Here is a 57,671-nt window from a genome sequence, read left to right as displayed (position 1 = left end):
TGGTTCTTCACAGGAGTCTGTATTCGTGTGTCTGAGCATTTACTCTGAGTGCGGTATAGAGTTAAACAGCTGAGCCTGCATTTTTATTGTCAATAATAGGTATAATTAGATTATAGGAGTTTCAATATTTTACCTATACTATGTATGATCAGTTGTTTTGCGCGCCTCGCTAAATAGGTAAAATAAGCGGCTATTTAGATCCTGGCACTGGTAAATAAATGCTAAAAGAGAAAAATCTTTTCACCTGGCAGACCTTTCGTCGCCTTTGGCCTATGATCTCACCTTTTAAAATAGGTGTAATCGTCGCAGCAATTGCCCTGATACTTAACGCTGCTAGCGATACCTTTATGCTATCGCTGCTCAAACCCCTGTTAGATGATGGATTTGGCAAAACTAACAGCAATATTTTGGTCTGGATGCCGCTGGCAGTTATAGGTTTGATAGTGTTGCGTGGTGTCAGTGGTTTTATCTCAAGCTATTGTGTAGCCTGGGTTTCTGGCAAAGTAGTAATGAATATGCGACGTCGCCTGTTTAACCATATGATGGACATGCCAGTATCTTTTTTTGACCAGCAATCTACTGGAACCTTGCTTTCGAGAATTACTTACGATGCTGAACAAGTAGCTTCATCATCCTCTGGCGCACTTATTACCGTAATTCGTGAAGGAGCTTTAATTATCGGCCTATTCACGATGATGTCTTATTATAGTTGGCAGTTATCACTAATTTTATTGGTGATTGCGCCGGTAGTATCTTTTGCCATCCGTCAAGTGTCAAAACGATTCCGTCAAATTAGCAAAAGAATGCAAAATACTATGGGTCAGGTTACCACCAGCGCAGAACAAATGCTTAAAGGTCATAAGGAAGTGTTGATTTTTGGTGGTCAGAAAGTAGAAAACGAGCGTTTTAACAGCGTTAGCAACTGCATGCGCCAACAGGGCATGAAAATGGTTGCTACTTCCTCAGTTTCCGACCCTTTAATCCAATTTATCGCATCGCTAGCACTAGCTTTTGTTCTGTATGCTGCAAGTTTTCCATCAGTAATGGAAACCTTGACTGCAGGTACCATTACTGTCGTTTTTTCGTCAATGATTGCTTTGATGCGCCCATTAAAATCTTTAACTAATGTGAATGCTCAGTTTCAGCGCGGTATGGCAGCTTGCCAGATTCTTTTTTCTATCCTTGACATGGCAACCGAAAAAGATGATGGCACGGTAGAAGTTAAACGCGTGAAAGGTAATATTACCTTTAAACATGTCACATTTTCTTATCCGGGTAAAGATACTCCTTCGCTGCACGACATCAGTTTGACCATCCCGGCGGGACATACAGTGGCTTTGGTGGGTCGTTCTGGTTCCGGTAAATCGACTATCGCTAATTTGCTAACGCGTTTTTACGATATTCAACAAGGACAAATTCTGCTAGACGGCACAGATTTACGTGCCTATAAGCTTGCTCCACTACGTAACCAGGTAGCACTGGTTTCCCAAAATGTGCATTTATTTAACGATACAATTGCTAATAATATCGCTTATGCTTGCAAAGCCACTTATTCCCGTAAGCAGATCGAAAGTGCGGCTTGCATGGCTTACGCTATGAATTTCATCGAAAAAATGGAAATGGGTCTGGATACAGTGATAGGCGAAAATGGTGTCTTACTTTCTGGCGGGCAGCGTCAGCGCATCGCTATTGCCCGCGCACTGTTGCGTGATTGCCCAATACTTATTCTTGACGAAGCCACCTCAGCGCTTGATACGGAGTCTGAACGGGCAATTCAAAAAGCGTTGGAGACGTTGCAGAAGAATAGGACCTCCTTGGTTATCGCTCATCGCCTATCTACTATTGAAAAAGTTGATGAAATTTTAGTGGTAGAGGAAGGACGGATTGTCGAACGTGGTAATCATAAGGATTTGATATCTATTCAGGGGGTTTATGCCCAACTTCACCAGTTACAGGTTGGTCAATGATTGCTCGCATCTGGTCCGGATCCTCGCTACTGTATTTATTACTCCTGCCAATTTCCTGGTTGTATGGTTTTATAACAGTTCTTATTCGTTACAGCTATCGCCGTGGCTGGCAAGAAGTGCATCGTTTTCCACTGCCAATCGTAGTTATAGGTAATCTGACTGTTGGCGGAAATGGCAAAACCCCAGTCGTATTATGGCTGGTCACGCAACTACAAGAGCGAGGTTGGCGAGTTGGGGTGGTGTCTCGTGGCTACGGTGGTCGTTCTGTGCATTATCCGCTGCTGCTAGACGTTAATACCACAAGCGATCAATGTGGTGATGAACCGTTGTTAATCTGGCAGCGAACCAGGGTGCCAGTAGCGGTAGCACCGCGGCGTGCTACCGCGGTGGCACTACTTCTACGCTCACATTCCTTAGATGTGATTGTAGCCGATGATGGTTTACAGCATTACGCGCTAGGACGTGATATCGAGTGGGTTGTTGTTGACGGCGAACGTCGATTTGGCAATGGCTGGTGGCTTCCTGCCGGTCCTATGCGTGAACGGACAAGCCGATTGAAGCAGGTACATGCAGTTATTGTCAACGGCGGCAAAACTCACCATGGTGAGGTATCTATGTGGTTTAAATCCGGCACCGCTGTTAATTTACTGAGTGGCGAATTTCGTGCGCTTAGCAAATTAATTCCGGTCGTGGCTATGGCCGGCATTGGTCATCCGGCTCGTTTTTTTGCTATGATACGCGCTAGTGGCGTGATTCCAATGCGGGAGATAGTATTTAACGATCATCAGGTTTACCGACAGCAAGTACTCAGCGCACTAGTCACACCCGATCAACATTTGCTCATGACCGAGAAGGACGCGGTTAAATGTCGCTCCTTCGCCTACGCTAATTGGTGGTATCTACCAGTAGATGCCCAGGTGCCTGCCACCGCGGCACAAGATTTGCTAATACCAATCGAGCAGGCCATCCGGCGCTATATGCCAAGTTGCGGATAAGTAATACAAAAAAGTAACTCTTGTCTACATAGGAGTAGAACGAGGTAAATTTATTGCTCAGCGGTATGATAATGAAAGATAATAATATTTGACTTGCTTTTACTAGGTTTGATAAGCAGAAACTGCTAAATAACTTGTGTTATCTGATTTTTCTAAATTATGATATGCTTTGCTTTGCTTTGCTTTGCTTTGCTTTGCTTTGCTTTGCTTTGCTTTGCTTTGCTTTGCTTTGCTTTGCTTGGCTTGGCTGATAGCTTTCACAAAAAAGCAATGAAATAATTATATTTAACATTTTAATTGTAGGTTTGTTTTATTAATTTAATTTTAAATTATGTGTAGTTACACATAATACCAATCCTTCTTTGGTTAATTATATGTAAGTAATTTAAAAAAATGACTATAGTAGCAAACACTTGCGATAGGCTATAACAATTACCGTCTATAAAGACGTGCTTTTATGTACACAGCCTACACTACTGTTCAGTGTAGTAAGCAGATAATGCTTTGTGCATGCATTGCTTCATTGGAGAAATAACATGGATAATCGTCTATTAGAAATAGTTGTTTGTCCGGTCTGTAACGGTAAACTTTCTTACAACGAAGAAAGACAGGAACTAATTTGCAAGTTGAATGGGCTAGCTTATCCTGTCCGGGACGGAATTCCTGTTCTTCTGGAAAGAGAAGCACGTGCTATCTCATTAAATGAGAACAATTAATGAGTTTTATTGCCATTATCCCCGCACGCTTCGTTTCTAAGCGTTTGCCAGGTAAACCACTAGTCGATATTAATGGAAAACCGATGGTTGTGCGCGTTATGGAGCGTGCACAAGCTTCCGGTGCTGATAGGGTAATTACCGCTACTGATCATGTTGGTGTGGTTGAAGCAATTAAGAGTGCCGGAGGCGAAGTATGTTTAACTAGCCCAGATCATCAGTCCGGCACCGAGCGGCTACAAGAAGTCATTGATTATTACGACTTCCCTGACAATCAAATAATTGTTAATGTGCAAGGGGACGAGCCGCTTATTCCGCCACAAATTATCAAGCAAGTGGCGGATAATCTGGCATTCACTGATGCTGGTATAGCTACGTTAGCGGTACCTATTATTACTTCAGAAGAGGCATTTAACCCTAATGTGGTTAAAGTGGTGGTTGACGCTAGCAGTTATGCGCTGTATTTCTCGCGCGCTACTATTCCATGGGATCGTGAAGGGTTTGCCCGTAGCCGCGATCATCTTTACCATAATCTTCTGCGTCATATTGGTATTTATGCTTACCGCGCCAGCTTTATTCGACGCTATGTTAGCTGGTCGATTAGTCCGCTAGAACAGATAGAGGTTCTCGAACAGTTGCGCATATTGTGGCATGGGGAAAAAATACATGTTGCTATAGCAAGTGCTACGCCCAGCATGGGCGTGGATACACCAGAAGAACTGTTGCAAGTTCGTTTGTTGCAACAGAAAATTAATTAATTATTTAGTGCTATTTGGTTACGATGGTCTATCAAAAATATTTTGTTAATTGCTTACCTTGTCTTAATTTAAGATAATTCTTTTATGATGTTTAGTGTTACGCACTAAACGCGCACGTTGGTTTTGTTTTGTAGAGAACAATAAGATACAATTTAGCAAATTCATGAAATAATAACGCACTGAGTTAAGCTCAGTTTTAGAGTAACAGTTAAATGGTTAACATACATCAGCAAGCAATCCTTATATTCATTTGTATAATATCATGACAGGGAAGTTCATGTATTTACGTTATTAACGTAAAGTTATTTATATCTGAATATATCGTCCAGAAGAAATCTTACAAGCTATCGATGTTATCCTGGGAATACTAGATACGATGACTTGCGCCGGTATATAACTTATAGTTATTTCACTACTCTTTAGATAAAGAGTTTTTTCGGGTACAAATGGTTTATGGCCCATGCTGTTTAAGGATCTATGCTTTGCATTAATGAATACTAGCATATAAGTACTAGGAAAATAGTCGTTGGTAAATTATCGACTGGAAACTTAGGTGATGGCTACGAATCTATTAAGGTTTGTTAAAAACAGCACACACTAAAATACTAGCCTTGATAGCATTATAGTAGATAGACATTAAGATTGATAGAGATTTTAACCTAAGGCTCAGTGCTATTACTGGTGCATAATGGGGCAAACTGCTATGCAGTTAATTATCAATATTGTCCTAGCTGTATTTGCAGTGTTAATGATTGCTATATGTGTAGCAAAAAACAGCAGCTTGTTCTACTGTTCACCAGTATGCTGAAGGATTCAAACAGCTTACTTGGCTTATGGTGATGTATAAATAAGGTGCGCTGCTCTTGGTTCAGCTGAAAATATTCAGCCAAATAACTAAGAAAAAGTAAAGTGCAGCTGTTTAGTTATTCAACTACTTACTTGTAGTTGGTATATGCGTTTATTTATTAATGCTAGCTTTAAAATTTTATGATAGGTGATAGTGTGCTATATTCATATGAGTTAGCTTATGCATAATCCATTTATGTGCAAGAGAAATTATAACTCCTCCTGTATTTAATATTAATTCATAAACTAGCAACTTCATGTAATTTAGTATTAAAAGCGTAATATCACTGGTCACTTTAGCTAGTTAAGAAAGGATATATTTAAATAATAAAACCAATATGTTAGTAAAAGATGTTGATGCCACATGTTCTGACATTTATGCGTGTGTGTATCCCCTGTAGGGTGATCGTGAACCAGCATTTAGTCATCGTTTCTAAAAATTGCTGTGCAGCATCGATATGCTTAACTGCTATTGCCATACTCGGGTTGAGGGTTTCTTATTAGATTTGCCAATTGTGTATCACAGCCACGGAAACTAGGTTATATTTTGCGATTCTCAAGGGGCTTACCTAGACGCGAGTTGATTCGCAGATGAGTATGTCGCAGTTTAAGCTTTGTCTTAGTAAAATTCTGTATTTTAAAGCAGAGTATTAACTAATTTGACTTTTGCATTATCATCTTTTATTCTTCAAACCTAGAAACGCTTTGTCTTATTCCTGATGCGTTTTCTCAGGCTAGTCAGCATTATGATAATTTTCTATGCGGTAACATCTAAAACTCATACCTTTCCCCGCATTAAGTAGTTGTTAGATACTTCTGATAAAACAGTAAGATACTGCGGTGCAGATAAATATTATTATTGCTTTCGCTTGTAAGGGACTTATTAGCAAATTCTTTCATTAAAGCATAGTAAATTACTATGAATTAAATTGGTACTGAGTTGCCGTTGGGAATCTCAATCATATTCGCAGCTTAAATTTAACACCACAATCTACTTTACGGTTTTGCCGTGGATATGTATGGTGGCATAATGAATTTCCGTATTACCAAAAGCGGTATATGTAGACTTAGCAATAGTATTAATGACGATTACGATAAACTTTGCATGGATTTTAGAGTTAAATAAATGAAGGTATCACTTTGATTAGGTAGAATATAATCGATTAGTCACAATGAGAAATAAAATAATTTATTTGTACATTATATAAAATGTAATGATTTACATTAATCACTGATTTTGTGATCAAATTTATAGTCGATTTCTTTAATTTTTCCTTGGCCACATGGCTTTCCATTCTGTATATTAAGCGCTGTGTTGTGGTAGTTTACTTATAAAAGATTAAGAAATACTTTGTAGTTAATTTATGTTTAAAAAACTAAGGTTTTTCTAAAAGTTAGAAATAGTGAAATCACTAGGTAGAAGTATCAATTATTTATAATAACGCTAGTTTGCGTATCAAAGTATCAACCGTAGGTAATATTAACTAAATTATTTCTATAATAATAGAAGAGCAAGACACTATATTATTAGTAACTAAGCATGGTATTAGCTTCTAGCTGATAAGCGTAACAAGTATTGCTCATAGTTATTTAAAATAATTACTATCTGGTAGAGAGTAATTAACTAAGCATAACTCACTGAAGTCTATTATAATGAAAGGTATTATTTGTTTACGCATTGTGTATGTGAGTTTTATTGTATCGTAATCACTCTATTGTCTGCAATATTTGTTTAGAGTAAAATACAGTTATTGGAGCTCGAAGAGACCACTTCAAACATGTGATTTAGCACTTAAATTTTGTTGTATACGTATATTTAGCAATAATATTGATCGTTAGTTGGTTGTAATAAATTACAGGTAAATAAAGTACAGTTAATTATTTATTAACGACTAAGAATAGTAGCTTTTAAATAAAGCATAGAAGTAATATTTATTGTATGTATACATGCTTAATAATATTATTATATTTAATCGTAAAGTATTAATAAAATTTATTTAGTTATAGTTAACTTAAAATTAAACCATAAATACAAGGTATTAAAATACAAAAATAATAATAAACAATTAATTTATGAATATATGTATTTATAAAATAGTTGCTCTTGCAATTTAACATCAGTTTTAAAAAGTATAAAATTACTTTATGAGTATATTGTATGTAAATATATTAGTCATAGCAAAAATTTTCTCATGATCTGCATTGTAGTTTAACAACTAAAGTTAATGATAATCCTCAGTGAAACACTATTAATGTTTACTAATATTAGTATTAAGATTAAGAGTAATGTAATAAATTCAGGTGTTTTAATCATGACTACTAACTCTACTTGCTCGAATAAATAGTCAAGTAATCATTATACTTTTATTTGCAATGTTTAATAATTTATTAAATAATGTATTTATTTGTTACTCGATAACCACGTTTATTAATATGGTATTATATAATATATGATATTATATAATAATATTGTTACAAACACTTATACCATAAGATAATTATCTTGAGATCTAACAATAATTGTTATTAAAGAAAATATTAATCAATCTTAAAATAAGTATATGGCATTGTTGTAAACAAAAGAATAATTTAAGAAAGTAAAGTTAATTACTGAATGTTATTTCAGTTTTATAACGATAAATATTTTGCATTATAATACATTATATTTTGATATAAATCATTTATTTAAAGTTTAAATTAAAATAATTATTAAATTATAAGTGCATTACTAAAATTAGTGTTTTCGCAGTCAGATACTTTATCTTCATGAAATATAATGTGCTTGATAAAATATTTATTCATATAAGGTTTTATGTGGGTATTCAGACGAGTAATATAACTTAATAAAAGTAATGTACATATCACCTTATTAAGGTGAGTATTTATGCGTGCGCTCTTTGCTTTTCTTTGAAAATTAAAATAAACATCCACAAAGCAAATGCCTTCTTTGTTAGTCAAGAATATCAATAGAGTGTAAATTATATGCAAGATAAATATCATTTTATCAATAAGTAATAATAACCTTTTGCTGATTGTAATAGTTTTACACCACGATATAGTTGATATTAAATAATACATAATATTAATATATTTAAACAATTTAATTGTAAGCATGATAGCGATGCGTATTAAGGATAATTATTATAACGCAGATTTTTTTTGAGGTTGTATCCCTTACAAATAAGTAATTACGCTATATTAATTTGTCATCTTACATACAGTAGTTTTCATCTTTAATAAAGATATTAGATTTATTAAAGTTTTTTTTAATCTTCCTCTCAAAAAATGCTACGGTAAAATTACCTAATGGAGTTTTAAGTATTCATAATGTCTAGCGGTGTTAGTATGGAGTGTAAGGCATATAAATATCGTTGATATAAAACCTAAAGTATGAGTCTCCTTAACAGGAGTTACAAGACGTTTGTAGTTTTTGCACGATACAAACAAATACAAAATGATGATAATAATATTAATAAATTAAATAATTTACGGATCTTATAATATAAATTAATTTAAATATAAGCAGACATTTAAATTAAATTTAGTGAATACTAATCACCACTATAAATATTTATTAAAGCAGTATCAATTGTTAGATTTTAATTAATTGTTAATTATAAATCCTTTGTACGTAAGACAAAGGGTGTCGTTATGTTTTTTTATTTTTTATGGCAACAATAATAAATTATTTGAGATTTACTCTAAGTAAATAGTTTTCTTAAATAATTATTAGTGCTATCTATTTTAGTTGGGTCTAAGTCCGTCTTAGTTTAGCTGCTAAAAGATCTTGTCTGTTTGTGGTAAGTATGAATAACAAGTACATAATAAATTAGAAAATAATTTTATTCCATAGATATTATCTATAGTTCTATTATCTGTTTATAACATGAAGCGATCAAATATATCATATAGATAGTATCGCAATAAAGTACTATTTTATTTTAAATAACGCTAATGAATCTTTAAACAATTTTATAAAGCACAAGTAGATTGTATTAAATAATATAATAAATTATAATGTTGTTAATAACAATTAAAGTGCAATCACGATTCACGTTATTAGCTTTGGAGAGAATAAAAAGCAAGGAATTAACCGGGCATGTTAATGCCTTGCTGTCTGTTACAGGTTCAGGTATTTTCTTATATTAAATAGTTTATTGCGTAATTAGCAACATGATAGTTACCCCTAATGTAGGGCTGCTTAAATTTGTTAAATTAACATAGATACTATTTTATCTATAGATAAAATCTATATTAATTTTGGTTTTAAACTATTTGCATGGTTTATTATTAATGTCAGATAAAACTGTTCTTCATCATAATAATACACAATTATATATTAGAAATAGTGGTATCGCTTTGTGCCTTGCTCATGTAATATCGTACAATGCGTTAGTATACACGCAAGTAAATCTAAATGAAGTAGCTGGCTTTTATTATAAATATAATCTATTATTATCAATAACAATACTACTATATAATAATGTATCATAAAATTTTAGTATGTTAATAACATGCATTTACTATATATTGTGTGTTTAATAGTAAGTTAATTTATTTTGTATATAGTAAATATTAATTAAGTTGTGAAGGGTGTTTAATATTCTTACTTTTAATATTAGTGTATATAGATAATAATATATTATAAATTTTCTTAGTAAAGCAAGAGAGAAGTAATTGCAAAAATAAAAATTAGCAAGCAGGGGCATATGCGTTTAAATATTAATGCTAACGGTATTTGTGACATGCACACAATAAGTTTATCATAATTTGCGCAGTATTAATATAATTACAGCTTGTAAATTCATGAAATTATTAAATGATTATGCCAAATCGTATATATAAATATTTTGAATATCAATAAGATACATATATAACCCTTTTATAACTATGACTGGGGCACCAGGATTCGAACCTGGGATACCGGAGTCAGAATCCGGTGCCTTAACCGCTTGGCTATGCCCCAATACCTTGGAGGTCTACGAAGGGAGTTGTGTCTGTGACTCTAGCATTACATTATGTGCAGGTGTGCGTTAATAATCTAAGCGTCACCCCAGAAATTTGTAAATCTTACTAGCTGTAAATTACAGGGCTTTAAACTAGTAGGCGTAGATGGGTTTTAACCCTACCCATCTCTTAGCTTTTAAAATATGATGTACTTTAAGTGGTAGTAGCACGGCTGTTTGTCTTTAAAATTTAAGCGATTTGGCTGGGGTACCAGGATTCGAACCTGGGCATGGCGGGATCAAAACCCGCTGCCTTACCACTTGGCTATACCCCATTTGCTGCTGACTGAAATAGATTGTGCGGGAGGCGAGACTTGAACTCGCATACCTCGAGGTGCCAGAACCTAAATCTGGTGCGTCTACCAATTTCGCCACTCCCGCAAACTGTGGTAGCTACGACGGGATTCGAACCCGTGACTCCAGCATTATGAGTGCTGTGCTCTGACCAACTGAGCTACGTAGCCAATTTTATTCTATTTTCATTACCGTTTTCATTACCGTTTTCATTACCGTTTTCATTACCGTATTATGAGGATTTAACGAACTTCAGTCAATTCCTTTTTCGTCTTACTAGTATTTATTGCGCGCGCTTTTTGTATAACTCATGAATAATCTAAAATACAAGAAGATGACTCAATAAGTTGCACGCTTTCATGGCGGAAAATGCATAAACAGACAGAATTTTAATTGGGTAGTAAGGATTATATATTTGAATAAAAACTTTCGTTTTTAGCATGAAAACCAAACTAAAATCTAGCACTGCATTAATATAAATGTCAACTTAAAAAAACTATTCTGTCGTTTGAGAATAAATACCTGATTTTGTATTTCCGTTACCAACCGAGATACTGTACTGCTTCCGCCGATCATGACCTGATAATGACAGAGCGGTGTTATAACTAGATCCTGTTAATAGGATGTGCTGTGATATGTGTATGTCAATCTCGCAAAGGTATGAATATAGCGATAGATTTAGACTATAAATGTACTAATTGAGACACATTCTATAAAAGCTTTTGACAGAGATCATTATTCTTCAAAAATCTTTTGGTAAAAAACTTTTTGGGGATAAATTTTTGTACAGGGAACAAAATGTGCATTGACTAGTTATTGATCACTGATTGCTTTGTATTTATAGACTTAAGTCTATTGATTAAACTTATAGCATATTTTGTTAAGGAATCGCTCTTTTCCCTTTAAGCGCCGCTCTTGCATTGGTAATTTATAAGATACTTGACACAAAGCGTGTGGTCAGATTTTTGTTGTGGTACATATTATCGCTTCATTTGATTCATATATTTATTCTTACAAATTACTTAATAGCATTTAAAAATGCGTATCTCAACGCCAGGTGAATATAGTTTTATTAGTACAGGATGTAATTAATACATATTGAATATGTGTATTACGCATAAGCTCCGGACAAGATTCTTTAATCTTAAATACTTTATAAAAACAAAATAGAGGTAGGCAAATAAATATTTTTAGACGTTTCTCCAGACGTAACTATTTGAATGTCTGTAGCTTTAATTTTATTTTACTTTAAACGCATTATTGTTGAGTTACAATAAATTGTAATATTACTATATATAATTTAAATTATATCGCGAATTATGCCTAGTTTTGCTTGCATCATAAAATGCATTTTATGATGCACTATGCTGAATGCTTGCCCCTTTACTGGTAGTGTGCTCAGATGAGATTAGTTATTCATGCTCACAAAAATAAATGTGGTAGTGTTACTACACAGCTATCATGCTAAATTATCACCTAGTTTTTGGCACCTACTGGTGGAGTATTTTTCAGGGGTGTGATTAAACAAAAAATTAAGTTCGTTTGATATAAGCACACCATAAGACACGATCGACATCAAATAATTTTACTGATTAATAAACTCTACTCTATAGATGAAGTAATTTTTGCTTAATCTAAATGGAATTAATTGTATTAGTAATACTATTGCACTTTGTTTTTATTTTCATATTTACTTTTCCGTTAATAATATCTGTAGCGCGCGACAAATATAAAACATCGATTTATTATTAATTTAACTTATAATTTATCATGTTCGTCATAACTTAATATACAAAATATTGTCATGTAAGCGTATAATTACTTAATGGTCTTTTTTCGGTTTTGTATTAAATAAATCAAATATATTGCGCGGTTTATTTAAAAAATTACTGGTAATTTTTTAAATTATTCTGCATCACCTCATAACTAAACTAGTTTAAAACAGTAGTGATCTATCAAATAGTTGCGGATAAAACTGATGTTTATAGATGTTACTATTTATTGTTATTACATGCGTGCGTGAGTTGCGTTATAAATTGTTTAGTGGAGGCGCAGTATGGACGTGTATTAACAATGATAAATGTTCGTACATGGTAGATATGCAGTATTACTGCGTCGTCTCTGCATAGACGCCAAAAAATCAATCTGGGCAATAACTCTTTAGATAAAAGCATTACAATTATATTTTATAAATTTATACAGTTAGATCGTTACGTCTACAGATGTAACATCTTCATAAATTGTATTTGATAATATTGTCCTAGATTACTAATCTTTGTTTATTTGATTTTTTGTTACTAGGATAGTCGTTACAATTAATTTAAATACATATTAATTTCCAGGTAGGTAAACCAACGTTGATCAGATTATTTTGTTTCAATTATCGGGAAATATTTGACTGTTTTTTACCTGTAAGTCTTACTTAGACGTTTTATTGCACTGCACAAGATTTACATACAAACTGTAAATATATTTATTATTCTCAATATAATTGAGGTTACCCATTACCTCTGCTTACTGCATTTTAGGCTTTATTATGCATAGGATTTACTATCATTACTTTCTTCTGCGATCAACAGCATCTTGATTCCCGCTGTTAGAAAATTAGGGGTATTGCTTTATTTTTGTTAAATAAGCGAAATTGGCAGGGATGTTTCCGGGTTATGAATGTGATTTGGTTGTGAACCGCGAAGTAAGAATCAGGTGTGTAATAACTGATTAGTCTATCATAACTAATACTTATTAATAAGTATCTTATTTTATAACATTTTATTTTCTTCATAGTAATCTATGATTTCAATATGCTAACTGTACTGTAAATAATATTGATGCTTACTGTATAATCATGGGCAAATATAATTAGTGAGATGTTAGGCAGATAGATCTATATATTAGTCCATGTTAAACATACAGATACACTCGAAGCTAAACCGGCTCACTTTATGCATTTCTACTATTATTCTTAATTAGAACACCAAAGGTATACTTGCGGTAATAGGCCTAAAATAGTATGCGCTGCGATTAAGATCGATGATAAGGTATACGCTATAAAGCGTAAATAATTAATACTTCTGGGGACAGTCTGTAAGGTAATTTAATTTATGTTAAACCTCGTCAAATATTGATACCATGTTTCCAGATAGAAATATAATTACTGATTACCGCTTTAAGTAATTTAATCTATTGCTTCTTTATTCTTATAAAGCTACAATTTTATTGTTTGTAGTTAAATAACTTGCTTGTAGTAAAGCAAGTCATACAATAAATAGATTAGTATGTTACGAATAGAAAACCCTTACCCTGCTTTTGTTTGGCTAATATTCAAAATAATTATTATCCCAATGATCCTGGTTTAGTATGTGTGAGCTATTTGTAGTCAATCACAGTGGTCACTGAGTTGTTTTACTAGTGATGCAGTTGCACAATCTATTATTTTAATTGGAGTAATATGCTTAACTAATTTTATTAGTTAAGCATATAAATGCTTTGGCGGTCTTTTATTAAATCCAGATCAACGTTAATTAAAATTAATCGTATCGCAAATAATTATTTAAGCAAAATACGCATTTGCTGTATCAAGTAAATAATCAAAACAATTTAATATTTGATTAGATTGTAAGTATGTCAATATTTTAACCATTGAAGGCGGCTATGGCATATCGAAGATAAAGATAACGCTTTGGTTACTCAATTGAGATTATTTTATTGACTTATTATTAGTCCCCATCCTGGGGATGCCGTCCTTGATAAGTATAAGAGCAATATCCTCTTAGATCAAGTTGTTATAGTTTTAAGTACAATTAAGAAACAGCGGATTAACATCAATTTATGTGGTTTTCTTCATCATATTTTAAAATAGCTTCAATTATGTCAAGTTTGCCAAATTATTGTTGTTTTCAATGTCCGTTTTCTTTTACCTATTTAGGTATAGTTAGTAACTATTGCAAGATTTATCTTGATGTGTATTTGCCGGATAATTTGCAATGCGCTAATGGTGTTCGACTCACATATTCAACTAGTGAGCTAGGCAGGAAGAAATACCTATCTTTATTTGATTACTTGCTGCTTTTGGGAGATTTGCATTATGATCTTAATCCCGTATTTTACTCAAATTTACCAGTTCTAACGATATTTCTAAATTTCTTAGCCTTAGCAAGTTATCGAAATTGGTGCGATAATTATCGGCATTTAGCGGCTGCCTATTTAGGCAGCTTTTACCTAGTTGTAATGTTTGATGACCTGCCTAATGTGTAGAAGGCCATTTACCGCATCCTACCGGCGTAAAAGTTACGATGAAGTCGCGGAGATAATGCTTGGCCACTGCTTTGCTAGTTTTTTCTCTTTGACCTACTTTTTATTGAAATAACTAAACTGTTAATTTTTTATATTGGTTGCGTTAATGCCGTGGTTTTAATACATATTTATGATTGTATTATCGATATTTATTGTTGTTAGCATGGCATTATATTTTTATATTTGGCTTTGGTATCACGGTTTTGTAGATATAATTTTAGAAGCTGCAACTCGTTTGCATTGCAATAAGTGATATAGGTTATATAGCTTAACAGCTAATGTACTTCATTTTGTGTTATTTAGCACTATTTTAGTATTAAATAATTCAATTTATCACACCAAGTTTGCAAATTGCAAAATAGTTACTGCTAGAATTCTGATGGCTATCATGTAAATTCTGATGGCTATTATGTAAATATTGATATGTAATTAAGAGTTAAGGTAACGTTACGCACACGCTAATAGATCAAATAGTTTTACCGATGTTCATGCTTAAATTAGTTGATTTGTGTCTAATTGTGAAAGTAGTTCATTGTTAGATGAACTTGGTTAATAAAATTTTTGATACTAAGATGTGATCTGATGGCATTGCAATGCCTAAAATAATTGTTAGCACTTGGTATTAATACGAAGATCATCTCTATTGTGATTTATCCCGCTCTTGTAAACATCCTGGTCACTCGTTTCGCTTTTGCTTCTGTTTGAAACTAGCTTCTACCGCGTTAAAGCTAATAGTGGTTTTAGTTTCACTGATATTAACGATAACTGCTCTGATGGCCGGTCGATTAATGTGAGATAATACCTACCATAATAAATGGTGAATTAAGCGTTCGTTATTCGTGCGTGCCGGAGTATTTCGTATCTCCTGATAAATTGGTGCTATCATTGTCGAATATCATGTAAAGTATTTAATACTTACACATTTTTGCTTATAAAAAATAGTTCCTCTGAAGATGTGATGCATATTGTTGTAGTATCGATACTTTGGCTGTTAATAGATAGAATTGTACCTGCTTTGTAAATAAGGTTGTAAGATAACTGGGGGATAGGTCTCTCATTACAAGGCTTAGTTTACTTGGAGGTTAACGTGTATTCAATGCTAAACCCCTATAGTTGTTAGAAACATAGTTGCATTTGACGCTCTTATTGCTATTGATCATACCACTATGGCTGCAGATAAAAGCTGGCTTGAAGATTTTGTCGGTACATAATCGAGCTTCGTGCGCTAGGATTAACGCCAGTTTCTTTTTTTTCGTTATCGACAACTATCTGCTTAAATGTTTGTGCTGCTCGTCGATGGTGATAGACTTAGTTATATGTTTCCTGCGCTTCACCGCTAAAAATATGTTCTATTATTGATTGCGTGTAATTTACAACATTAAAGACTTTTATTGTCTTTAATGTCTCTTTTATAGCAAAATATTATAAGCGTTTTAGTTTCTTTCAATGCGATAATGTTCTGTTTTTAATGCTCGGTAATAGAGCATTGTTTTAACAAAAACAGTGTTCTGGTATGGTAGGTTAGAATATAAAGAATATAAATGTCGTATTATTTTGTAGAGGAATATCAATATGAGTGAAGCTAAAGCCTGCTCAACTAATTTTATTCGTCAAATTATTGATAAAGATCTAGCTTCAGGTAAGCATACATCAGTGCATACTCGTTTTTCTCCGGAGCCTAATGGCTATTTGCATATCGGCCATGCAAAATCTATTTGTCTGAATTTTGGCATTGCTCAGGATTATCAGGGAAAGTGCAATTTGCGTTTCGACGATACTAATCCTCTTAAAGAGGATATGGAATATGTAGACTCCATAAAACACGACGTACAATGGTTGGGTTTTAATTGGAGCGGTAGCATTCACTATTCCTCCGATTATTTCGATAAGCTGCATGACTATGCTCTCGAGCTTATAGACAAGGGTTTGGCCTATGTCGACCAACTGTCGCCGGATGAAATCCGCGAACATCGAGGTACGCTGACGTGTCCTGGTAAAAACAGCCCCTATCGTGATAGAAGCGTGATAGAAAACCGCGCGTTATTTACTAGAATGCGCAACGGTAAATTTGCCGAGGGCCAAGCCTGTTTACGGGCAAAAACTGATATGGCCTCGCCATTTATGGTGATGCGTGACCCGGTATTGTACCGAATTAAATTCGTTCATCATCATCGGACTGGCAACAAATGGTGCATTTATCCGATGTATGATTTTACCCATTGTATTTCTGATGCAATAGAAGGCATTACTCATTCGTTATGTACCTTAGAGTTTCAGGATAATCGCCGGCTGTATGATTGGGTGCTAGATAATATCACTATTAATGTGCATCCCCAGCAGTATGAGTTTTCCCGATTAAATCTTAAATATGCTATCATGTCAAAACGTAAATTAAAGCTGTTGGTGACAGAAAAAATTGTTGAAGGTTGGGATGACCCACGTATGCCGACAATTTCCGGCTTGCGCCGCCGAGGTTATACCGCGGCATCGATTCGCGAATTCTGCCTCCGCATCGGCGTGACAAAACAGGAAAATTATGTAGATATAGCTTCCCTAGAAGCTTGTATTCGCAAAGATCTGAACGAGCACGCACCGCGTGCCATGGCTGTTATCAATCCTGTGCTAGTGGTTATAGAAAGCCTACCGTTGGGGCATGAACAAGATCTAGTTATGCTAAACCATCCCAAGAAGCCTGAGATGGGAACCCGTCAAGTTGCATTTAGCCGAGAAATTTTTATTGATTGTTCTGATTTTCGTGAAAAAGCGAATAAGCAATACAAACGTCTGGTGTTGGGTAAAGAAGTACGCCTGCGTAATGCTTATATAATTAAGGCTGAACGTGTAGAAAAAGATGCCCAGGGGAAAATCATTAAGATCTTTTGCTGCCATGATCCCGACACTCTTAGTAAAGATCCTGCAGACGGTCGTAAGGTGAAAGGAGTGATTCATTGGGTATCAGCCACCCGCAGTATTGCGGCAGAGTTTCGTCTGTATGATCGTTTATTTCTTGAAGCTAATCTGGCTTCCAAGAAAGATTTTCTTTCTAAACTGAATCCAGACTCGTTAGTCATCCGCCAAGGCTTTGTAGAATCAGGTATACCAGCAAACCATGTAAGTCAACGCTTCCAGTTTGAGCGCGAAGGTTATTTTTGCGTCGATAGCCGCCGCTATTGTAGTACGTTCTATCCGGTGTTTAACCGCATCGTGGGACTTCGCAGCACCTGTGCCGTGAAAGCCGAAATGTGATCTTCCTTCCTACCCCCCAATCTAAAGTGAGATTTTAATCTCATGATTTTAATTCTATTCTAGCGAAATTAGGTTAGGTTGCACAACCCGTAAATAGCTTTCGTGCCGAATATCTGTTGTTTACCTTTTTTTCTACTGAACAGTTACCATTAGGTATAAATAGAGTTTTTATATTCATTGTCTATGGTTTGGGAAAAGCGTATGTTATTTTTCATAATCTGCTACGTTTTGATTATGTATTCGCTTATAAGGTGATGAACTTAGGGTTACTCAGTAGTATATTGGTCTTTTGCCGTATCTTTAATGTCTCAGGTGAGTTTTCGATATTATTTAATTTAATCGTATGTGCATTGTTCCAGAGACGTAGCGTAACATTGTCGGGCACATCAGTAGATGATGTGATATTAATCTAACTTATTAGCATGTTAAATTGTTTTATATGGAATAAATTTATCTGCCATCAGTTGTTTGACTATGCTGTTTATTCCTAATAAAGTTTCATACTTTTTAGACATTGAAATTAATCCGAAAATGTACCCTTGCTTTTAGTTTCTTGTAGTAATCAGTAATTGTGGTGTCGGGTTTTGCAGAGCCGCATAAAACGGTTGTATCGTAAGGAATGAGTTATGATACCAGTTGTTCTAAATATAATCAGGGCTGCATTATGTATCTCTGTGCGTAACTGAAAGAAATATCGTCATTATAGCGTTCCTAGGCAACGGCAGTTTATGCGGTTTTGTAGCGGGGTAACTATTTATTTTGTATTTTGCTTCGTCAAGTTTAGATGTAAGCAGTTCTTTCTTAGCTAAAAGTTTGTTTAGTTATTTTAAGACATAGTTTATCGAAAAGTTGTTTCATGATTTATAAGATAATTTTAATTATAGGTTTACCTGTGTATACATTTAAGTAAGTTAGCAAATAAAAGTGCCTCTACCAGGTAGAGGGTTTTGTTACGCAGTCATCGCTGCGCATGGTTTTCTTATCTGGTTTTGTAGGCACAACATTTTGAGTGAGCGGCATAAATAATTTGTCGCATGTAAGACTAATACCAAATTACTTTTTTCCTAATGATGAACATTCTGGTTATCTGCGTGTGCAAAGTTAATGCAGCATTCAAAACTGCACAGTGTAATAGCGAAGCGCTAATGTTAAAAACAAGTGAATTTAAAAAATAAAGCAATAAAATAGTAACGCTTTAAAATTGCAAGATAACGAAAATAAAGTTAATAACATGGTAGAATAAAGTGATGCAATTGGTGGTATCGTGAATATAGTAAAAAAGCACAATATCTAAACGATCGAAGCATATATCGATAGCAAAGAGGAGCGGTGGAAGAGTAATACACTAAAATAGTGAAATAATATTCCGGAGTCGGTGGGTATTGTTCGCTACAATAGCTAAAGCACAATAAAAAACTACTGATAATAGTTTATCTTTGTGTTGTAGAGATGTTGCAGTATTCGTTTGCCGATGATAACTTAGATGTTAGTATGTTACTATGTGTGAATGATCTATATCATGCAAGGTTTTATTTTCACGGCAGTTGCCTTCAGTGAAATAGTTATAACGATATAAAATTGTGGTTAATTAGTTTAATATTTGCTTGTTAGTGATGTTGTGCTTTCGCATTTTGATATACTCATTGCGAAATTCGACGACATTTATTGCAATCTAGGCAATATCAGTTAGTCATAATTTAACTCTAAAACTTATTTGCTATTTTTAAAAGTGGCGTCAGGCTACAGTGCCGTATTATCTAATTAATTGAGTATGTGGTAAAATTTGGCTAGTCTGATTTCCTTATTCATATTAATTAATTTCTTATACACATCTTTTGTACTGACTTGTAAACATTTATGGTTTTGGAAGTCTTTTAGGATCTTAATCCTAGGGCAAGTTATTTTTATTCCGGCTTTATTTAAAGCGATATTATTCTCGGTTATTCTAATTTTCTTCTATTGTTTGATAAGTAAGTTATAAATTAACATATCACATTAATAATCGCTGAACTCACAATGTATTATTTCCTTTACATAAAATATTTAGTCAGTAATTAAAAAGATTCATTTGTCATTAATCTCACGCAGTGAGTAAATCCATGTACTGCTTATAGGTCTATAAGTTATAATAGTAAGAAATTATTTGTCAAGCGTACAAAATATAGTATCTTGCTGTTTGGTAAAAACAGACGGTTGTAAGTTGTTAATCTAAATGCATCTCTGTACGAATTTGTTTCACCCAGCTGTTGATACGTTCTGCGGTAAACTCGGGCTGCCGGTCTTCATCAATGGCTAGACCAATGAAGTGATCGTTGTTGGCTAATCCTTTAGACGTCTCGAAATAATAATTAGTGGTTGGCCAATGGCCAACTAATGTAGCCCCTAGAGGTTGAATAATATCCCGAAGAGTGCCCATTGCATCGCAGAAATACTCCCCGTAATCTTCCTGATCGCCGCAGCCAAATAGCGCAATGATTTTACCGTTGAAATTGATATCTACTAACACGGGGAAAAAATCATCCCAGTCGCACTGCGCTTCGCCGTAATACCAGGTCGGGATACCTAGGAGAAGCCTGTCGTAACGTTTCAGATCTTCTTTGCTGCTTTTTGCGATATCAAAAACATCAGCAACATTGGTACCCAGTTGCTTTTGTAGCATATTGGCAATATTTTCTGTATTGCCAGTATCACTACCAAAAAAAATGCCAATATTTGCCATGAATATTAAGACCTCAAAATATAAAGATATGCAACATCATAAACTTCATGCTGATAAAATCAATCATAGCAAAAACTTTCTTTTTAAGCGTTATTTATCCGTGGTTGGGCTTACGTTAAATTTATCAGCGAAATAAGCTTCGGTAAGCTCACTACGGGTAATATTTTGTTAATCAGTTCATTGAGTTGCATGTTTGTTTATGAATTACTATTCGATTATACTGGCTTTTAACTAACGAACTTTATTACGCAATCGGCCGGTTACGTGTATGAATTTTGAGCTGTGCTTTCCTATAAAGGGAACAAGTTTTCAGCTATTTTAGATCGGTGTTTATTTATAATTTAATTTAGATACGATCAGCTATTAACTGCCAGTGCAGTCTGTAATGGCCTACTACTTAAGATAAAACATGTGTTGGCGCGCAACCTCTGTCTCTGACTATTGACATGAACCTTGCAATTTGTCAACAAGAAAGGACTATACGTAAGAGTATTAGTGAAGAAATCGTTGACAAGCAAATACACTGTAGCTGTTATCCAGATAGGGTAAATATTATCGACGCGGATAAATATTATTAACTTATCTTGAGGTGTTAATTTCGATACCAGTATTATTAGCGTAATTGCCTTTGATGTTGTTAAATGTATAGATTTATTGTTACTAATAAACAATTGCAGCAAGCACTTGATTTATTAGAGTTATTTGATATATTGTGCTATTAATTATATGACTATGATTTTATCAGTTATGACGATTATATTATTTAGGTTATTAACTAAAGTTGATAACCTTATCTAACTATTTATGGGCAGCCACTTTAATTTCTTTATATATTTAAACATTGGCGCCTTGGTATCTGAAATTGTCCCTGGTATTTATTTTGTCACGACGATTGCTAAATAACTGCATCTTCGAGTTTTGTTATGTTATCAGCAGTCTATACTAATGGCTTAGGCTTTTAGTTATCTGATAGCGGCAAATAAGTTTGCTGATATTTACGGGGTATATAGATTAGTTTCTTGGTTTGTTACCAGTAAATTCTATCACGCGCTTTCATGGGTTCTCTCAAGCGTTGTAATAGGTTGCATTAGACCCTTTCTTGACAAATAGGTAAATATTAATAGCTTATGAAGTGATAGTAGCATAAATTCAGCACTACTGCTAAATAAGTTAAGTATTTCCTCCCATCTAGATATCAGTGACGTTGCTTCATTAGACCTAGCGAGGTTTTTCACTACAAACTGCCAGTAGACAGATGCGGTATTTACTGTGTTTGGTGCCTCTTGTTGTATGTGTAAATCGACACCTAGAAATTAGCTATCGCTAGTTTGTTTAACCATTGTTCGGCAACTATCTTATTTTTAACCGCATATTCATGTGTGAAGATATAAAAATGCTTCTGGCACCGTTAGAAGTTGCCGCTTTCGTTTTATACTTTTTTCTTGCTAGAACGTATTTTCAAGTGCGCGTTAAGTATCAAAAAGTTAGCGACCAGAAATCCCATAAAAGTGATGATTACCATGATAAATATCAAAAATCTTGAACATTAGTGCGACTGGATATTTTTTCTTAATTTATCTATTACTGAAAACAGTTTTGTGGCTTTAACGTTGATAACGAGTTAAAATTTTAGAATTTTACTTTTTATTTAAAGGAATCTGTATCTTCTTCCATGACTATGGGTTTAGTCTGTTTAGGGATGAATGAAAATTGTACGATATTTTCCTTTTATTCGAAATAGAGGTTTCTTACCCAGTTACTTATTGTCAAACCGTTACCTTGTAATGGTTCGTTAGCCATTTTTATAAATGTAATATTGATGGAAAACCAACTTGGTTGTTTCAAGTCTATATTAAATAGTAATAACTATTATTTAATAGTAATCTACTATATAATACGAAGTTAGTGTAACACCACATTTTTGGTATTAAGTTGTAGTGTCTTACTATATATTAATCAACTATTAGTTGCGACATTTGTTACGTTATCAGTGCGCACAGTATTCTTACTATTTGCCACTGATGGAGATACAACGTTTATTTTAATAAGCAACATGTCTATCAAAACATAACACATTCAGCGCCATTGCTTTATAGCTCTGGTGGTCGTTGCATAGGATAGCAGTTTTAATTAGAAAATCAATTTACAGCACATGGTAATTTTACTCAGATCACGGGTTAATATATCCCAATGATTCAGATTGTCAAAAAACTATAGATCATTATGATCAATAATGCTCTATTTTGGCGAACGCGTTACTTTTCGTTGATAGTTTAATTGCATTGATTTTCTACTGCGGATATAGATATCAATCTATCCTAATTTGAGTGATGCAAACTTAACATTAAAGAAACATTGAGATACTTAAATTGACTTATCTACCAAGTAGATTTCGACTTTTAACGATGATTGATTATATTCATTTATTCTAAATGAACTTATATAATTATGGAGATAACTTAATCTAGAAGTTGATAACTTACAATTAAACTCATGAAACAAATAAACATGTTTATACTCAAAACATTTATATAAACATCCCCTTATATTTTAAGTCGTTATGTCAAAATCATCCTTGTTGTTGACGAGGCATTTATCCAGTATACGTGATTAAATTTTAAGAAAATTGTAAGCTGTTTGTCGTATTTTGCCAAAGAAGTGCGCGTAATGCATAAATTATTTGCTCTCAGATAAGTTGCTATGCAACCTAGCTACAGCTAGTGCATCTTTAATACTGGTGGGGGTGTCGCTTGGTATTTTGGGTAGAGATGCAAGCTTTCACCGTATCTATCAAAACATGACATGGCTACACCTTCACGTATTTGCCGACAATAATATTGTTGAAACATGGCTACCAGCCTAAATAGTAATAGATACTTAGTTCATCTTGTTAGGTTATTACCTGTAATTATGGTACTAATAGCGATCGTAAACGGAGCATGACTGCATGTATTTTATTAGAGCTGTAGTTTTTAACGGAACTGAATAATCGTTCATTTTACTTAAACTGAATGGATTAGCAATGGAGAAGTATTGATGGCTAATCATCCCAGAGCAGGGCAACCTGCTTGCCAGATTGATTTAATTGATGTGTCACAATTAATATTACAATATTACGTATTGCAACCTGAGCCGGGTAATATCGCCCAAGCAGTAAAGTTTGGTACCTCTGGGCATCGAGGTAGCGCAGGACGCTATAGCTTTAATGAAGCCCAAATTCTAGCTATCAGTCAGGCTATCGTAGATGAACGTACGAAACAGGGTATCAAGGGGCCTTGCTATTTGGGTAAAGACACTCATGCGCTCTCTGAGCCTGCGTTTATTTCGGTGCTGGGAGTGCTGACTGCCAACGGCGTGGAAGTAATTGTGCAATCTGATAATGGTTATACACCTACTCCAGCGATATCTAATGCCATATTGACTTACAATCGCGGTGGCGGCGCGTCGGCTGACGGCATTATTATCACGCCGTCTCATAATCCTCCAGAGGACGGTGGTATTAAGTATAATCTTCCCAACGGCGGGCCGGCCGACATTAACATCACTCGAGTTATTGAAAAGCGTGCTAACGCTTTGTTAGCAGATAACTTGCGTGGTCTCAAATGCCTGACGCTTGAAAAAGCCCGGCAAAGTGCTCATATTCATGCAAAGGATCTTGTGCAACCGTATGTTGAAGGATTGGCTAGCGTGGTGGATATGGCTGCTATTCAACACGCAGGGCTGAAATTGGGCGTTGATCCGCTAGGCGGATCTGGTATGGTTTTTTGGCATCGCATTGCTGAGTATTACCAACTAGATTTGACGCTGGTAAATGAAGAGGTCGATCAGACGTTTCGTTTTATGCATCTTGATCATGACGGCATAATTCGTATGGACTGTTCATCGGAATCGGCCATGGCTGGACTATTGGCTTTACGTGATAAATTTGATTTAGCGTTTGCTAACGATCCGGATCATGATCGACACGGAATTGTTACACCGGCGGGCTTAATGAATCCGAATCATTATTTAGTGGCAGCGGTTAACTATTTGTTTCAGCACCGCTCCCAATGGGGAAATAATGTAGGGGTTGGTAAGACTATGGTGTCTAGTGCCATGATTGAACTAGTCGTTAATAGCCTCGGACGGCGACTAATAGAAATGCCAGTAGGTTTCAAGTGGTTTGTGGATGGCTTGTTTAATGGTAGTTTAGGTTTTGTCGGCGAAGAGAGCGCCGGAGCGTCTTTTCTATGTTTTGACAGGACACCCTGGTCTACCGACAAAGATGGGATTATCATGTGTTTACTGGCGGCGGAAATTACAGCTGTTACTGGCAAAAATCCCCAGTATCATTATGATGAACTCGCGCAGCGTTTTGGCGCTCCAAGCTACAATCGAATTCAAGTGCCAGCTACCCAAGCACAGCAAGCTAGTTTAGCCAAACTATCCCCGGAGCAAGTCAGCGCAAACACACTAGCAGGTGATACAATTACGACTCGATTGACGGCAGCGCCAAGCAATGATGTGTCTATTGGTGGATTCAAGATGATGACAAAAAATGGCTGGTTCGCGGCTAGGCCTTCAGGAACGGAAGAAGCCTACAAGATCTACTGTGAAAGCTTTCTTGGTGCAGAGCATCGTCAGCAGCTCGAGAAAGAGGCGTTAGATATCGTAAGTGATGTACTATAGCAGATGGCAAAATAAGCAGCACTTTTGTAGAATGACACTATCCTGTGCTGATGCAATGTATAGCAAATCAAGCACTATTCTTTAGTGACCAGATCATATATGGTCGTAAGGTGACTACCAAGCAATTGTTGCCATCAAAATGGCATGTGTGGTGCGAGCTATTCGGCTATCAGGCTCCGGCTGGTTGGTTTTGTTTGCCGTAAACTTCGTTCTCAGTAGGGGAACTGTAATATTTTATTTAGCAATTTTACAAACAGCATAATTCTCTTAATACGCATTGCCTATTTGCAATGCCGGGAGTAGAATGCAAAATGCGCAACTAATTGTATTGCGGTTAGCATTAGTAACATTTCCTAATTATTTCTAATCATTAAGAAATGGATCTATTTAAATGTAGACATAAACAGCTTGTATTTGCAATGTACGTCCTGGTGCTGTTTATTGTCTTTAACCACAATTTCCCTAGATAATTTATCAAACTGAAGACGTCGTCACGTATAGTGTTTAGAGTAATAAAATAGCAACTATTACATACTGTTGTTAGCTAACACAAAACGATTAGTTTGATGAAACTATTAACATAGCAGTATTCGTGCACTATCTGGTGCATTAACTAGTCGCGCTTTGCAGAGATATTTTTTATCTTCACTAAATATCCAAGTGTTAGTATGACTTTGGTTTATACATAAATTAATAAGACGTTATAAAAATAGTCCGGGTATGTTGACCCGTATTTTACTATTAAGGGAGTCTTGTTTGCTTGTTATCTTCTTGTATATCAAGTAGAATAGTTAATTAGTAAATAATATAACTTCGAGAGAAAGTTTTCAACACTAATATTTATCTTTTGGATAATTAAGCTAGCAGCGGCGTCAGTAGTTAACCTATTGCGATCATATTTAGTGTGCTGTAATGCATACTAAGGAATATTTCGACGGATACCTCACTCGTTTCTCAGTACAACAAACTCACTTGCTTGATTAATGGTGATTACCAAAGAATTCATCCTCTAGCATTCCGCTCATTTATACTACTTTGAAACATTAGTAGGACGAATACGTCATGTCTAGCTTTTTGTGCGGTAGTGCAATTTTAAAGCTTGTTCCGAAGCGATGTAGTCTTGTTACAAAAAATTACCCTACGGATTTTTTATGAAAACTAATCTAGTTTGGCTGCGCAACGACTTGCGTTTACGCGATAATGCCGCTTTACACTTCGCCTGTAAGGATCCTTACGCTCAGGTGCTAGTGGTGTTTATCGCTACACCACAGCAGTGGCAGAAGCACGACATGAGCCCGCGTCAGGCAGAATTTATTCGTCAACATCTGTGCTATCTGGCCGCCGAATTTGCTAAGCTAGGCATTACAATGCATTACCACCAATGCGAAGATTTTACCGACCAGCTGGACTGGCTAGCTGCATTTTGTCAGTTCGAACAGGTAGATCATATATTTTATAATTATCAATATGAATTTAACGAACGGGAACGTGACCGGCAACTAGCGCGACGTCTGGGTAATAAAACACTATGTCAGGGATTTGATGATGGCGTGCTGATGCCGCTGTACAGTATCAACAATAGCAATCAACAAATGTACAAGGTTTATACGCCGTTTCGTAACGCCTTTTTGCGTCGGCTAGAAGAGCAGGATCTAGCTTGCCTACCTCCTCCGGCGCCTCGAGCTAGGGCAGCCGTCGATAAGATATGTACAATTACGCCGTTTGATTATCCCACGATTGTTCCTGGACAAGATTACCCTGTTGGTGAAGAGGCGGCACTCTCCCGTTTGCGCACTTTTTGTCATGAACAACATTTGCTAAATTATCATTATGGCTGTGATATTCCAGCTTTAGAAGTTACTAGCAGACTTTCCGCCTGGCTAGCGATCGGTGTTCTTTCGCCACGCCAGTGTTATCAGCAGTTGTATCAGCAGTTCCTCCACGTGCTCACGTTTAGGCAAAGCTTTGTTTTCACCTGGTTTAATAAATTAATATGGCGTGATTTTTACCGCCATATAATGGCGGCTTGGCCAGCACTTTGCCGTAATCAGCCGTTTCTTTCCTGGGCTCGCTATGTTGATTGGCAGCAAAATGATAATTTATTTGACGCCTGGTGTTCGGGTCTCACCGGCTATCCTATTGTCGATGCTGCAATGCGGCAACTGGTGAATACCGGCTGGATTCATAATCGGCTGCGAATGATCAGCGCTAGTTTTTTGGTCAAAGATCTGCTTATCGACTGGCGTCGAGGTGAGCGCTATTTTATGTTGCAACTTATCGATAGCGATTTGGCTGCCAATAATGGCGGCTGGCAGTGGGTAGCTTCCACTGGCACCGATGCCGCTCCTTATTTTCGTGTTTTCAATCCTACCACGCAGGGAAAGCGTTTCGACCCCGGCGGCGCTTTTATTCGTCGCTGGCTGCCAGAGCTCAGGCGGGTGCCTGATATTTATCTGCATCAGCCAAATCTATGGCCTGGTGCCCAACATACCGGACTTGATTATCCACAGCCGATCGTCGATCATAATAAAGCACGTGCACGCGTACTGGATGTTTATGCAGCAGCTAAAGCTCGATGCATGGCATCGAGATAAAATATGATTATAGGAATAATTGATGCTAAATATCGAGTTAGAAAATTTAATTAATCATAAGCTTAACAGTAGTGAATTGCAGGATTATGCACCTAACGGTCTACAAGTAGAAGGTCGTAAGGACGTGAAACGTATTGTTACTGGAGTCACTGCCTGTCAGGCACTTTTGGATATCGCCTTGACTCATGACGTCGACGCGGTCATAGTACACCATGGTTATTTCTGGAAAAATGAGGCGCCGGTTATTATCGGTATGAAGCGTCGGCGGCTAAAGACACTTTTAGCTAACGATATTAATTTATACTCTTGGCATTTTCCGCTAGACGTTCACCCTGAATTGGGTAATAACGCGCAGCTTGCGGTTGCGCTAGACATTAGGGTGACCGGTAGTTTGGATCCTATGGTGTTACAGGGAGAGTTAGCGGCCCCCCTGAGCAGTGAGGGGTTGCGTAAGCGCCTCAAACAGATCCTAGGACGTAGCGTATTTCACTTTGGCGAAAGCGGTCCGGCACAGATTAAGAGGTTAGCCTGGTGTAGCGGCGGCGGCCAGGATTTTATCGAGCTAGCGGCGCGTGCAGATGTGGACGCGTTTATTACTGGTGAAGTATCTGAGCAAACTATTCATATTGCTCGTGAGCAGGGGCTGCATTTTTATGCAGCAGGCCATCACGCCACTGAACGTGGCGGGATCCGCGCGCTTGGAGAATGGCTTGTTCAACAATATGGTTTTTCTGTTACTTTTATCGATATACCCAATCCTGCGTAAGCTCCTTTTAGCTTTCTTTTATATGACATTCTTCGGAAATGTTAATGAATGTGATTATAAATCTGGCACCATCAGAGTGGTTTCAAGAAATGCGGGTAGGTAGATACAGTAAGTGCGATATTATTTTAGGGATGACGGTCAAGTTAGTACTTGTAGCTAGAGCTCTCATTAATCTGACACGTCAGCTTTGCATCTCTAGCGCGATTAATGCGGCACATCGCATACGTACTAGCATGTCTGCAACGTCATTATAGGTATGAAAAATTTGACGGTTGTGCTAACTGAATCTGTACCCATAACAATGAATACGATATAGTTTCCTTGTGGCAGCAATTTGTTAAAAAAAGATAATTAGTGTTGCTCGTATCGCCACAAATATATTTCCTGATTATCTTTTATGTTAGCTCATAACTCGGCGTCGATGGAGTAACATACCGGAATGACATCGCGCTAGGTAGTTGAATATCAAGCTGACGTGAACTATGTTGTTTATTTTATTCGGCGTTTACCGGACTTTGCTGGATCTTTCGGCATAAACGGCTGCAACAGCTGGTTCAGCTTTGGTTGTTAGCTAGGATTTGTGTGCTGAATACGATGATGGCTAATATACTGATCGGAAATGCGCTGAATTCGATAGTGTTGTTAATGGATGCTAGAGTAATTTTACACTAAATCACTCTAGGATTAGTTGTCGCTGTTCAGCGACCATTATAACGTCAGGTTGAATAATAAACCTCCATGGATTAGATGCTAATGCAATGCATAGGAATTAATTATTTTCTGAAATCTAATGCTTTAGCGAGGCCGGAGTACCAGAATTTTAGTGCCAAAAAGTTAGCAAAACTTTTTCTAGCACTGATGTTTGGCGGTAAAGGTCTTAAAATAACTGTATGTGCTACCATATTCTAGTGCGATTTCTCTTTATCGAGAGAAGGGGCTATTTTTTGTACTGCTTCTTGTTCTGCATAGAGCAGATGCTTACGGTTGATAACCCATAATTCTTATGGTTAAAGCACATAATTAACTAACGTGTGCATATGATATCTAAATTGACTTTATGACTTAACTACAATCACTTAGGAGAAGTGATCTACATTTTGATTTATACTTGTTTAATATTAGCTAAATGAAGCAGATTTAGCCTGTCAATATGTATAGTCGTTACAGGCTAGCTATAAAGCTGAAGCAAATTGATTTGGCGACTGTGTGTACAATTGTGTAAGTTAAATAAAAATTAGGTGATGCGTGGGGGAAGGAAACCCACGATGGGGTTCATTGGTTTTTTATTTAGGGAATCTCGCGTAGCGCAGATGGTCTAAGATTAGCTCTAGTTGGGCGGTCTTTAAACTATAATCTTGCATTTATTGCCAGTGGGTTATTTAACAGATGATATGCGTTCTCGCGAGAATTATGATGATAGTTAGTGTTACCTACATAGCATTCAAAATAATGCTGGAGAAAAATTAACTTTGATATCTACGGCTCTATAAATCACAGAGCCGTGTAGCGTGATATAATCTTGTTGGATGCTTTAATCTAACAAGAAAACAGGATGTTGTGTGCTTGTTACACTTCTTCTGTCGTGTAAGAATTGTGTGTTTCCAACAGCATACATATAAACAATAAAATCGTTCTGGTATGTGTGACGCATCTATCACAGCTTTTAGTGTGACGATAAAATCGTCATACGTTGGCGATCTAGTCTGTGTAATTCTCTATTTCGTGTGACATGTTTTTATGCGCTGCATGAGCATAATCTATTCACTTTTGCTTAACTATGTCCAAAGTTGATTGGTGCTAGAACCACTTCAATTGCCGGAACAGAGTGCCAAGCTAGATGCACTTGTATGAGCGCATTTTCTGCGATACTACTTAAGGTTTAACGTACTGTGCTTATCCTTATGGTGAGGATTTGACCATAATTTATTAAATTAGGAAAGCTTATACTTTTTTAGTTTCCTACCCCATAAGGGTTACACCCATCATTTGTTATGGTAGTTGATCTGAATGACAATTTCAGCTTGTTTTATTACAGCATTCATTCTTTAAGTATATGCCTGAAGGAACTAATACCTTACTTAAGGCTAATTGGCTTCTAGAGCGTCTGTCTTGATATTTTGCATTGCTAAGTCAGGTCACAACAGAAAGTCTTTGAAATCTGTTTTTTAGGGCCTGCTGTTAGCAGCTTTTAAAAGCTATTTCGTAATAAGTAGACCTAGCAAGAGTGGGGTGTTAGTTAACCAGCCTATATGTAATCTAATTAAGATTCAACAATAGCAAAATAACATTTAACAAAACTAAGAGATCATAATGCAGAATAGTGCAATAAAGTCCTGGTTAGATTCATCTTATCTAGCGGTTGCAAATCAGTCTTACATAGAGCAGCTTTATAAAGATTTTTTAACGGATCCTAACTCTGTAGATGCAAGTTGGCGTGCAATTTTTAAGCAGCTACCGCCCGTGAATATTAATCCCAATTCACTCTATTATAACATGTGGGAAAAACTCCACTTTTTATTCAAGGAGGAAATAGGCTGTACCGCCTCGGTCAACGACCTTTATATAGATTCGAAGCAGGTACAAATTCTACAGCTTATAAACGCTTTTCGCTTCTACGGGCATCATTACGCCAATCTAGATCCTTTAAAATTATTGAAACAAAAAACAGTTTTTGATTTGAATCTTGCTTTTTATAACCTCACCGAGGCTGATTTTCAGAAAATGTTTAACGTGGGTTCTTTCTCCGTCGGCCACGAGACTATGAAACTTGCAGATTTGTATGAGGCGTTAAAAAAGACTTATTGCGGTACCATAGGAGCTGAATATATGCACCTTACTAACATTGAAGAAAAACGCTGGATTCAGCAGCAGATTGAATCAGTGATGGGACAGCCAAAATTCAGCTGTGAAGAGAAAAAGAATTTTCTTGCAGAGCTAACTGCTTCGGAAGGACTTGAATATTATTTGGGGGCAAAGTTCCCTGGCACCAAGCGTTTTTCGCTAGAAGGCGGTGACGTGCTAATTCCCATGTTGAAAGAAATGATACGCTACGCCGGCAGCAACGGTATTCGGGAAGTAGTATTGGGTATGGCACATCGCGGCCGCTTGAACGTATTGGTTAATGTATTGGGCAAAAAGCCACAGGATTTGTTTGATGAGTTCACTGGAAAGCATAAAGATCATTTCGGAACTGGCGATGTAAAGTACCACCAAGGCTTTTCCTCTGATGTTGAAATCGAGGGTGGTCTCGTACATCTTGTACTGGAGTTCAACCCCTCGCATTTGGAAATCGTCAGCCCGGTAGTAATGGGATCAGTACGGGCACGTATCGATAGACTTACTGAAAAAAATAGCAATTTGGTTTTGCCGATTACGCTGCACGGTGATGCTGCTATCAGCGGTCAGGGTGTGGTGCAAGAAACCCTAAATATGTCTAAGGTTCGCGGATACGACGTGGGTGGGACGGTTCGTGTTGTTATTAATAATCAGATCGGTTTCACTACTTCTAACCCCCACGATGCCCGTTCCACTAAATATTGCACTGATGTAGCTAAAATGGTGCAGGCGCCAATTTTACATGTTAACGCCGATGACCTTGAGGCAGTAGTTTTCGTTACTCGTTTGGCGTTAAGTTTCCGCAATACTTTCAAGCGAGACATCATAATCGATTTAGTGTGTTATCGACGACACGGTCATAACGAGGTAGATGAACCGAGTGCTACTCAGCCATTGATGTACCAGAAAATTAAGAAACACCCCACGTTGCGTAAAATCTACGCCGACTATCTGGAAAACACCGGAATTATTACCCCTGCCGACTCCACCGAAATGGTAAATATGTTCCGCGCCGCGTTGGATAAAGGCGAGTGTGTGGTGAAAGAGTGGCGCCGAAGGCGTATGAATTCTTTCGCCTATCAGGGTTATCTTAATCATTATTGGGATGAAGATTATCCGAGCCAGTTAGAGATTAAACATTTACAGGCATTAGCCTATCGTATTAGCAAGGTACCATCTGATGTCTTAATGCAGGCGCAGGTTGCCAAGATTTATAATGCTCGCGCTGCTATGGCCTGCGGTGAAAAGCCTTTCGATTGGGGTGGCGCCGAAACTCTGGCCTATGCTACTTTAATAGATAAGGGGATCTCCATTCGTTTATCGGGGGAGGATACTGCACGTGGTACGTTTTTTCATCGCCATGCAGTAGTATATAACCAAAAAACTGGCTTAAGTTATACTCCGTTGTCTCATATCCATAATGCTCAAGGCAGCTTCTACGTTTTGGACTCTGTGCTTTCGGAGGAGGCAGTTCTGGCATTTGAATATGGTTATGCCACCGCCGAACCGCGCACTTTGGTGATTTGGGAAGCGCAATTCGGAGATTTTGCCAACGGCGCACAAGTAGTTATCGATCAATTTATAAGTTCTGGTGAACAGAAGTGGGGACGGATGTGTGGTTTGGTGATGTTGCTGCCCCACGGTTATGAAGGTCAGGGGCCAGAGCATTCTTCCGCCCGCTTGGAACGCTATCTACAACTTTGTGCGGAACAAAATATACAGGTATGCGTTCCGTCGACGCCAGCACAGATTTATCATGTATTGCGGCGTCAGGCTCTACGTAATATGCGTCGCCCACTTATTGTTATGTCTCCCAAGTCCTTGCTGCGACATCCTTTGGCAATCTCTTCCCTACATGAACTGGCCAATGGTACATTTAAACCTGTTATTAGTGAAGTTGATGCTCTTAACCCGCAGGGCATAAAACGTGTCGTGATGTGTTCCGGCAAAGTCTATTATGATTTATTAGATCAACGGCGCAATAATGGGCAGCAAGACGTGGCCATCATTCGCATTGAACAGCTTTATCCGTTTCCGATACATGCTGTTCGGGAGGTATTGTCTCCTTATGCGCACGTTCGGGATTTAGTTTGGTGCCAGGAAGAGCCGCAAAATCAGGGCTCCTGGTATTACCAGCAATATTGCTTCAGCGAAATAATATTCAAAGGGGCTGTATTGAATTATGTCGGTCGTCCTTCTTCTGCCTCACCAGCAGTGGGGTGTTTGTCTGTGCACCAGACCCAGCAAAAAACTCTGGTTAACGATGCGTTGAGCTTTTATTAACAATAAAGGATAAATAATGAGTAGTGTAGATATTCTGGTACCTCACCTGCCTGAATCGGTTGCAGATGCCACCGTTACTACATGGCGTAAAAGGCCTGGTGACATAGTTAAGCGTGATGAAGTGCTGGTCGAGATTGAAACTGACAAAGTAGTACTGGAAGTACTAGCTCCAGAAGAAGGTTTGTTGGAAGCATTGTTGGAAGACGAAGGCGCTACGGTTACCGCCTGTCAAGTGTTAGGTCGTCTGCGGTTATGCAAAAAAACTGGCCTGGCTCAGGCTAACACATCGCAAGTCCAGGAAGCTATGCCACTCTATAATTCTACAGTAGATTTGAAAGATAAGAGCAACGCCGAGCTTAGTCCGGCCATGCGTCGACTCATATCTGAGCACGATCTCAATCCGAAGGATATTATAGGCAGCGGAGTAAGCGGTCGTATGACCCGTGAAGATGTCGAATCATATATCGCCAGGAGCCAAAGCGCAACATCGTCATTTAGACACCGCAGTGAAAAACGCGTACCGATGACCCGTTTGCGTAAGCGTATGGCCGAACGTTTGCTAGAAGCAAAAAATAATATTGCTATGTTGACCACTTTTAATGAGGTGAACATGCAAGCGATTATAGATCTGCGTAAACAGTACGGCAAAGCGTTTGAAAAACGCCACGGTATCCGTTTAGGATTCATGTCTTTTTATATTAACGCGGTATTAATGGCATTAAAACGCTTTCCTGAAGTCAATGCCTCTCTTGACGGTGACGACGTGGTTTACTACAACTATTTTGACGTCAGCATCGCGGTGTCTACCGCTCGCGGTTTAGTGACGCCTGTATTAAAGGATATCGACGGACTCAGTATGGCGGATATAGAGAATAAAATAAAAGAATTATCTATCAAGGGCAACGATGGTAAACTAAAAGTCGAGGAATTGACTGGCGGTAACTTTACTGTTACCAACGGCGGTGTGTTCGGGTCGCTTATGTCGACGCCTATTATTAACCCGCCGCAAAGCGCGATCTTGGGTATTCATGCCATCAAGTATCGGCCGATGGCGGTACATGGTCAAGTAGTTATTCTGCCGATGGTGTATCTGGCTCTTTCTTATGACCATAGACTTATCGACGGGAAAGAATCCGTAAGTTTCCTGATCACGGTAAAAGAAATGCTGGAAGAACCTAATCGCTTTTTATTGGACGTTTAGCGCATAACGAGTGTGGCTGTCCAAAGTTGCTGTTTGAGATTCATAGAATTTTAGTACAAATTACGTAGCTGCGCTTCAATGTTATTTACACTTTTCATAAAAATATAAAAATGAATTTACATGAATATCAGGCAAAACAGCTCTTCGCGCGATATGGTCTTCCTGTTCCTACGGGGTATGTTTGCAATACCCCGCGCGAAGCGGAAGAGTCTGCTTCAAAAATTGGCGATGGTCCTTGGGTAGTAAAATGCCAAGTACATGCAGGCGGCCGTGGTAAAGTTGGTGGTGTCAAAGTAGTAAAATCGAAAAAAGAGGTCAGCGTTTTTGCGGCACAGTGGCTTGGTAATCGTCTTGTGACCTATCAAACGGATGCATTGGGTAAGCCAGTTAATCAAATTCTAGTAGAAGCGACTACTGATATTTTTAAAGAGCTATATCTGGGTGCTGTCGTCGACCGTTGCATGCGCCGTGTGGTATTTATGGCATCTGCTGAAGGGGGGGTAGACATTGAAAAGATAGTAGAAGTAACGCCGCATCTAATTCATAAAGTTATCTTAGATCCGTTAATTGGTCCGCAGCCTTATCAGGGACGAGAGCTTGCTTTTAATCTCAGTCTTATCGGCAAGCAGGTTATCCAGTTCAGTGAAATATTTATGAGGTTGGCGACGCTGTTTTTAAAGTACGATCTGGCACTTGTAGAGATTAACCCACTTGTGATTACCAGTTCAGGCGATTTGCTATGCCTTGACGGTAAACTTACCGTCGACGGCAATGCACTATTCCGTCAACCGGAGCTGCGTGAAATGTGGGATCGCAGACAGGAAGATGAACGTGAAGCATACGCCACTCAGTTGGGTTTGAACTATGTTGCTTTAGACGGCAATATTGGCTGTATGGTTAATGGGGCTGGACTGGCTATGGGGACGATGGATATAGTTAAACTGCACGGTGGTGAACCGGCCAACTTTCTTGATGTTGGTGGAAGTGCTACCAAGGAGCGCGTGACTCAAGCATTTAAAATAATTTTATCGGATAAAAAGGTGAAAGCTATATTGGTTAATATTTTTGGTGGAATCGTCCGCTGCGATTTAATTGCCGACGGCATCATCGATGCAGTATCTGAAGTCGGCGTCAGTGTTCCAGTAGTGGTTCGTTTGGAAGGAAATAATGCCGAACTAGGCGCCAATAAATTGGCAGATAGCTGGCTGAATATTATATCCACTACAAGTCTGATCAACGCAGTAAAAAAGGTTATCGACGTGGTTGCGGATACGTAATGTCTATTTTAATTAATAAAGAAACTAAAGTTATTTGTCAGGGCTTTACCGGCACCCAGGGTACCTTTCACTCTGAGCAGGCGTTGGCCTATGGTACGAAAATAGTCAGTGGCGTTACGCCTGGAAAAGGTGGCACTGAGCATCTTGGTTTGCCGGTATTTAATACCGTCCGTGAAGCAGTTGATAAAACCGGCGCCACGGTATCGGTGATCTACGTTCCTGCGCCGTTCAGCAAAGACTCTATACTGGAGTCGGTAGATGCCGGTATAGAGTTAATTATATGCATTACGGAAGGTATCCCAACTTTGGATATGTTGATGGTAAAAGCCAAGCTAGATCAAAGCAAAACACGCATGATTGGGCCAAACTGCCCGGGTATAATTACTCCAGGGGAATGTAAAATTGGCATTATGCCAGGTCATATTCATCAACTTGGCCGGGTTGGTATAGTTTCCCGTTCGGGTACCTTGACTTATGAAGCAGTAAAACAAACCACTGATATTGGCCTTGGGCAGTCTAGCTGCGTGAGCATTGGTGGCGACCCTATTCCCGGCTCGAGCTTTATTGATATTTTGATGCTATTTGAAAAGGATCCGCAGACGGAAGCTATCGTGATAATAGGGGAGATCGGTGGCAGCGCTGAAGAAGAGGCCGCGGCTTATGTCAAAGATCATATCACTAAACCTGTAGTTGGCTATATCGCTGGCGTGACGGCGCCTCAAGGGAAGCGTATGGGCCATGCTGGCGCGATTATCGCCGGCGGTAAAGGTACAGCGGATGAGAAATTTGTCGCACTAGCAGCAGCAGGCGTTAAAATCGTGCGCAGCTTAGTCGATATCGGTGAAACATTAAGACGCATTTTACCGAGCTGATACGGAACTTCTGGCAGTCAGCAAATAAACAAATGATGCACGTTGTCAATCAGTCGGATATAAGAATGTGTCAAGAATTGCCACGTTAGTATTTTTTTAACCTTAGATGCATATCTACAGACTTTGTTCTTACCATGGCTAAATGCCTATCTTGTTGATCGGCATAATTATAGATGTATCGCTATTTTATAAGTGAGTTTTTTTATTAAAATATCTGTCATTCAGTTTGAATGAAACTTATTATTACTTCTATTTTGTTTAAATGTCTTATTTTATTAATTGGATTTTAGCAATTAATTACGGGTTAATAACGTTTATATAATTTATTTTATTTTAAAAATGATTGTTTTATCATCAATTTTAACAAAAAATAAACTTGTGCATGAAATGCATATGTCATGCTCGCCATATACTTCAATGGTAACATTTTTGCTCTAACACAATTTTAATTAAACTGCTGAGCAGTAGCGATTTTATCGCTATGTGATTTTATATCTTTGTTACTAAAAATATGTTTATGCAAAGAAAAGTTAAGGGTACTATTCATGTACGTGAGTAGTTATTTCGGTTGGAGTATATTAGGATTTTTTATCCATTTATCCTGCCTAGGACCTTCTGAGGTAGGGGGGGAGAAGGTGCTAAGCAGCAGCATGTAATTAATCATATCTATAAAGATTTTATTTAAACTACGCCTTTTCTAATCTTCTGCTAGAAGATATGGTCAGAACGACATATTTAGGATTTTTCATGCGAGGAGTAAGGAGTCATCATGTTTGATGTTGTTGAACTATCGCGATTACAGTTTGCTTTAACAGCCATGTACCATTTTCTATTTGTGCCTCTAACACTAGGTATGACATTTTTGCTGGCCATAATGGAAACAGTGTATGTACTATCCGGCAAACAGATATATAAAGATATGACCAAGTTTTGGGGCAAGTTGTTTGCTATCAACTTTGCTCTTGGTGTTGCCACTGGTCTCACCATGGAGTTCCAGTTTGGTACTAACTGGTCATACTTCTCTCACTATGTTGGAGACATCTTCGGTGCACCACTAGCGATTGAAGGGTTGATGGCCTTTTTTCTGGAATCTACCTTCGTCGGTTTGTTCTTTTTCGGTTGGGATCGCCTCAGTAAGGTGCAACACATGGCCGTAACTTGGATAGTGGCCATTGGATCCAATTTGTCTGCACTATGGATTTTGGTAGCCAACGGCTGGATGCAAAATCCTATCGCGTCGGATTTTAATTACGAAACTATGCGTATGGAAATGGCTAGCTTTGCCGACCTAGTACTAAATCCAGTGGCGCAGGTTAAATTCGTTCATACCGTAGCTGCAGGTTACTGTACCGGCGCGATGTTTATCCTCGGTATCAGTTCTTACTTTTTGTTGAAAGAACGAGATATTGCATTCGCAAAACGCTCTTTCGCTATTGCCTCTTCTTTTGGCATGGCTGCTGTGCTGTCAGTCATTGTGCTTGGTGATGAATCTGGCTATATAATGGGCGACGTGCAAAAAACTAAGTTAGCGGCTATCGAGGCTGAATGGAATACCGAATCGGCACCCGCCTCTTTGACACTGTTCGGCTTGCCTAACCAGGAAGACCAAACTAATTATTTCTCGGTGCGTATTCCTTACGTTTTAGGCATTATCGCTACACGGTCTACAGACCGTCAGGTTACTGGTTTAAAAGATTTGATGATGTATCATGAATTACGTATTCGTAATGGTATTAAGGCCTACAGCCTGTTGCAGCAGCTACGCGAAGGTAACATGGATCCCTCAGTGCGTGAAGCTTTTAATAGCACTAAACAAGATCTAGGTTACGGGCTATTGCTTAAACGCTACACCGATGATATCACACAGGCTAGTGAGCAGCATATTCACCAGGCTACAAATGATTCTATTCCTCGTGTAGCACCGCTATATTTTTCTTTCCGAATCATGGTAGGCTGTGGTTTGCTGATGCTATTGCTGATCGCTATTTGTTTCTCGACCGTGCTACGTAACCAGATTGGTAATCACCGATGGTTGCACCGCGCCATGCTTTATGGGATACCTTTACCGTGGATTGCTATAGAATCCGGCTGGTTTGTTGCTGAGTATGGACGACAACCCTGGGCTATCGGAGAAATTCTACCGACCGCTGTCGCTAATTCAACTCTTGCCGTAGGTGACATACTATTTTCTATGGGGCTAATTTGCGGGTTATACACGTTATTTTTCGTAGCTGGAATGTATTTGATATTCAAATTCGCACGTTTGGGGCCGAGCAGTTTGAAAACTGGAAACTACCACTTTGAATAATCATTTGTTTGGTCGGTAAATGCAAAATAGGACCGGAGAAAATGACTATGTTTGATTATGAAGTATTGCGTATTATTTGGTGGGTGCTGATTGGTGTATTGTTCATCGGTTTTGCTGTCACTAATGGGTTTGATATGGGCGTCGGTATTTTAATGCGCTTGTTTGGTCGAAACGACATTGAGCGTCGGGTTATGATTAATACTATTGCGCCACACTGGGATGGTAACCAGGTATGGCTCATCACCGCTGGTGGCGCCCTGTTCGCCGCCTGGCCAATTGTGTATGCTGCTGCGTTTTCCGGTTTTTATATCGCTATAATTTTAGTGCTAGCTTCGCTACTCTTCCGCCCTGTAGGTTTTGATTACCGATCAAAAATCGATGACGCAAGTTGGCGAAATTTGTGGGATTGGGGAATTTTCGTAGGTAGCGTTATTACACCGTTCGTGATAGGAGTAACATTCGGCAACTTGCTGCAAGGTGTACCGTTTTACTTAGACGATTATCTGCGCGTGTATTACACGGGCACTTTTTTTCAGTTACTTAATCCGTTCGGCTTGTTAGCGGGTATTCTGAGCCTGGCGATGTTTTTGACTCAAGGTGGAACCTATCTGCAAATGCGTACCGCTGCTGATTTGCAGATCAGGATGCGTGGCATAACACAGTTTGCCGCACTTATTACTTTACTGGCCTTTCTGCTGGCCGGGATTTGGATCGTTAACAGCATCGATGGTTTTATAGTAACGTCAGTGATCGATCGAGCTGCGCAGTCTAACCCGCTGCATAAAAAAGTAGTGCATCAGGCAGGCGCGTGGATGGTCAATTACCACGTCTATCCGGGATTATGGATAGCTCCAGTGCTTAGTATGCTATTTCCGCTACTGACTATAGTATTTAGCCGCGTAGGTCGCAGCGCCTGTGCTTTTATTTTCTCTTCATTAACCGTAGTTTGCATAATCTTGACTGTGGGGATCACGCTTTTTCCGTTTATCATGCCATCAAGCACGATGCCCAATGCCAGTTTAACTTTATGGGATGCTACTTCTAGTTTTGGGACATTGAAAGTCATGACGGTAGTTGCCATTATTTTTGTGCCGCTCGTTTTACTCTACACGATTTGGTGTTATTATAAAATGTTTGGTAAGATTACTAAAGAATATGTTGAGCAAAACATACATTCTTTGTATTGAGTTAAGGAGCATAACAATGTGGTATTTCTTCTGGATTTTAGGAACTTTGTTGACATGTGCTGTCAGCATAATAACCGCGTTAGCGTTTGAGCATCTGGAAAATATCCGCTGTGAGGATGTTTTGAAATGATCATTATAAATTATTGCAGAGGATATATGTCCTAATAAATTAAATGTCATTTGCGGTATTTCTATAACGTTAACTTTTCTGATATTTGGTACTTCTGCTACTACAGTGGTAATGACTAGAATCTCTAGTTATAAATTTTGTCAATAAATTTATATGTTATTTTAGTGTTGAGTAATTGTTTTATTTTTAAATTATCTGGTTCTCTATTACGAGAAGACCAACGCGATTACGCAGGTTGTTATAGTCGTTACATCGACTACTGTGTAACATGCGTACACCAAGGTGCTATCTCTGCAGTATAATTATGGCATGTGAGTATGATTTTATAATCATTAATTATGTGCTCATGCACGTGTATTTCTAGTTCATTGTGTAGCGTATAGCGGTAGAGCATTTATCTATTGTGCGATTAGACAATTTTAATTATAAAATAACATCGTGTTACCTAAGTAGAACTTTTCTGACTATTTTTAACGCATTCTGAATGCTAATTCAGAATTTAATCAGCTAGGTCAGATGCATTTATCGCATGTATTTAATCTACATGCAATTGAAGCTGATTGTGCTTCCTACGTTTTTCGTGGAGTTAAAGCAGTGACTAACATGAACATCTGTGATTTATTCCTGAAAGCAGGCTTTATGATAAAAATGATCATGTTAATTTTGATATGTTTTTCTATTGCCTCCTGGGCAATCATAATTCAACGATCCCGTATTTTAGCCTCCGCTGCGCGCGCAGCGGAGGCTTTTGAGGATAAATTTTGGTCTGGTATCGAATTATCTAGAATATATCAGGAAAGCACGTCGCGACGCGACAGTCTAAGCGGTCCCGAGCAGATTTTCTACGCTGGCTTTAAAGAGTTTACACGCTTGCATCGTGTCAATAGCTACGCTCCTGATGCGGTGGTGGATGGTGTCTCACGTGCTATGCGTATTGCGATGAATCGCGAGTTAGAAAATTTGGAAACTTATATCTCGTTTCTTTGCACTATCGGTTCTATTAGTCCATATGTAGGTTTGTTCGGCACTGTATGGGGTATTATGCATGCTTTTATAGGGTTGGGAGCGGTACAACAAGCGACTCTCCAGATGGTCGCACCGGGGATAGCTGAAGCACTGATCGCTACTTCCATGGGTCTATTTGCTGCTATTCCTGCGGTAATGGCGTTTAACTGGTTAACCCTGCATGTCAACAAGCTTGAACAGAATTATGGTAATTTTACTGAAGAGTTTATCGCTATTTTGCACCGTGAGGCTTTCGCCAATAGTACTCTTAAATGAGTGAGAGTAAAATTATGTTTAGAAACAGCATGCGCAGAGAAATTAAGTCTGAAATTAATATTATTCCCTTTCTCGATGTATTGCTGGTACTGGTTTTAATCTTGATAGCTACTGCGCCGATGGTTACTCAAAGTGTGGAGGTAGATTTACCTGATTCGATCGACTTCAAAATCGTTGGCAACAATAGTAATTCTCTTGTTATCGTAGAAGTGTCAGGAATTGGCCAATATAGTATGATGATTGATCATTTGCGTCAAGAGCAGTTGCCACCAGAACGGGTTGTTTCAGAAGCAAATGCCTGTATTACAGTTAATCCTAAGACGGTATTTTTGATAGGCGGCACAAAAAACGTGCCTTATGATGAGATCATCAAAGTGCTAAATTTACTGCATCGGGCTGGCGTGAAGTCGGTTAGTCTGATGACCCGGCCCATTAACAGTTAGATGATGAAAGCACGTGATTTCCTGACAACCCCTTGAGGGGGAATAGATTGTGTTGAAGGATACCAAACATAACGGCATACTTAAACGTGCTATTATTCTATCGATTACGATGCATTGTATCTTGCTTGCTGTATTTATTTGGAATTCTATACATCAGTCGCAAGAGACTAACCTTAATGGTGTCAAGTCGCCCATTCATGCCGTAATGGTCGATCCACGCTCCATAACGCAGAAATATAACCTTCGGCAGCCACAGCAAATCGAAATAGATGAGCAGCAAGCCCAGCATCAGGTAGCGTCGAAGCTGCAGCATTTAAAAAAATTGGAAAAACAGCGTTTAGCTGTTCAGGAAGCGGCTAACGCAAAACAGCGTCAATATTCTGCTGCTCAGAAAAAAACTGCCGCTAAAGCTTATCAGGCGTCGAAAGATAAAGTCGTCACCGCGAAGAAAACTACCGTTAAACATTTCAGTGATGTAGATGCTTTGCTGGGTGACTTAACTGATTCTAAACCTGTGCCCAAAACTGGATTTTTACTGTCAGGGGACAGTAAAGCTAAACAAAGTGGGGTTAGTGGGTCAGAAATTGATGCCTATAAGGCAGAAATCAATAGAGCTATAAGCAATAAATTCTATGATGCTTCTAGTTATATAGGAAAGACATGCGATTTATATATCAAATTGGCGCCTGACGGATTGCTGCTTTCGGTAACTGCTGTAGGCGGTGATCTGTCACTGTGTAAAGCAGCTACATCTGCAGCTAAGCTAGCGACTATACCCCGACCGCCTACTCCCCAGGTTTACGAGACTTTTAAAAATGTAACGCTCAGATTTTCTCCTCAGTAAATCCATATGGCAAAATACTATTTTTATTAAAATAGTTTTGATAAAGTTTAATGAGTTTATAACGTAACAATTACCACATACCCTTGGTGTTAACATCAATTTAGGGAATGAAATGAAAAAAGCATTTCTAGTAGCGTTAGTTTTATTAATCTTATGGTCTTCCGTGTTGCATGCCGAAGTACGTATAGAAATCACCCAAGGTGTAGATTCTGCCCGCCCCATTGGGGTGGTGCCGTTTAAATGGGCTGGATCTGGTATGATGCCCGAAGATATCGGCGGTATTGTTGCTGCCGATTTGCGCAATAGCGGTAAATTTAATCCGCTAGATATATCCCTACTGCCACAGATGCCGGTCACTGCCTCGCAAGTTATTTCGGCTGTATGGGCAAAATTAGGTATTGATGCTGTAGTGGTAGGAGAGGTGCAACCTAGTGCAGGCGACAACTACATGGTTTATTATCAATTAGTAGATACCTCGGGTAATCCAGGAGCGATTTTAGCACAAAACCAATTCAAAGCGCCTCGTAAATGGCTGCGTTGGGCAGCGCATTCTGTTAGCGATGAAAGTTTTGAAAAGTTAACGGGTATTAAAGGCGTGTTTCGCACGCGCATTGCTTACGTTGTACAGATTAATGGTGTTCAGTTTCCATACGAATTGCAAATATCAGATTATGATGGTTATAACAATATATCGGTGCACCGTTCGATGCAGCCACTAATGTCTCCAGCTTGGTCTCCTGACGGTACCAGTATTGCCTATGTCACTTTTGAAAGCGGTCGTTCGGCGTTAGTGATCCAAATATTATATAACGGCGCTATACAGCAAGTTGCGAGTTTCCCACAACACAATGGTGCTCCTTCTTTCTCTCCTGATGGTAGTAAGTTAGCTTTTGCATTGTCTAAAACTGGTAGCTTGCATTTGTATGTAATGGATTTAGGATCAGGTCATATTCGTCAGATAACCAATGGTCGCAGCAATAATACAGAGCCGACTTGGTTTCTGGATAACCAGACTTTGGCGTATACCTCAGATCAGAGTGGCCGTCCGCAGGTTTATAAAATTAATATAAATGGGGGTACACCTAAGCGTCTGTCCTGGGCAGGTTTCCAAAATCAGGATGCGAACGTTAGCTCGGACGGTAAGTTTTTGGTTATGGTAAGCAGTAATAATAACATGCAGCATATAGCTAAACTCGATCTGGCAACTGGAGCCGTACAAGTATTGACGGACACGTTCTTAGATAATACGCCTAGCATCGCCCCCAATGGGACCATGGTGATTTATAGTTCTTTGCAAGGTATGAATTCTGTTTTGCGTCTGGTCTCAATTGATGGGCGTTTCAAAGCGCATCTTCCGACAATCAATGGGCAGGTGAAATTTCCTGCTTGGTCGCCGTATCTATGATGCGTGTGTATAGCAAACTACAATAAGGAATAATATAAAATGCAATTAAATAAGGTGCTGAAAAGATCGTTCTTAGCAGTTTTCGTTATGGTGATTGGTGCATGTAGTTCTCACAAAAGCACTAGTAATGGCGACGATTCTTCCACGAGTGCCGGTGAAGGCACTCGCATAGACATGAACGGCAATAACTCATCGTATGTAGAGCGTACTAGCCTGCAAATGCAGGAACTTCAACGGAACAATACCATTTACTTTGATTTAGACAAGTACGATATCCGCTCTGAATTTGCTCCAATGATTGATGCTCACGCCAATTTTTTGCGCAGCAACCCATCTTATAAAGTTATCGTTGAAGGCCACGCGGACGAACGCGGTACGCCAGAATACAATATAGCTTTAGGTGAGCGCCGCGCTAAAGCCGTGATGATGTATTTGCAAAGTAAAGGTGTTTCTGCTGATCAGCACGATATGGTATCTTATGGTAAAGAAAAACCTGCTGTACTAGGTCACGACGAAACAGCTTACGCAAAAAATCGTCGTGCCGTACTTGTCTACTAAGATAATGGTTTTTTTATGAGCAATAACTTCAGACCTTATATATTAATAAGTCTGTCGTTATTGGTAGGCACAGTGCCATCTTGGGTTACTGCTGACCAAGCGCCAATTAGTCATATAGGCTCTGGCTTAGTAGAAAGCCGAGTTACTCAACTTGAGCGTATTACGAGTGCGCATAGTAAATTACTAATCACACTTCAGCAACAACTTGCTGATAATTATCGTGATGTTGACTCGTTGCGCGGTGAGATTCAAGAAAACCAATATAAGTTGTCACAGGTCATCGAACGACAAAACCAGGTTTACCAACAGATGAAAAGTCTCTCAAGCCATGCACTGACTGTTCCTAAAGACAGTAAACTTCAGGCGTCTATGTCTTCTTCTACGGTCGTCGTAAAAAGCGCTGAGTTGGCTGCCCATGCCGCCAGCACCGATTATAATGAGGCTGTAGCGTTAGTACTAGAGAAAAAAAGGTACGGCCAGGCTATTAGAGCATTTAAAAAATTTATTAAGAATTACCCTGATTCTATCTATCAACCCAATGCCAATTACTGGTTAGGACAGCTAAATTATAATCAAGGTAAAAAAGACGATGCGCTTTATTACTTCGCCCTTGTAGCAAAAACATACCCCAAATCCTCTAAAGCCCCCGACGCATTGTTGAAAGTGGGAATGATCATGCAAGTAAAAGGTCAGAACGATAAAGCCCGAGCAGTTTATCAGCAGGTTGGGAAATTATATCCCAGTGCTGAGGCGGCTAAGCAGGCTCAGAAACGGCTCACGGGACTGTAAGTCATTATAAGTGTTAATAGTAGTTAGTATAGCATAAAACTGATCAGATTAATTGAAGTAGATGAAGCTAGAGATGTTTTAACTAATTAACAGTTGCATTAAAAATTTTTAATCAGTAAAATGTTGTCTTTTTACTAAGACAAAAATTGTTTGATCTGTTAATAAATGTAAACGGAGGAATTTGGGTCGTTAGCTCAGTTGGTAGAGCAGTTGACTTTTAATCAATTGGTCGTAGGTTCGAATCCTGCACGACCCATCAAACTTTGTTTAGCTAACTTATCTGGTAATATCTGTGAGTTAGTCACAGTCTTGCTCTCAGAACGTCAAACGACGAACTATATAAATACTATCCTATATTACTTATTTAATGTTTTAGGAAAAACACACAAATTAGGCGCGACAAAGTGCTATAAATTTCGTGCGTTATATTATGGTCATCTTTTTAAAAATTGATAATAAAAATTCAGACTTTTGCTCACCGGTAGCTGTTGAGCTGACATTTCCCCGGTGTTGAGGTAGCATAGTGTCAGAGAACAGTAATGCGTGAATTAATCGATAATTTTGCTACCACTTATCCTTTTCCGCTCAAACCAGTAGTTTTGCAAGAAGAGGAGAAAACTAGTTTACGAAACAAGATTGCACGCCTATTGAAGGCGCGTAATGCGGTTATTGTAGCTCATTATTATACTGATCCGGAGATCCAATCGTTGGCAGAAGAAACTGGCGGCTGTGTGGCGGATTCTTTAGAAATGGCGCATTTTGGCAGTAACCATCCAGCTACTACGTTGCTTATAGCCGGTGTGCGTTTTATGGGCGAAACCGCCAAAATTTTAAGCTCGGATAAAACAGTGCTTATGCCGACATTATACGCGGAGTGTTCTCTCGATTTAGGCTGTCCTGAAGCAGAGTTTAGCGCGTTTTGCGATGCTCATCCCGAGCGAACTGTTGTTGTTTACGCTAATACATCTGCCGCGGTCAAAGCGCGTGCCGACTGGGTAGTGACTTCAAGCATAGCTGTTGCTCTTATAGAGCATCTTGATAGTCAAGGCGAGAAAATTATCTGGGCCCCAGATCGTCATCTTGGCCGTTATCTACAAAAAAAAACCGATGCGGATATGCTATGTTGGCAAGGCGTTTGTGTTGTTCATGATGAATTTAAGACCCAGGCACTGCGGCGAATGAAATTGCTCTATCCAGACGCAGCTGTGTTGGTGCACCCTGAATCACCGCAGGCAGTAGTCGCTTTGGCCGATGTCGTTGGCTCTACGAGCCAACTGATTCAGGCAGCTAAAACATTACCGCATCAGCAGATGATTGTAGCCACTGATCGCGGTATTTTCTTTAAAATGCAGCAGGTATGCCCGGAAAAGACTTTGTTGAACGCACCGACAGCCGGGGATGGTGCAACCTGTCGTAGCTGCGCACATTGCCCATGGATGGCTATGAATGGGCTCAAGGCTATAGCAGCAGGCCTTGAGCGAGGCGGAGTAGAACATGAAATACAGGTTGAGGAATCAGTGCGTCAACAAGCGCTATTGCCGCTGAATCGTATGTTGGCTTTCGCAGCCAATCTTAAGCGCCGCTAAGAGAGTCTGAGTGAGTTTTGGATATTTAAGCTGTAGTGTTTAGTGACATAAGTCGTTTTACTAAAAGGTTGCAAACTAACGTAAAAAACTTTGCTCCTTCTGCGATTATAAGCGCCAAGCGTTGGTTATCGCTTAAATCTCAGAAATTGAGGTGTAGCCTATAACGATAATCTATTCATGCTAGATATCATCCGATGAACTGATAGGTCATAGTTGATATCGAGAGTTATTGGGATCAATAACCACTCGACTATCAATCTTTAATAATTCTACTTTTATTTTATCCCTAGATAAAATCAATAACTGAGCGGTGATACTCACTTAGTTAAACGTGCATTAGTAAATCTGCTGTAAGTAAAAGTTATGTAATTTTAAGGGTTGTGTATTTTTATTGTAATTTAATAAATTAGGTTTTATCTATCTTGATTCTTCCGGTAGAGTTCACCTATCTTATTCAGGTGAATATAAATTACCTGTCTTGGCTGCAGAATACGCTTATAGACACCCCTGTGGGTCGTCTAATTAAATATTTACTGTCATTAACACGCGTATTATAAGCGCAATCTATGCGCCCATAGTTCGCATATATGAGCTAAATCAGCGGCAGCATGAGCGATAGCTGAGCGGACTTGTCCGCTAGCCAATTTTTGCTAGCGCTAGCGTGGTTATGCACATTGTCCCGCAGCAAACATTTTTGGCTGGTATATCGAGCCACCACCTTTCTCTCGCAAATTAATTTGTCTAACTAACTGCACGTATGATCTATCATTTGAAAAATAACTATATTACTAGCTAATATAGTTGTGGAATGTTGTCCATTTTTAATAGCTCTAAAAAGATTAATCCTAAGTCTGCTAACTAGCAGTTATTTTCTAAATATAGGTAATGGCATGATAAAAGTAACGCATCAAACTAAGTTACGGCTTATGATTTAGCAACGTTAATATGATAAATAAAAATTCAATTATACTTCAGCTTTGAGAATGACGCAATTAACTTTTCTTTACATAGAAGAAATCCATTTGGATCGTAGCTTGTCAGGTTATTAAACGTTTTGAACATATAATTCGTAATGAGATACAGTGACGATACTAGTTATAGTTTGTGCGACATGATCATTTATCTATGTATCGTCATTAATAATGACCGCTCGTTGACTTGCGAGCGGATCAACATGAATATTGCGTATTTTGGGAATATTGAGTGTGATGCTCGCTTAAGTTTCTCAATAGCAAAAATTTCTTAGGGGTACCATCTAGCAACTCCGTGCAGGTTTTCACACATTAGTTTTCGGCTAAGGAGTCGCATAGAGCGCTAGATAAGAAACCAAAATTAACAGAAGCATTTGAATAGAAAATTAGCACATGTATCTAGTATCGCTTACATCATCGATGATAACGTCTATTAATTCTTAAAAGTTCCTAAAAACAGGCAGACCGTCGTCGCTTATAGATTATATATTTTGCTACCTACACCTTTCTGTAGTCTAAACAAATAAAATATTCATTATTAATTGGGGGATGGAGTGCAAGTAACAAATATCACGGTTTAACTGTGAGGTAGTAATGTGATTTTCAAAGCGACACTCAACGTCCCTAGACGATCATGATCTTTATCAATAACATCGTTAAAGTATGAAAATAGACTGACAGAGTAATAAATGACAGAAAATAAAATCTGTATCGACTATTAGGCGGAGAGTCAGTAATAGTACACATGCTGATTACATCAGCTGTAATTCTGTTGCATCTGTCAGCATATACCGAACATTACCTATTAATGCAAGCTAGCTTATTAATAGCTAGTCTTAGCTCACTTCTTTGAGATAAGTTTAGACTGAGTGTGAGATGCGGGTAAAAGACGTTAGCAGACATTTATGCGCGCTGACATAAAAGTCAAGCTATGAGGGTGATCAAAAAAAAACATATCGCCCGTGTTTAGTGGGGCGGCTGCTGACATGATGTGTCTGCGTGTATGGTTACAAGTATGGTGTAATACATATGCTTTATCAATATGAATTTGTTTATTTTATATAGAAACGGCTGCTGGCTATTCTTATGTATCGATTTTAGCTTAATTAGTAGAGTATATAGTTTTAAATTTCTATATCAGTGTATGTGCAGTCAACGTGTTTTAGCTTGTGAATAATCTCTAGATATTTTCGTTTTCATGGAAAACTCTTTCTGCGCGATTATCCCGTACTAGTGAGCATGTACCTATTTAATGCTAGTTTAGAGATGTAAGTTATGTCTCTAAAATTTTTGTTAACCTGATGATGCGCGCGAGAGCTGCGTTTCTGTAAGATAGTGCTATGGAGTCCTTGACTAACATTATAAAGATTAGTTATATATATTACAAGTCTTGTCGTAGTTGACTACATCGTGACACTGGTTTTGTGCTCCTGGACAATCTAAGGCAGATAATTTTGGCATTTGAATTTTGATGTTTGAGCAATAGTCGTCTTTTCACATATGGTGTTTTATGTTGGCTTAGTTTGATTTAGATCTGAAGCAGGGGTTATTATATTAGTTATTGTATTGGTTACATTGATGTGATTAATATTATTAATATTTTTAATTATAAATACTATTTGATGATTTATTTTGTAATAGAGGTATGCAGCAGTCATCTCTATCTTCAGTATTATAACCTTCTCCTAGGGTAAACTTTTTATTACGCGTACTATTGCTTAACCTCATTTTCATAGTAAAAATGCACTACCTCTCCGTGTAATGTTAGTAGTAGTGTTCTTCTTCGCTCGTACTGGTAAGACTCAGTAGGAAAACTCTTTCTAGAGAGCGGATGTCGAGACGCAGAACATTAGGTTGCGAAAAAATAAAAATTAACTTTGACTAGATAATAATATTTATCATTTCAAGATAACATCTTGTGAATTTACCGGTTGTATTTTAAGAATTAAATTAATTAAGCATTTTGAATGTTGTTATTAGCTTGGGGTTAAATATATTTAATATAGTTTTACTAAACTTATGATTAATCCATTATCAAGATTAACTATTTGTTGTACTTATACCAAATGTTTAGATATTTACAATATCCTAATAAATAATGATAATCGTTTGGTTGTAATGATTGATATCTGTTAGATTTATGATCTTGTGGCATATATTATAATATGCAGGGTTCATGCTAAATTTAATTATCAACTAAGTTTTGCGCTAGTTGTTTATTGATGGAGTTATGTTTTGAGAAACTAAGCACCCCATTATAGTTTGAATTAACTTATAAAAGATTTCCACATGGGCAGCAGTTTTCAAGTTAATGATAGACTAATTATTGTCTAATTATAGCGTGTTGTTTATTTATGTAGATAAATTACAGAGGTCTGTGTTTGGTGAGATAGTGCCTTGATATAATCACTTTAGAATATCTAACAAATTTGAGTTACTACGGCCTCATTAGATTCAATACTACTGAATTTAAGTACACAACATTAGTGATATTGATTCTAGTAATGAGGGTTGTAGTTACATTAATAGCAGTAATCGCTTAAAAGTCAATGATGACAATAAAAGTTTTCTTGTCTTCCATCAGTTGGCAGTGAGTAAAATATATATCATCAGGGTGATGATATGAAATCATTTTATAAAAAGTAATATGGCATCTAGTATAGTTTTTATGGTGTTAGCGTTATATACTTCTATTTCGGTTAGAAAGATATCCAAAGCTATTTAGCTGAGTTTGCGTAAGCCGTGCAAGTGTTAGCAGTATAAAAATGCGCCGGATATCTTTATCAAGAGTAATTCCAGCGCGGCAGAGTTATTTCGCGCTGTCTTCATTGGTAATGATGTTGAATTTAGTAGTGATCTTGTCAACCTTATCAAGGTAGTAGTTCGTAATTGGTTTCATATTGCCGTCGAATTCGTACACCAACGGTATGCCAGTTGGAATATTTAATTCCAAAATTTCTTCCTCACTCAGATTATCCAGAAATTTTCTCATAGCGCGAATGGAGTTACCATGAGCAGCGATAATGATCCTTTGACTACTTTTCATTCTAGGAAGAATTTTTTCTTTCCAGAAAGGAAAGATTCGATCTATTGTTGACGCCAGGCTTTCAGTGGTTGGCAATTCTTCAGCAGTTAAGTGAGCATAGCGCATATCATGTCCTGGAAAACGTTTGTCATCGCGAGTTAATGCCGGTGGGGTGATTGCAAAACTGCGCCGCCACTGTTTTACCTGTTTATCACCATATTTTTCTGCGGTTTCGTCTTTATTGAATCCCTGTAGCGCGCCGTAATGACGCTCGTTCAGATGCCAGGATTTTTCTACCGGAAGCCATGCCTGATCTAGTTCATCGAGAATATTCCATAGGGTATGAATTGCGCGTTTTAGTACAGAAGTGTAAGCAAAATCAAATATATATCCTTCTGTTTTTAGTACTTGTCCTGCTTGTTTGGCTTCGGTATGGCCTTTGTCAGACAAGTCAATATCGGTCCAACCAGTAAAACGGTTTTCTTTGTTCCATTGACTTTCGCCATGACGTATTAAGACTAGTTTAGTTACATCCATGAATATATTCCTCAAAGTTGTAAACTCTTTGTAATAACTTAATGCATTATATGTCTCGCTTATATAAGGCGGCAACCCTAAAGGATGACAATATGAATAAATTTCTTACGTAAACTAATTTATAAAGCTAGAAACAAAGAATAAATTATTACGAATTACAGACTTCCGTATTGGTAAGTTAGTATGCAGGCCGTGGCTATTTTAAATAGTGCGGAAAGTAAGATGAAATGTGCAGTTCGCATAAGAACCGATGGAGCGCTTCTTGGTAGGTATCTTACCGTAAATAAATACTTCGAAGTAATAATATATAAACCTGCCTAACGTCAAGTGTACTAGACTGCTAATTTAATAAAACTTAACGAGATGATTATATCTCGCTCTAGTTTATCAGAATGACAGTAAATCTCTGGTAATTTTTCTTAGGTTAGCTAACCAAAATGGCTTATTGTCAGCCGTGCAGTTTTATTTGATTTTTTTAGCATACCCCTAATTTGTCAATTACGTGACAAGCATAAAATGCTACTTACAAATTTTTTGTAGCTGATATTTTTCACAGATTGCTCATAATCCTTTCACTTGTTTGCATACTTTCCTTTTAAGAATTATGATGTAATGTAAACATCACGGTTATTTAAAATAGATGGTCATCTCGGTGTATCATTTTGTCATTAAGCTGGTTCATCAGCATAAAATAATCCCCGACCCTCCTTCCCCGAGTTAAGCGCATCAGCCGTGACTAGTACGCGTTTCCTTTAAACACGTAGCGCATCTTGTTTATATACTAATTTAATTCAGCTCATAGCACGTTGCCTTAAATTATTTCAGCGCCAATTTGCACAAATTTTCATTATAAAAGAATAATTCTTTAATTTTACATTGCATGCATAGATTTTTATTTTATTTATTATCATTTGCTATTTGTTGTTAAGCCTAGTTTAATCTTATACTATGGCAAATAGTTATAGGCTATTGACCGATATCGTCAACACACCGGTGTCTTGATCTTAGCAATCAAGAAAGCATTATTTTGTTGCTTTATACTGAAATTAACTGATATATAATGTTATATATTACAAATGATACATTACTTTTTGCTTATTAAGCGTTGAATTTCATCGGCACATTGCTTATCACCAGAGTAATAAAGTTATCGCAAATTTTTCTACAGATACCTCTAACTTCCATAATGATGATATAATCTGGTTAGTCTGTCTTATGGGGAATCTTTTTCACTAATAATCAAGTAGTAACCGCTATAACTCGCTTCTTACTATTGTGAAAAGTTTATTATCTAGTAAACATAAAAGCAGAAAATTGCTAATTAGCATGGTACAAAATCATTCATACAGAAAAACATTGTTTTGCAATGATAGTCTAACAGCAATAACCTGATTGTGCAATTGTTACGGCAGGCATCCCATATCATTGTTGTATAATTTATTGCTCTTGCTCTTGCTCTTGCTCTTGCTCTGAAGAGCAAGAAGTCATTCTTATACTCTTCTCGGGATATGTGCACTAACGCTTTTACCATTAAAATGGTATTTATAACTCATGGAGTATAGATAAACATTTAGGCATGCTTTACAAATCGCCCTGCTAAATACATACATTGCTAAAATTAATTCTCATTGCCCCTGAAAAGGCTTGTAGTAGTTTTTCCCGATCAGATTGCGCCTGGGAGATTGCTGGAGGCATTTTATGCCACAGTAAACTTACACACTGTTTCGTAGCTTATAAGTGGTATATAAAATGTGCATGTGATTGTTAATCTGTGTAGTCGCTATAAAGTAAAGGTCACATCGAGCTAGGTTGACGTCATAAAGTAAATAGAAATAACATTTTCTAAGTTACTGTAGCAAGATGTTAAGCTTTTGTAGTACGCGACGGTGCTTAAATTTACCAGCTAAATCGGGCAGAGGACCTAATAAGCATAAACGTTTGGGAATAACAACAGAGCGCTTTAAATCGCCTTATCGTGCCACAGTAACTCCACTATCGCTTTTATAACATATTACAGACGAGGAATGTACGTGCTCGTAATATCACTCGTAGTCTCATCCTAGTTTAAAAACATAAATTCATACTTCTGTAGTTTATACTTAAGTTGTAAATATTTTAACGTTTGACTTGTTTAGTCAAGTAAACTGTTAGCCAATATTTGCTGGTGTCGTGTAGATATGGATTAAAATACCCCATGTCTACCTCTTTGTGGTTTATAACAACTTATATTCAGAAATACTTTTTTAGCTTTTCTTTCATTCGTAGGTAATAAAAGTTAGCTTGGTATTAGTGCGTGATTTTCTATTGTTTAGTTCCGCGTCTTATTTGTATTAGGTCTCTATCATTGGTATCAAGTGCTATCATAGCTAGTTAATGCATCAGGTATATATTTAGCATAAACGCGGGAAAATTATTAATAAGAATTGGAATAATAAGGCAACTAAGATTTACATATTTTGTAATACGTAGATTGTCCTTAAAATATAGTAGTCCGGATTTTGATCTACTCTAGTAGAGTTTTCGGAGATGGTATGTCCTATATTCCCTGCCAGAAGCACTGTGCAATAAGCGGTAAAACCAGAATTCATTCTTTGGTCAAGTGATTGTAACGCATATAACGATGATCGATGGGAAAAAACTTTTCATAAGGCCTCCTTAGTTGGGAGGGTGCAATTCGTGTAGAGAGTTTTGCCAACGCCAGGTGTTCGCAGACCATAATATCTTCGAGGTGTACAGGTGACGACTTACTACTAGTTCAATTCACACGTGTCTTATTAAATTAACATTGAGTAAGAGGTCAGATCGCCATAATATCCCGGGAGATTAAAGGAGGAGGGGAGCTAAATGTTATGGTATTTGCTTGCCTAAAGTTTGACTGAAATTTTTATTATATTTAGCAAGATATGTCTCCTGTACCTGATCGCAGGTTATCATTCGAAAATAGAGACTTTATCTCGTACTCGAAATGAAGTTAGCACCACAAGGTGGCTGTCGGCTAAATATACAAAATAAACATAGTCATAAAACCAGGTTGTTTTTGGCATCGAAAATCATTATAGAGGATAGCTGGAGGGAGACAATTTTACACCGTAATTCTAGGCAACAACTTGAGCAATACAAGAATTAGCGGTAGAACAGATTAAAATAATGCAGAAAATTTCTTTCCAACGCAGGGTAAGGAATTTATAGGTCCAAAAAATTCTTTGTGACTAGCAATATGCTACGCTAGTAACGAATTGAAAGTATATTATATGGATAAAATTTTGTTATAAAGTTATATTGAGTTGATCGCCGGAAACGTTGGTCAAAGATTTAAATATTAATTTCATGACGCCAACTTCTCGTATAGTTCTGTACCAGAAGGTACAGGTATTATAGATTTTATTGTCATAAAAATTAATAGATTTATTGATCGATTTTTTATTAACTGCAGATCGGCGCAGTTGATCTGTAGTCATCAGTATCTTGATCGGAGAAAATTTTCGTTAAAAGCTATTATCCTCGTATATTGCTTGAGGTATATGTTCTTAACACAAGGCTAAGAAATGACTGCTCAGTTATTAAGAAGAATTTTTTCTTACAGACGTTATTTATCGTCATGAACGACATGCTGTCAGTTATAAATGGTAATGCGAATAAGTATAATTACTGATGTAACTACTTCAGTCTTTAAATAGAACTCACATAGTTTATTTCCCTTTGTTTGTGTTAATACGGTATACCGACACTTTTATGTATTAGCACACCCCTTCTACCTTAAAATATAACTATGCTGTAATTTATTACATAAATATATTTACACTAGCGCAAAGAGGACCGTTCACATAAGTATCTTTATGTTTTCTTGTGCTGAGTAATCGGCAAAAGCTGTTTTGGTAGTGTTAAGTGTAGTTATGCTTAATTACTAAAATTCAGTAAGATTTACACACTAGGAGCAAGCTGCTTAGAAACGGTAAGGCGTCCAGTGCAAGTCACATTGCTGGGATGATATTTTGCCGGGCAGAAGTATAGTTTATATTGCAAAATATTGGTGGTACATGAGGCTAATATATTGCCTGAGATGTAAGAATACAAATTGTAATAGATATTACATATTATTTAACTACTTACTTTAACTATGCATGAATAAAGGATGTTAACCTTATTTGTAGTCTAGGAAAAGTAACTAGCTATAAATATAGCTAAAATTTTAATAAAAGACTGCATTAATAGCTAAGTATGGCCGTTCCTTTTGTCGATTAAGAGGGGTAATAGGTCAAGAGTAATATTTAAAAATTTTCCTTGGTAGATATAACTATTTTCCCTCTGCTGTATTTGCACCCAGAACATGTTAGGGTGTGAGTTTATTTATTTAATACTAATATAATTATAAGTTAGTAACACAAGATGATTAATAGATAATACATTCTAACGTATCCTTAGCGTGAAATAATACTAAGAATTAGTACATGATATCCTTGTGAATCAACAAAGTTAACCCAGAAGTGCACAATCTGACTATTAAGTTAGTTGAAATCTTTGCAGCGTCTTTGTCGAGCATGAGCTGTACTGGATTTTAATCAGTTCGCACAATTAAGGTTTAGATGCGGCTGACTTTCAAAAGATTATGTCATTCTGCGGTAGCTTGAATTTGCAGCTATAGTTAAATCACATCCACTGCCTCTTTAACTGTTACAGCCACGATGGGGCTTTATAAACGTGGATAGAATCACAAAGTGGGATAAGATAATATGATGCTGTACGAATTATCGCTGAAGCGATAATTAATAGTGTAAATGCAGACTAATATTGATATAAACAATATCAAAGTTTAGTATATTAATTATTTTGCTAAAGCCATGTTACTAGCTACAATTAGTAGAGTATAACTACTATAATATTGTTTATGGTTCTAGTGATTATATTAATAATTATGGACTTACCATTGGTTATTTTAGCCGATGGTCTAATAGTGCTTATCAAACAATGTCACATAATATCAGTTTACATAAAGTCAAATCAATCTATTCTGGCAAAATTATACCATCATGCAAGGAAATTAGTAGTTTACTTGTCAAGATATTGTTCTGTTGCTGCACAAGTTTAACTGTCAAGGAGAGCTATTAGATTTTGCAAGCATGCCAGATGATTTAACCGCTACAACATTTTTCCTTTGCAATATTTAACAAGAATTAGTGCAAAATTAAGCGTAAAATTTACCACTACCCTAAATAATCGATATAGTCCATAATATCATTTAATTTTTAAAGATTAATACTAGTTTACATATGCTAT

At 37.5% G+C, this 57,671-nt stretch carries 25 protein-coding genes, 5 tRNA genes and 2 pseudogenes; 24 read left to right on the top strand and 8 right to left on the bottom strand.

Going from position 1 to position 57,671, the window contains the following annotated elements; translation table 11 throughout:
• Positions 1–218: 218 nt before the first annotated feature.
• The gene (gene msbA / locus HBA_RS03285; protein ID WP_097032573.1) at positions 219–1,967 is read left to right on the top strand and encodes a lipid A ABC transporter ATP-binding protein/permease MsbA; all 1,749 of its coding nucleotides are present in this window, start codon (positions 219–221) and stop codon (positions 1,965–1,967) included.
• Positions 1,964–2,962 carry a tetraacyldisaccharide 4'-kinase gene (gene lpxK / locus HBA_RS03280; RefSeq protein WP_097032572.1) on the top strand — a complete coding sequence of 333 codons (999 nt, stop codon included), beginning with the start codon at positions 1,964–1,966 and terminating at the stop codon, positions 2,960–2,962. Before msbA ends, lpxK begins: the two co-directional genes overlap by 4 nt.
• 102 nt (positions 2,963–3,064) lie before the next feature.
• Here lpxK and HBA_RS03540 read toward each other — a convergent pair whose 3' ends face one another.
• Positions 3,065–3,223 (bottom strand): hypothetical protein, encoded by a 159-nt coding sequence (locus HBA_RS03540; RefSeq protein ID WP_157774261.1) that lies wholly within the window; start codon positions 3,221–3,223, stop codon positions 3,065–3,067.
• Between the two features lie 275 nt (positions 3,224–3,498).
• On the opposite strand from HBA_RS03540, the gene HBA_RS03275 reads away from it, so the two are divergent.
• Together HBA_RS03275 and kdsB are read left to right on the top strand one after the other, a co-directional pair.
• Entirely contained in the window at positions 3,499–3,678 is a 180-nt protein-coding gene (locus HBA_RS03275; protein ID WP_097032571.1) for a Trm112 family protein, read from the top strand.
• On the top strand, positions 3,678–4,433 hold the full coding sequence (kdsB, locus tag HBA_RS03270) for a 3-deoxy-manno-octulosonate cytidylyltransferase (RefSeq protein ID WP_097032570.1): 756 nt from the start codon (positions 3,678–3,680) through the stop codon (positions 4,431–4,433). The genes HBA_RS03275 and kdsB overlap by 1 nt, the downstream gene beginning before the upstream one ends.
• A 5,740-nt stretch (positions 4,434–10,173) precedes the next feature.
• On the opposite strand, the gene HBA_RS03265 is transcribed toward kdsB, so the two are convergent.
• The 4 genes from HBA_RS03265 to HBA_RS03250 all read right to left on the bottom strand — a co-directional run bounded on the left by HBA_RS03265 (position 10,174) and on the right by HBA_RS03250 (position 10,749).
• Positions 10,174–10,245, bottom strand: a tRNA-Gln gene (locus HBA_RS03265).
• 240 nt (positions 10,246–10,485) lie between these two features.
• Positions 10,486–10,560: transfer RNA gene (locus HBA_RS03260), tRNA-Gln, on the bottom strand.
• Positions 10,561–10,584: 24 nt separating this feature from the next.
• A tRNA-Leu gene (locus tag HBA_RS03255) sits at positions 10,585–10,666 on the bottom strand.
• Between the two features lie 6 nt (positions 10,667–10,672).
• Positions 10,673–10,749: transfer RNA gene (locus HBA_RS03250), tRNA-Met, on the bottom strand.
• Positions 10,750–16,444: 5,695 nt separating this feature from the next.
• Between HBA_RS03250 and glnS the strand changes: the two genes are divergently transcribed.
• A complete protein-coding gene (gene glnS / locus HBA_RS03245; RefSeq protein ID WP_097032569.1) occupies positions 16,445–18,118 on the top strand; it encodes a glutamine--tRNA ligase in 1,674 nt (557 codons plus the stop codon).
• 1,761 nt (positions 18,119–19,879) lie between these two features.
• On the opposite strand, the gene HBA_RS03645 is transcribed toward glnS, so the two are convergent.
• Together HBA_RS03645 and fldA are read right to left on the bottom strand one after the other, a co-directional pair.
• Positions 19,880–19,999 carry a hypothetical protein gene (locus HBA_RS03645; RefSeq protein WP_457920944.1) on the bottom strand — a complete coding sequence of 40 codons (120 nt, stop codon included), beginning with the start codon at positions 19,997–19,999 and terminating at the stop codon, positions 19,880–19,882.
• 322 nt (positions 20,000–20,321) lie between these two features.
• A complete protein-coding gene (gene fldA, locus HBA_RS03235; RefSeq protein ID WP_097032568.1) occupies positions 20,322–20,837 on the bottom strand; it encodes a flavodoxin FldA in 516 nt (171 codons plus the stop codon).
• 3,036 nt (positions 20,838–23,873) lie between these two features.
• Between fldA and pgm the strand changes: the two genes are divergently transcribed.
• The 19 genes and pseudogenes from pgm to nadA all read left to right on the top strand — a co-directional run bounded on the left by pgm (position 23,874) and on the right by nadA (position 47,864).
• Positions 23,874–25,505 carry a phosphoglucomutase (alpha-D-glucose-1,6-bisphosphate-dependent) gene (gene pgm / locus HBA_RS03230; protein ID WP_097032567.1) on the top strand — a complete coding sequence of 544 codons (1,632 nt, stop codon included), beginning with the start codon at positions 23,874–23,876 and terminating at the stop codon, positions 25,503–25,505.
• A 1,151-nt stretch (positions 25,506–26,656) separates the two neighbouring features.
• Complete coding sequence (gene phrB / locus HBA_RS03225) at positions 26,657–28,099, top strand: deoxyribodipyrimidine photo-lyase (protein ID WP_097032566.1); 1,443 nt, start codon at positions 26,657–26,659, stop codon at positions 28,097–28,099.
• Between the two features lie 22 nt (positions 28,100–28,121).
• Complete coding sequence (locus HBA_RS03220; protein WP_097032565.1) at positions 28,122–28,865, top strand: type 2 GTP cyclohydrolase I; 744 nt, start codon at positions 28,122–28,124, stop codon at positions 28,863–28,865.
• A 2,310-nt stretch (positions 28,866–31,175) separates the two neighbouring features.
• Positions 31,176–33,983 (top strand): 2-oxoglutarate dehydrogenase E1 component, encoded by a 2,808-nt coding sequence (sucA, locus tag HBA_RS03210; protein WP_097032563.1) that lies wholly within the window; start codon positions 31,176–31,178, stop codon positions 33,981–33,983.
• Positions 33,984–33,999: 16 nt separating this feature from the next.
• Positions 34,000–35,184 (top strand): 2-oxoglutarate dehydrogenase complex dihydrolipoyllysine-residue succinyltransferase, encoded by a 1,185-nt coding sequence (gene odhB / locus HBA_RS03205; protein WP_097032562.1) that lies wholly within the window; start codon positions 34,000–34,002, stop codon positions 35,182–35,184.
• A gap of 110 nt (positions 35,185–35,294) precedes the next feature.
• A complete protein-coding gene (sucC, locus tag HBA_RS03200; protein WP_097032561.1) occupies positions 35,295–36,461 on the top strand; it encodes an ADP-forming succinate--CoA ligase subunit beta in 1,167 nt (388 codons plus the stop codon).
• Entirely contained in the window at positions 36,461–37,333 is an 873-nt protein-coding gene (sucD, locus tag HBA_RS03195; protein WP_097032560.1) for a succinate--CoA ligase subunit alpha, read from the top strand. The genes sucC and sucD overlap by 1 nt, the downstream gene beginning before the upstream one ends.
• Before the next feature lie 769 nt (positions 37,334–38,102).
• The gene (gene cydA, locus HBA_RS03190) at positions 38,103–39,641 is read left to right on the top strand and encodes a cytochrome ubiquinol oxidase subunit I (RefSeq protein ID WP_097032559.1); all 1,539 of its coding nucleotides are present in this window, start codon (positions 38,103–38,105) and stop codon (positions 39,639–39,641) included.
• Positions 39,642–39,688: 47 nt separating this feature from the next.
• Positions 39,689–40,828 (top strand): cytochrome d ubiquinol oxidase subunit II, encoded by a 1,140-nt coding sequence (gene cydB, locus HBA_RS03185; RefSeq protein ID WP_097032558.1) that lies wholly within the window; start codon positions 39,689–39,691, stop codon positions 40,826–40,828.
• 16 nt (positions 40,829–40,844) lie between these two features.
• Positions 40,845–40,958, top strand: coding sequence for a cytochrome bd-I oxidase subunit CydX (gene cydX, locus HBA_RS03180; protein ID WP_097032557.1), 114 nt, complete (start codon positions 40,845–40,847; stop codon positions 40,956–40,958).
• 594 nt (positions 40,959–41,552) lie between these two features.
• On the top strand, positions 41,553–42,239 hold the full coding sequence (tolQ, locus tag HBA_RS03175; RefSeq protein ID WP_097032632.1) for a Tol-Pal system protein TolQ: 687 nt from the start codon (positions 41,553–41,555) through the stop codon (positions 42,237–42,239).
• Between the two features lie 14 nt (positions 42,240–42,253).
• Positions 42,254–42,682 (top strand): colicin uptake protein TolR, encoded by a 429-nt coding sequence (gene tolR, locus HBA_RS03170; RefSeq protein ID WP_097032631.1) that lies wholly within the window; start codon positions 42,254–42,256, stop codon positions 42,680–42,682.
• Between the two features lie 49 nt (positions 42,683–42,731).
• The gene (tolA, locus tag HBA_RS03165) at positions 42,732–43,526 is read left to right on the top strand and encodes a cell envelope integrity protein TolA (protein ID WP_097032556.1); all 795 of its coding nucleotides are present in this window, start codon (positions 42,732–42,734) and stop codon (positions 43,524–43,526) included.
• A 112-nt stretch (positions 43,527–43,638) separates the two neighbouring features.
• On the top strand, positions 43,639–44,931 hold the full coding sequence (gene tolB, locus HBA_RS03160; RefSeq protein ID WP_097032555.1) for a Tol-Pal system beta propeller repeat protein TolB: 1,293 nt from the start codon (positions 43,639–43,641) through the stop codon (positions 44,929–44,931).
• Between the two features lie 39 nt (positions 44,932–44,970).
• Positions 44,971–45,489: a peptidoglycan-associated lipoprotein Pal gene (pal, locus tag HBA_RS03155; RefSeq protein ID WP_097032554.1), complete on the top strand. Its 519-nt coding sequence runs from the start codon at positions 44,971–44,973 to the stop codon at positions 45,487–45,489.
• Positions 45,490–45,504: 15 nt separating this feature from the next.
• A pseudogene (locus HBA_RS03640) lies at positions 45,505–45,810 on the top strand (YbgF trimerization domain-containing protein); the annotation flags it as partial.
• Between the two features lie 78 nt (positions 45,811–45,888).
• A pseudogene (gene ybgF, locus HBA_RS03635) lies at positions 45,889–46,278 on the top strand (tol-pal system protein YbgF); the annotation flags it as partial.
• 183 nt (positions 46,279–46,461) lie between these two features.
• Positions 46,462–46,534, top strand: a tRNA-Lys gene (locus tag HBA_RS03145).
• 283 nt (positions 46,535–46,817) lie between these two features.
• Positions 46,818–47,864: a quinolinate synthase NadA gene (gene nadA, locus HBA_RS03140; RefSeq protein WP_097032552.1), complete on the top strand. Its 1,047-nt coding sequence runs from the start codon at positions 46,818–46,820 to the stop codon at positions 47,862–47,864.
• 3,780 nt (positions 47,865–51,644) lie between these two features.
• Here the strand turns inward: nadA and gpmA are convergent.
• Complete coding sequence (gene gpmA / locus HBA_RS03135; protein ID WP_097032551.1) at positions 51,645–52,397, bottom strand: 2,3-diphosphoglycerate-dependent phosphoglycerate mutase; 753 nt, start codon at positions 52,395–52,397, stop codon at positions 51,645–51,647.
• Positions 52,398–57,671 lie beyond the last annotated feature (5,274 nt).

The organism is Sodalis endosymbiont of Henestaris halophilus (genome assembly GCF_900161835.1).
Lineage (GTDB): Bacteria > Pseudomonadota > Gammaproteobacteria > Enterobacterales > Enterobacteriaceae.
Note: the sequence above shows the minus strand (reverse complement) of the source record. Positions and strands in the feature narration are given on the sequence as shown.

Excerpts from the sequence above, each read along its gene's own strand:
- cydB (WP_097032558.1), top strand. The coding sequence starts at position 39,689 with ATGTTTGATTATGAAGTATTGCGTATTATTTGGTGGGTGCTGATTGGT.
- cydA (WP_097032559.1), top strand. The coding sequence starts at position 38,103 with ATGTTTGATGTTGTTGAACTATCGCGATTACAGTTTGCTTTAACAGCC.
- sucD (WP_097032560.1), top strand. The coding sequence starts at position 36,461 with ATGTCTATTTTAATTAATAAAGAAACTAAAGTTATTTGTCAGGGCTTT.
- pal (WP_097032554.1), top strand. The coding sequence starts at position 44,971 with ATGCAATTAAATAAGGTGCTGAAAAGATCGTTCTTAGCAGTTTTCGTT.
- kdsB (WP_097032570.1), top strand. The coding sequence starts at position 3,678 with ATGAGTTTTATTGCCATTATCCCCGCACGCTTCGTTTCTAAGCGTTTG.
- pgm (WP_097032567.1), top strand. The coding sequence starts at position 23,874 with ATGGCTAATCATCCCAGAGCAGGGCAACCTGCTTGCCAGATTGATTTA.
- cydX (WP_097032557.1), top strand. The coding sequence starts at position 40,845 with ATGTGGTATTTCTTCTGGATTTTAGGAACTTTGTTGACATGTGCTGTC.
- glnS (WP_097032569.1), top strand. The coding sequence starts at position 16,445 with ATGAGTGAAGCTAAAGCCTGCTCAACTAATTTTATTCGTCAAATTATT.
- nadA (WP_097032552.1), top strand. The coding sequence starts at position 46,818 with ATGCGTGAATTAATCGATAATTTTGCTACCACTTATCCTTTTCCGCTC.
- gpmA (WP_097032551.1), bottom strand. The coding sequence starts at position 52,397 with ATGGATGTAACTAAACTAGTCTTAATACGTCATGGCGAAAGTCAATGG.
- sucC (WP_097032561.1), top strand. The coding sequence starts at position 35,295 with ATGAATTTACATGAATATCAGGCAAAACAGCTCTTCGCGCGATATGGT.
- odhB (WP_097032562.1), top strand. The coding sequence starts at position 34,000 with ATGAGTAGTGTAGATATTCTGGTACCTCACCTGCCTGAATCGGTTGCA.
- phrB (WP_097032566.1), top strand. The coding sequence starts at position 26,657 with ATGAAAACTAATCTAGTTTGGCTGCGCAACGACTTGCGTTTACGCGAT.
- sucA (WP_097032563.1), top strand. The coding sequence starts at position 31,176 with ATGCAGAATAGTGCAATAAAGTCCTGGTTAGATTCATCTTATCTAGCG.
- fldA (WP_097032568.1), bottom strand. The coding sequence starts at position 20,837 with ATGGCAAATATTGGCATTTTTTTTGGTAGTGATACTGGCAATACAGAA.
- HBA_RS03220 (WP_097032565.1), top strand. The coding sequence starts at position 28,122 with ATGCTAAATATCGAGTTAGAAAATTTAATTAATCATAAGCTTAACAGT.
- tolB (WP_097032555.1), top strand. The coding sequence starts at position 43,639 with ATGAAAAAAGCATTTCTAGTAGCGTTAGTTTTATTAATCTTATGGTCT.
- msbA (WP_097032573.1), top strand. The coding sequence starts at position 219 with ATGCTAAAAGAGAAAAATCTTTTCACCTGGCAGACCTTTCGTCGCCTT.
- HBA_RS03275 (WP_097032571.1), top strand. The coding sequence starts at position 3,499 with ATGGATAATCGTCTATTAGAAATAGTTGTTTGTCCGGTCTGTAACGGT.
- lpxK (WP_097032572.1), top strand. The coding sequence starts at position 1,964 with ATGATTGCTCGCATCTGGTCCGGATCCTCGCTACTGTATTTATTACTC.
- tolR (WP_097032631.1), top strand. The coding sequence starts at position 42,254 with ATGTTTAGAAACAGCATGCGCAGAGAAATTAAGTCTGAAATTAATATT.